54 protein-coding genes and 1 tRNA gene (2 of these 55 cut by a window edge) are annotated in these 57,055 nt (G+C 54.7%); 31 read left to right on the forward strand and 24 right to left on the reverse strand.

Annotated features, from left to right (window positions below):
- The 3 genes in view from MFLA_RS02540 to MFLA_RS02550 are tightly spaced (at most 32 nt apart) and all read right to left on the reverse strand, a layout consistent with a single transcriptional unit that may run on beyond the window.
- A protein-coding gene (locus tag MFLA_RS02540; RefSeq protein WP_048811819.1) for a peptidylprolyl isomerase crosses the window boundary here: on the reverse strand, positions 1-382 show its 5' portion. It extends 305 nt beyond the left edge of the window; 382 of the gene's 687 nt are visible here — the first part of the coding sequence; it begins with the start codon at positions 380-382; the stop codon falls past the left edge of the window.
- 32 nt (positions 383-414) lie between these two features.
- Positions 415-1,629, reverse strand: a complete 1,215-nt coding sequence (locus MFLA_RS02545; protein ID WP_011478865.1) for a L,D-transpeptidase family protein — start codon at positions 1,627-1,629, stop codon at positions 415-417.
- A 5-nt stretch (positions 1,630-1,634) separates the two neighbouring features.
- Positions 1,635-2,672 carry a L,D-transpeptidase Cds6 family protein gene (locus tag MFLA_RS02550; protein WP_011478866.1) on the reverse strand — a complete coding sequence of 346 codons (1,038 nt, stop codon included), beginning with the start codon at positions 2,670-2,672 and terminating at the stop codon, positions 1,635-1,637.
- Positions 2,673-2,797: 125 nt separating this feature from the next.
- On the opposite strand from MFLA_RS02550, the gene cysS reads away from it, so the two are divergent.
- From cysS to MFLA_RS02590, 8 genes are all read left to right on the forward strand, one after another.
- On the forward strand, positions 2,798-4,165 hold the full coding sequence (cysS, locus tag MFLA_RS02555; protein WP_011478867.1) for a cysteine--tRNA ligase: 1,368 nt from the start codon (positions 2,798-2,800) through the stop codon (positions 4,163-4,165).
- A gap of 143 nt (positions 4,166-4,308) precedes the next feature.
- Entirely contained in the window at positions 4,309-4,506 is a 198-nt protein-coding gene (locus MFLA_RS02560; protein ID WP_048811514.1) for a hypothetical protein, read from the forward strand.
- 272 nt (positions 4,507-4,778) lie between these two features.
- Positions 4,779-6,080 carry a TolC family protein gene (locus MFLA_RS02565; protein ID WP_011478869.1) on the forward strand — a complete coding sequence of 434 codons (1,302 nt, stop codon included), beginning with the start codon at positions 4,779-4,781 and terminating at the stop codon, positions 6,078-6,080.
- Positions 6,080-7,252 (forward strand): efflux RND transporter periplasmic adaptor subunit, encoded by a 1,173-nt coding sequence (locus MFLA_RS02570; protein WP_011478870.1) that lies wholly within the window; start codon positions 6,080-6,082, stop codon positions 7,250-7,252. The genes MFLA_RS02565 and MFLA_RS02570 overlap by 1 nt, the downstream gene beginning before the upstream one ends.
- A gap of 3 nt (positions 7,253-7,255) precedes the next feature.
- Entirely contained in the window at positions 7,256-10,351 is a 3,096-nt protein-coding gene (locus MFLA_RS02575; RefSeq protein WP_011478871.1) for an efflux RND transporter permease subunit, read from the forward strand.
- 18 nt (positions 10,352-10,369) lie between these two features.
- Positions 10,370-10,705, forward strand: a complete 336-nt coding sequence (locus MFLA_RS02580) for a P-II family nitrogen regulator (RefSeq protein WP_011478872.1) — start codon at positions 10,370-10,372, stop codon at positions 10,703-10,705.
- A 116-nt stretch (positions 10,706-10,821) separates the two neighbouring features.
- Positions 10,822-11,835: a quinone-dependent dihydroorotate dehydrogenase gene (locus tag MFLA_RS02585; protein ID WP_011478873.1), complete on the forward strand. Its 1,014-nt coding sequence runs from the start codon at positions 10,822-10,824 to the stop codon at positions 11,833-11,835.
- Position 11,836: 1 nt separating this feature from the next.
- Positions 11,837-12,454 carry a glutathione S-transferase gene (locus MFLA_RS02590; RefSeq protein ID WP_011478874.1) on the forward strand — a complete coding sequence of 206 codons (618 nt, stop codon included), beginning with the start codon at positions 11,837-11,839 and terminating at the stop codon, positions 12,452-12,454.
- Positions 12,455-12,537: 83 nt separating this feature from the next.
- On the opposite strand, the gene clpA is transcribed toward MFLA_RS02590, so the two are convergent.
- The 7 genes from clpA to tgt form a co-directional block, all read right to left on the reverse strand.
- Positions 12,538-14,829 (reverse strand): ATP-dependent Clp protease ATP-binding subunit ClpA, encoded by a 2,292-nt coding sequence (gene clpA / locus MFLA_RS02595; RefSeq protein ID WP_011478875.1) that lies wholly within the window; start codon positions 14,827-14,829, stop codon positions 12,538-12,540.
- A 20-nt stretch (positions 14,830-14,849) separates the two neighbouring features.
- On the reverse strand, positions 14,850-15,161 hold the full coding sequence (gene clpS, locus MFLA_RS02600; RefSeq protein ID WP_048811516.1) for an ATP-dependent Clp protease adapter ClpS: 312 nt from the start codon (positions 15,159-15,161) through the stop codon (positions 14,850-14,852).
- A 105-nt stretch (positions 15,162-15,266) separates the two neighbouring features.
- On the reverse strand, positions 15,267-16,529 hold the full coding sequence (locus MFLA_RS02605; RefSeq protein WP_011478877.1) for an HlyC/CorC family transporter: 1,263 nt from the start codon (positions 16,527-16,529) through the stop codon (positions 15,267-15,269).
- Positions 16,530-16,575: 46 nt separating this feature from the next.
- Positions 16,576-17,511: a protein translocase subunit SecF gene (secF, locus tag MFLA_RS02610; RefSeq protein ID WP_011478878.1), complete on the reverse strand. Its 936-nt coding sequence runs from the start codon at positions 17,509-17,511 to the stop codon at positions 16,576-16,578.
- 35 nt (positions 17,512-17,546) lie between these two features.
- Positions 17,547-19,376 carry a protein translocase subunit SecD gene (gene secD / locus MFLA_RS02615; protein WP_011478879.1) on the reverse strand — a complete coding sequence of 610 codons (1,830 nt, stop codon included), beginning with the start codon at positions 19,374-19,376 and terminating at the stop codon, positions 17,547-17,549.
- Positions 19,377-19,442: 66 nt separating this feature from the next.
- Positions 19,443-19,763, reverse strand: a complete 321-nt coding sequence (yajC, locus tag MFLA_RS02620) for a preprotein translocase subunit YajC (protein WP_011478880.1) — start codon at positions 19,761-19,763, stop codon at positions 19,443-19,445.
- Positions 19,764-19,851: 88 nt separating this feature from the next.
- Positions 19,852-20,964 carry a tRNA guanosine(34) transglycosylase Tgt gene (gene tgt, locus MFLA_RS02625; RefSeq protein ID WP_011478881.1) on the reverse strand — a complete coding sequence of 371 codons (1,113 nt, stop codon included), beginning with the start codon at positions 20,962-20,964 and terminating at the stop codon, positions 19,852-19,854.
- A gap of 161 nt (positions 20,965-21,125) precedes the next feature.
- On the opposite strand from tgt, the gene pssA reads away from it, so the two are divergent.
- On the forward strand, positions 21,126-21,920 hold the full coding sequence (pssA, locus tag MFLA_RS02630; protein WP_011478882.1) for a CDP-diacylglycerol--serine O-phosphatidyltransferase: 795 nt from the start codon (positions 21,126-21,128) through the stop codon (positions 21,918-21,920).
- 13 nt (positions 21,921-21,933) lie between these two features.
- Here the strand turns inward: pssA and MFLA_RS02635 are convergent, their stop codons facing one another.
- Positions 21,934-23,298, reverse strand: a complete 1,365-nt coding sequence (locus MFLA_RS02635; RefSeq protein WP_011478883.1) for a C13 family peptidase — start codon at positions 23,296-23,298, stop codon at positions 21,934-21,936.
- Positions 23,299-23,607: 309 nt separating this feature from the next.
- On the opposite strand from MFLA_RS02635, the gene MFLA_RS02640 reads away from it, so the two are divergent.
- The gene (locus MFLA_RS02640) at positions 23,608-25,140 is read left to right on the forward strand and encodes a 2-isopropylmalate synthase (protein WP_195742056.1); all 1,533 of its coding nucleotides are present in this window, start codon (positions 23,608-23,610) and stop codon (positions 25,138-25,140) included.
- A 71-nt stretch (positions 25,141-25,211) separates the two neighbouring features.
- Positions 25,212-25,628, forward strand: a complete 417-nt coding sequence (rnk, locus tag MFLA_RS02645) for a nucleoside diphosphate kinase regulator (protein ID WP_011478885.1) — start codon at positions 25,212-25,214, stop codon at positions 25,626-25,628.
- 149 nt (positions 25,629-25,777) lie between these two features.
- On the opposite strand, the gene MFLA_RS02650 is transcribed toward rnk, so the two are convergent.
- The gene (locus MFLA_RS02650; RefSeq protein WP_048811518.1) at positions 25,778-26,443 is read right to left on the reverse strand and encodes an energy-coupling factor ABC transporter permease; all 666 of its coding nucleotides are present in this window, start codon (positions 26,441-26,443) and stop codon (positions 25,778-25,780) included.
- Positions 26,444-26,540: 97 nt separating this feature from the next.
- On the opposite strand from MFLA_RS02650, the gene MFLA_RS02655 reads away from it, so the two are divergent.
- Entirely contained in the window at positions 26,541-27,203 is a 663-nt protein-coding gene (locus tag MFLA_RS02655; RefSeq protein ID WP_011478887.1) for an HAD family hydrolase, read from the forward strand.
- Between the two features lie 115 nt (positions 27,204-27,318).
- Here the strand turns inward: MFLA_RS02655 and MFLA_RS02660 are convergent, their stop codons facing one another.
- Complete coding sequence (locus tag MFLA_RS02660; protein WP_011478888.1) at positions 27,319-28,128, reverse strand: cytochrome C assembly family protein; 810 nt, start codon at positions 28,126-28,128, stop codon at positions 27,319-27,321.
- A gap of 99 nt (positions 28,129-28,227) precedes the next feature.
- Here MFLA_RS02660 and ffh point away from each other — a divergent pair, with 99 nt between their 5' ends.
- The 3 genes from ffh (at position 28,228) to MFLA_RS02675 (ending at position 31,356) form a co-directional block, all read left to right on the forward strand.
- Positions 28,228-29,580 carry a signal recognition particle protein gene (ffh, locus tag MFLA_RS02665; protein ID WP_011478889.1) on the forward strand — a complete coding sequence of 451 codons (1,353 nt, stop codon included), beginning with the start codon at positions 28,228-28,230 and terminating at the stop codon, positions 29,578-29,580.
- A gap of 140 nt (positions 29,581-29,720) precedes the next feature.
- Positions 29,721-29,796 (forward strand) — tRNA-Lys (locus tag MFLA_RS02670).
- A 114-nt stretch (positions 29,797-29,910) separates the two neighbouring features.
- Positions 29,911-31,356 (forward strand): DHA2 family efflux MFS transporter permease subunit, encoded by a 1,446-nt coding sequence (locus tag MFLA_RS02675; protein ID WP_011478890.1) that lies wholly within the window; start codon positions 29,911-29,913, stop codon positions 31,354-31,356.
- A gap of 60 nt (positions 31,357-31,416) precedes the next feature.
- Here MFLA_RS02675 and MFLA_RS02680 read toward each other — a convergent pair whose 3' ends face one another.
- The 3 genes from MFLA_RS02680 to MFLA_RS02690 form a co-directional block, all read right to left on the reverse strand.
- Positions 31,417-31,866, reverse strand: a complete 450-nt coding sequence (locus tag MFLA_RS02680) for a GNAT family N-acetyltransferase (RefSeq protein WP_229407134.1) — start codon at positions 31,864-31,866, stop codon at positions 31,417-31,419.
- Between the two features lie 78 nt (positions 31,867-31,944).
- A complete protein-coding gene (aroG, locus tag MFLA_RS02685) occupies positions 31,945-33,027 on the reverse strand; it encodes a 3-deoxy-7-phosphoheptulonate synthase AroG (protein WP_011478892.1) in 1,083 nt (360 codons plus the stop codon).
- A 140-nt stretch (positions 33,028-33,167) separates the two neighbouring features.
- Positions 33,168-33,593 carry a hypothetical protein gene (locus MFLA_RS02690; RefSeq protein WP_048811519.1) on the reverse strand — a complete coding sequence of 142 codons (426 nt, stop codon included), beginning with the start codon at positions 33,591-33,593 and terminating at the stop codon, positions 33,168-33,170.
- A 387-nt stretch (positions 33,594-33,980) separates the two neighbouring features.
- Between MFLA_RS02690 and MFLA_RS02695 the strand changes: the two genes are divergently transcribed.
- A complete protein-coding gene (locus MFLA_RS02695; protein ID WP_011478894.1) occupies positions 33,981-35,021 on the forward strand; it encodes a DUF481 domain-containing protein in 1,041 nt (346 codons plus the stop codon).
- Between the two features lie 6 nt (positions 35,022-35,027).
- Here the strand turns inward: MFLA_RS02695 and MFLA_RS02700 are convergent, their stop codons facing one another.
- Entirely contained in the window at positions 35,028-35,222 is a 195-nt protein-coding gene (locus MFLA_RS02700; RefSeq protein WP_195742057.1) for a hypothetical protein, read from the reverse strand.
- A gap of 202 nt (positions 35,223-35,424) precedes the next feature.
- Between MFLA_RS02700 and MFLA_RS02705 the strand changes: the two genes are divergently transcribed.
- The 3 genes from MFLA_RS02705 (at position 35,425) to MFLA_RS02715 (ending at position 41,247) form a co-directional block, all read left to right on the forward strand.
- The gene (locus MFLA_RS02705; RefSeq protein ID WP_011478895.1) at positions 35,425-38,001 is read left to right on the forward strand and encodes a bifunctional diguanylate cyclase/phosphodiesterase; all 2,577 of its coding nucleotides are present in this window, start codon (positions 35,425-35,427) and stop codon (positions 37,999-38,001) included.
- 35 nt (positions 38,002-38,036) lie between these two features.
- Positions 38,037-39,881: a diguanylate cyclase gene (locus MFLA_RS02710; RefSeq protein WP_011478896.1), complete on the forward strand. Its 1,845-nt coding sequence runs from the start codon at positions 38,037-38,039 to the stop codon at positions 39,879-39,881.
- Between the two features lie 97 nt (positions 39,882-39,978).
- Positions 39,979-41,247, forward strand: a complete 1,269-nt coding sequence (locus tag MFLA_RS02715; protein ID WP_011478897.1) for a PQQ-dependent sugar dehydrogenase — start codon at positions 39,979-39,981, stop codon at positions 41,245-41,247.
- Positions 41,248-41,294: 47 nt separating this feature from the next.
- Here the strand turns inward: MFLA_RS02715 and MFLA_RS02720 are convergent, their stop codons facing one another.
- On the reverse strand, positions 41,295-41,954 hold the full coding sequence (locus tag MFLA_RS02720) for a response regulator transcription factor (protein ID WP_011478898.1): 660 nt from the start codon (positions 41,952-41,954) through the stop codon (positions 41,295-41,297).
- Positions 41,955-42,205: 251 nt separating this feature from the next.
- On the opposite strand from MFLA_RS02720, the gene MFLA_RS02725 reads away from it, so the two are divergent.
- The 3 genes from MFLA_RS02725 (at position 42,206) to MFLA_RS02735 (ending at position 44,161) form a co-directional block, all read left to right on the forward strand.
- The gene (locus MFLA_RS02725) at positions 42,206-43,090 is read left to right on the forward strand and encodes a hypothetical protein (protein WP_011478899.1); all 885 of its coding nucleotides are present in this window, start codon (positions 42,206-42,208) and stop codon (positions 43,088-43,090) included.
- Positions 43,091-43,437: 347 nt separating this feature from the next.
- A complete protein-coding gene (locus tag MFLA_RS02730; protein ID WP_195742058.1) occupies positions 43,438-43,740 on the forward strand; it encodes a hypothetical protein in 303 nt (100 codons plus the stop codon).
- Between the two features lie 76 nt (positions 43,741-43,816).
- Positions 43,817-44,161, forward strand: a complete 345-nt coding sequence (locus MFLA_RS02735; RefSeq protein ID WP_011478900.1) for a hypothetical protein — start codon at positions 43,817-43,819, stop codon at positions 44,159-44,161.
- Positions 44,162-44,219: 58 nt separating this feature from the next.
- Here the strand turns inward: MFLA_RS02735 and MFLA_RS02740 are convergent, their stop codons facing one another.
- Positions 44,220-44,648, reverse strand: coding sequence for a hypothetical protein (locus tag MFLA_RS02740; protein ID WP_011478901.1), 429 nt, complete (start codon positions 44,646-44,648; stop codon positions 44,220-44,222).
- Between the two features lie 196 nt (positions 44,649-44,844).
- Here MFLA_RS02740 and MFLA_RS02745 point away from each other — a divergent pair, with 196 nt between their 5' ends.
- Positions 44,845-46,773 (forward strand): SMP-30/gluconolactonase/LRE family protein, encoded by a 1,929-nt coding sequence (locus tag MFLA_RS02745; protein WP_011478902.1) that lies wholly within the window; start codon positions 44,845-44,847, stop codon positions 46,771-46,773.
- Positions 46,774-46,850: 77 nt separating this feature from the next.
- On the opposite strand, the gene MFLA_RS02750 is transcribed toward MFLA_RS02745, so the two are convergent.
- The 3 genes from MFLA_RS02750 to MFLA_RS14990 all read right to left on the reverse strand — a co-directional run bounded on the left by MFLA_RS02750 (position 46,851) and on the right by MFLA_RS14990 (position 49,990).
- Positions 46,851-47,087 carry a hypothetical protein gene (locus tag MFLA_RS02750; RefSeq protein WP_011478903.1) on the reverse strand — a complete coding sequence of 79 codons (237 nt, stop codon included), beginning with the start codon at positions 47,085-47,087 and terminating at the stop codon, positions 46,851-46,853.
- A gap of 174 nt (positions 47,088-47,261) precedes the next feature.
- On the reverse strand, positions 47,262-49,463 hold the full coding sequence (locus MFLA_RS02755) for a TonB-dependent receptor (protein ID WP_229407136.1): 2,202 nt from the start codon (positions 49,461-49,463) through the stop codon (positions 47,262-47,264).
- 404 nt (positions 49,464-49,867) lie between these two features.
- Entirely contained in the window at positions 49,868-49,990 is a 123-nt protein-coding gene (locus MFLA_RS14990; RefSeq protein WP_267864441.1) for a hypothetical protein, read from the reverse strand.
- Here MFLA_RS14990 and MFLA_RS02765 point away from each other — a divergent pair, their 5' ends adjacent.
- Positions 49,991-50,227 (forward strand): hypothetical protein, encoded by a 237-nt coding sequence (locus tag MFLA_RS02765; RefSeq protein WP_011478905.1) that lies wholly within the window; start codon positions 49,991-49,993, stop codon positions 50,225-50,227. It abuts the gene before it with no gap.
- A 20-nt stretch (positions 50,228-50,247) separates the two neighbouring features.
- The gene (infA, locus tag MFLA_RS02770) at positions 50,248-50,514 is read left to right on the forward strand and encodes a translation initiation factor IF-1 (RefSeq protein WP_011478906.1); all 267 of its coding nucleotides are present in this window, start codon (positions 50,248-50,250) and stop codon (positions 50,512-50,514) included.
- A 110-nt stretch (positions 50,515-50,624) separates the two neighbouring features.
- Here infA and MFLA_RS02775 read toward each other — a convergent pair whose 3' ends face one another.
- The gene (locus MFLA_RS02775) at positions 50,625-51,638 is read right to left on the reverse strand and encodes a helix-turn-helix domain-containing protein (protein ID WP_011478907.1); all 1,014 of its coding nucleotides are present in this window, start codon (positions 51,636-51,638) and stop codon (positions 50,625-50,627) included.
- 463 nt (positions 51,639-52,101) lie between these two features.
- Between MFLA_RS02775 and MFLA_RS02780 the strand changes: the two genes are divergently transcribed.
- From MFLA_RS02780 to tatC, 4 genes are all read left to right on the forward strand, one after another.
- Complete coding sequence (locus MFLA_RS02780) at positions 52,102-52,518, forward strand: HepT-like ribonuclease domain-containing protein (RefSeq protein ID WP_048811525.1); 417 nt, start codon at positions 52,102-52,104, stop codon at positions 52,516-52,518.
- Between the two features lie 89 nt (positions 52,519-52,607).
- Positions 52,608-52,772, forward strand: coding sequence for a Sec-independent protein translocase subunit TatA (gene tatA / locus MFLA_RS02785; protein WP_011478909.1), 165 nt, complete (start codon positions 52,608-52,610; stop codon positions 52,770-52,772).
- 25 nt (positions 52,773-52,797) lie between these two features.
- Positions 52,798-53,088: a Sec-independent protein translocase protein TatB gene (gene tatB / locus MFLA_RS02790; RefSeq protein ID WP_229407139.1), complete on the forward strand. Its 291-nt coding sequence runs from the start codon at positions 52,798-52,800 to the stop codon at positions 53,086-53,088.
- Between the two features lie 7 nt (positions 53,089-53,095).
- Positions 53,096-53,836, forward strand: a complete 741-nt coding sequence (tatC, locus tag MFLA_RS02795; protein ID WP_011478911.1) for a twin-arginine translocase subunit TatC — start codon at positions 53,096-53,098, stop codon at positions 53,834-53,836.
- Between the two features lie 19 nt (positions 53,837-53,855).
- Here the strand turns inward: tatC and MFLA_RS02800 are convergent, their stop codons facing one another.
- Positions 53,856-54,875, reverse strand: a complete 1,020-nt coding sequence (locus MFLA_RS02800; protein WP_011478912.1) for a helix-turn-helix domain-containing protein — start codon at positions 54,873-54,875, stop codon at positions 53,856-53,858.
- Between the two features lie 555 nt (positions 54,876-55,430).
- Here MFLA_RS02800 and MFLA_RS02805 point away from each other — a divergent pair.
- Positions 55,431-56,270, forward strand: a complete 840-nt coding sequence (locus MFLA_RS02805; protein ID WP_011478913.1) for a TorF family putative porin — start codon at positions 55,431-55,433, stop codon at positions 56,268-56,270.
- A 379-nt stretch (positions 56,271-56,649) separates the two neighbouring features.
- A protein-coding gene (locus tag MFLA_RS02810) for a methylamine utilization protein MauF (RefSeq protein WP_229407143.1) crosses the window boundary here: on the forward strand, positions 56,650-57,055 show its beginning. The gene runs 446 nt beyond the window's last position; the window shows 406 of its 852 coding nt (coding positions 1-406); the start codon lies at positions 56,650-56,652; its stop codon lies beyond the right edge, outside the window.

A 57,055-nucleotide genomic window follows, 5' to 3' on the forward strand; every position in this document is an offset into this window, starting at 1 on the left:
TCGCGGAATTGGGGGCGAATGCCCGAGCCATGGCGACGGAGCCGTATTCATTCTTTAGCCCGTTGTTGGATTCATTTTCAATAGGTGAAAAGGTGGATTTTTCCCTCATTTCGGCAGTGAGGCCGCCACCCTGGATCATGAAGCGATCCACTGTGCGGTGAAAGGTTGTGCCGGTATAGAAGTCGCTGGTGACGTACTGGAGAAAGTTGGCGACGGTTTTTGGCGCCTTGTCCGGGTAAAGCTCAATGACGAAGCTGCCGTGGTTAGTCTGTATTTCCAGTTGTGGCAGCGCATTGTCGCTGGCGGTCGCTACCAGGCTGGTACCCAGCATGGAAAGATACAGAAGCGGGTTGAGCAAAGCACGTGTAATAAATGTGCGCATCAGAATTTCCTCCAATGTCTTAAAAGTCAGCATCATGCGGGACCTTCATACATGATTTTCCAGCGATGATCGTCCCACACCCAGTACTGCTGTTTCTTCATGTGGTCAATGAGTATATCGCTCTTGTAGTCTTGGTCAAAGCTGACCAGAACCATAGGCGCTGGGGCATTAGGATAGCGGAACATACTGATGTTGGATAGACTGATCTGTACTTTTGTCTTGGCTGCCTGGATGCGCCGCTTGTTCTCTTTCCATTTTTCCAGGTTGCCGCTGTCGCTGAAGAAGGTGTCGGCATAGTGGGCGAGGTACTGTTCCGTATCCTGTGACTCCCAGTCGCGGCGCCATTGCTCCAGTGCCTGGTCCAATGCCTGTCTGCGCTGCTCGGCTTCCTGGGGCGTGATCCACTGTAGGTCGTTGCTGATAATGACCGGCGTTGCGCCTTGCTGCAATACGGGGGCAAGTGCCTTGATGTCTGGATTGGCAATCACGACGCAGCCATCACTAGCCTTGGGCGGACGGCTGTATACATCCTGAGGGGTGCCGTGCAGCCAGATGCCATGGCCTTTTTTCCCATGTCGTTTGTCAAGCGGGTTGGGATAGTTCAAGGGATATGCTGCTTCGCCATAAAAATCCGGCAGCTTGTGCTCCAGCTTCTTGTCCGCAATATATATTCCCAAAGGGGTGCGCTTATCCCCTTCAGTAAATTTCTCGCTGCCATTCTTACCCATGGTGATGTAGTAGTCGACCAGGTGGTGGAGCTGGCTGTCGCGGTTCTGATATACATATAGTCGTGATTTTGTCGTGTCGACCACGACTGCATAGCGCTGCTCCGGTGACATGTGCCAGAGCACGTCAGGGATCTTGCCTTCATGCGGGCTTGCAAGATGGCGTTCTATCCGGACCTTGGCTTCTTCCTGGAAGTCCGATAGCGCTGCATCCTGGTGATCGCCGAGCTTGGTAGACTGCTGCGCAAACGTCATCAGCAGGTCGCCACGCACTAAGTGCGCAAGGCGGAAATTGGGTGCATCTTGCAGTAACTGGTCAACGGTATTCAAGGCTTCCCGCAGCTGGCCTGCATTGATTTGAAGCAGGCTCTGTACCAATAAGCGTTCAATCTGGTTGCTGTTGAATGCAGGGAGCATACTGCCCGGAGACGTGCTGGACTTGTCTGCCGTGGCATTCCAGGGCAGCAGGCCGCCACCGACGAACATCATAATCGATAACAGTTTGGTTAAGCGCTTGAGCATTGTGGTTACCGCTTTGCCAGCTCCTGCTGGATTAGCCATTGACCTTGCTGTTGAACCAGCACTAGTTGTTTGCGGGTGCGCTGGGATAAGTGGTCGGCCTCATAGGACTGCTGGAATGTTGCGCGTGCAGTATGATCATCCTCGAAGCTAACTTGTATATTGCTCAATTTGACTTCTATCCGTGTAGGTTTGCTGAGACGAGTTTTGCGCATTGCCTCCCAGCTCGAGCGGGTTTCTCCGTTGGGCGTCTTGAAGTCCTTGGCATAGCTGGCAAGGTAACGGTCTATGTCCTGGCTGGACCAGGCTTTTGCCCAGGAGTTTACTGCGTCCAGTACTGCTTGTGTCTGGTCAGCCTTTTTCTGTTCCGCAGCAGGCGCCGAGGCGGGGGCTGCTTCCGCTATCGCGGGTTTTGCGTTGGTAGCCAGCTTGGTGGTTTCCGCAGGCTTGCTATCGATTCTGGCGGACACCTGCGCTGGAGTTGGACTAGGGGTGGTGGTGTCCTTGGATGGCGGCTGCGCGACTGCGACATCGCCAGGTGGCGGCAGCAAATCCTTGATCAGTGCCAGTTTGCTTTTGGCGCGGCTGTTGCTGGTATCGAGCTGCAAGGCTCGGCTGTAAGACTCTGAAGCCATGCGGGCGTAAATATCCCCCAGATTTTCGTGAGCCGTGGCGTAACTTGGGTGGGTGCGAATGGCTGCCTCGAGGGCGCCCTTGGCTTTTTCGTAATTGCCCTGGTAGGCATAGAGTACAGCCAGGTTGTTGTATGGTGCCGGTAGCTGAGGGTATTTTTCCGTGAGTTCGCTGAATACCTGAATGGCCTCGTCCTGCTTATCGCTTTCGGCGAGTAGTACGCCTTTGAGGAACAATGCCTTCACATCCGTAGGCTGCTTGCCTAGATAGCTATTGAGGCGTTGAAGCGCCTGGGCTGTTTTGCCTTGCTCTGCAAGCTGGTTGATTTCATCAAGCGCACCTGCCATTCCTTCCAGGGAGAACAGTAAGATGGTCGTCAGCAGGCCATGACGCAGCGTGCGTGGAATAGTCATATGCTATAATTCCGGGCTATTATTCTATGGGCATGATTCTATCAATAAGCGCATGCAAGCACTACTGCCAGCATGACAGACATGATGGCGCGCTGTCCAAATTCCTATACCTCGCAACCTGAGCTATGTTGAAAATCTATAACACGCTTGCACGTGCAAAGCAGACTTTTTCCCCGATCATACCAGGCAAGGTCAGCATGTATGTGTGCGGCATGACCGTCTACGATTATTGTCACCTTGGTCATGCACGCGTGATGGTGGTGTTCGATATGGTGAACCGCTGGCTGCGCAGCTCGGGCTATGAGGTGACTTATGTGCGCAATATCACGGACATCGATGACAAGATCATCGCGCGTGCGAATGAAAATGGCGAGACCATCAATGCGCTTACTGACCGTTTCATCGCTGCGATGAACGAAGATGCGGCGCGGCTTGGGGTATGGCGTCCTGATCTGGAGCCGCGTGCTACGGATTATATCCACGAGATGATTGCCATGATCGTTGCGCTCATCGAGAAGCACCATGCCTATGCGGCCGATAATGGAGACGTCTACTATGCGGTCTCCAGCTTTGCCAGCTATGGCAAGCTGTCAGGCAAGTCGCTCGAGGATTTGCGCGCCGGGGAGCGTGTGGAGGTGGACGCGCATAAACGCGACCCCATGGATTTCGTGTTATGGAAAGCTGCCAAGCCGGGTGAGCCGAGCTGGGATTCTCCTTGGGGACCAGGTCGCCCGGGCTGGCATATCGAGTGCTCTGCGATGGGAGCGCGGCATCTTGGGCCTCACTTCGATATTCATGGTGGCGGGCAGGATCTGCAGTTCCCCCACCATGAAAACGAGATTGCGCAGAGCGAAGGCGCGCATGGCTGCACTTTCGTTAATTACTGGATGCACAATGGCTTTATCCGTGTGGACGATGAGAAGATGTCGAAGTCGCTCGGCAACTTCTTTACAATTCGTGAGGTCCTGGAAAAATATGATGCGGAGGTCGTGCGTTTCTTTATTCTTAGAGCGCATTACCGCAGTCCACTGAATTATTCTAGCCATCATCTGGATGATGCCAAGCAGGCATTGACCAGGTTATACAACACCCTGCGCGGACGTGAGCTGCCGCAGCTTGACATTGACTGGCGGCAGCCGGAAGCAGAGCGCTTCAAGCAGGCGCTGGATGATGACTTCAATACGCCAGAGGCGTTTGCCGTGCTGTTCGAATTGGCAAGCGAGGCCAACCGTACCGGCTCAGCGGTGCAGGCTGCCTTGCTCAAGGCGTTGGCTGGTCAGCTGGGTTTGCTGCAGCGGGATCCCGATGAGTTCTTGAAGGGGGAGGCGGTGGCCGGGCTGTCCCCAGATGAAATCGAGCGCTTGATCGCGGAGCGTTTAGCTGCCCGCAAGTGCAAAAATTTTGCCGAGGCTGACCGAATCCGCGATGCTTTGACGGCACAAGGCATCATTCTTGAAGATACTCCCCAGGGGACTAGCTGGCGTCGAAGTTGATGCTGTGATGTGATTGCCGGTTCTCAGCAGTAGATTTTCTGGCTATAATCTATGTTATGCCTTTTGCAAAACGCGTGTTTGCGTTACTCAGTCTCATTGTGTGCCTCTGTTTGTTCGCTCAGCAAGCTGAGCAATCGTACGCAATGGAGTACGACGATCCGATGTTTACCCATGTGCAGCAGGTGGAGATGGATAATGACCGCGAGGTCAGTGAGCCCATCTTGGTGCTGCATATGCCCTTAGTGCGCCCTTCCTTTTTATTCGATCTTAAGCTTGCCATTCTGGCTGAGACCTACCGTCAGCCTGACCTTTTCCTGATTACCCGTCCCCCGATCGCCTGATCACGCCCGCAATCCGTGCTGAAATGCCCTGTGCCATCCTCAGGCCAGGATGCCCAGTAGCTGTTTTCTTCCCGATGCATGGATTGGCCCAGGCCTTGCTAAGTGATATCCAGTGAAGCAAAAGAGTCTGCGACAACAGGCTCTCTGCCCGTAAGTTGTGTGCATCAAAGGTTTGCCTCGTAAGGTAGGGCCATGGTTGCTCTGCTGCATATGTTTGCTCAAGCAAAGCAAGTACACGATGTGGAAAATTGATCAATTGGTTTAAGAATGACATGAAAACAAATATAGAGACAGGCAGGCGCCGGTATGGTGCACGGCAAGTAGCGCAAGTCCGCCTGCGTACAGTTTTAGTGCATGCACTATGCATTATGGTGTTTGGCCAGGCGTCGTCGGCAGTCGCGGGATATACCCTCCCAGACTTGATTGATGTGGCCATGCAATACAACCCTGCGCTTGGTATTGCCGCTGCGCAACAGGATGCAGCGCAAGCCGAGGTGACCACAGCATCAACATACCGCAACCCTCAAGTGGAAGCCGTGATGGGCCCTAGCCGTTACCTGACGCCAGGCGGGCAAGGCGACAAGCGCAATTGGAATGTCGGCTTGTCCCAGCCATTGGAGTATCCATGGGTGCGTGATGCCAGAATCGCAGCGGCACAATCTGGAACCAAGGTGGCAGAAGCCGGGACCGAGCTGATCCGCATCGAATTGCGCTCCCGTGTAAAAAACGCATTCTATGATGTGATACAGCGCAAGGCTGTTCTCAAGCTAGTGGAAGGGGATCGCAACTTGCTGCAGCAGATCCGTGAGCGGGTCAAGTTGAGGGTGGATGTTGGCGAGGCACCTAGATATGAACTGATCAAAGCTGATACCGAGGCCTTGGCCGCCGAGCGCGATTATCAATCAGCGCTGGTGCGGGTGAATGAAGGGAAGGCCTATCTGCGAGGCTTGCTGGGGTCCAGCATCCCGATTGAGTATGACGTCGAAGGTGAGCTGCCCATGGGGTATGGTTTGCCGTCGCTGGAAGCATTGCATGATCAAGTGGTGCATAGTCCCCATTTGTCGCGAGTACGGGCCGAAACTGAAACTGCCGAAGCCAGGCTCAAGCTGGAGGAGCGTTTACGTAATCCAGGTCTCACGCTCAAGGCCAGCGTGGAAGAGGATCCGGACTTAAGACAAATGCGATTCGGCGTGGCGATTCCACTGCCATTGTGGGACAGGCGCCAAGGCCCTATCGCAGCGGCTTCCGCCGACGTACGCAGGACATTGGCCACCCTGAAGGACCGCGAGCTAGGTTTGCGGCGTGACATGGAGTCGGCTTATCAGCGCTACCTGATTGCGCAGCAGCAATTGGCTGCTTTCGAGAACGGCTTGCTGAGTCAGGCCGAGTCGGTGCTCAAGGTGGCAGAGGCCGCCTATCGGTTTGGTGAGCGGGGCATTCTCGAGTATATGGATGCCCAACGCACTTTCCGTGCCGTACGCAAGGATTACCTTGCCGCAAAATTCGATTATGTCAGCAGCATGCTGGAAATAGAGCGCCTGCTTGGTACAGAACTTCTGGAGGTTAAGCCGTAATGTTCATCAATTCCGTAATAAAACCGTATTCCACATTGACGGCAAGTACTCTGCTGGTTCTGGCATTGCTGCTTGCCGCATGCAGCAAGCCTGCAGAAACGTCCAATCAAGCTGTCGAGGAGCCCAGGGATCCGAATATTGTCGAGCTTTCCGAAGATTTGCAACGACATGTCAAGATTGTACCGGTTGGCAAGGCAGAAATCAGGGAGGTGCTGCGTGTGCCTGGCAGTATCCAGGCGGATGACCAGCGTGTCGCGCGTATTGGTGCCTCTGTCACTGGCCGCATTACTGATATCAAGGCCGTCTTGGGGCAAGACGTTAAACAAGGAGATGTGCTGGCTATCCTGAACAGTACCGAGCTTGCGCAAAGCCAGCTGCTCTACATTAAGGCGGCGCAAAGGATAGACCTGTTGACGAAGGCCGTGGAGCGTGCGCGCTTACTGCTTGAGGCCGATGTGATCGGGGCAGCCGAATTGCAGCGCCGCGAAGCGGAGTTGAGTGCGGCACAGGCTGACTTGTACACCGCCAAGGAGCAGTTGCAGGTACTCGGTATGTCCGAGAAGTCCATCGCCCAAATCGCCAGTTCTGGGCAATTACGCTCATACAGCAATGTGGATGCCCGTATATCAGGTACGGTGATCAGCCGCAAGGTCAATCTAGGGCAGGTAGTGCAGCCGGCTGAGGAGTTGTTCATCGTGGCCGACCTTTCTCATGTCTGGGCTGTGGCCGAGGTGCCTGAGCAGCAGGTGGAGTTGGTGCAGGAGGGAGAAGATGTTGATATCGAGGTGCCTGCACTGAGCAACCGAAAATTCACCGGCAAGCTGATTTTTGTCGGCGATGTTGTCAATCCCGTGACGCGGACGGTGACGGTGCGTACTGAGCTCGAAAATCGTGATGAGGCGCTCAAGCCGGATATGCTGGTCTCTATGTTGGTGCAGTCCAAACCTACCGAACAAATCGCGGTGCCAAGACCTGCTGTGGTGCGGGAAAATGATAAAGATCATGTATTTGTGCAGATTGCACCGAACAAATTCCGGTTGCGTGAGGTTGTGCTGGGAACTGCATATGGGGAAATGGTGGCGGTTCAGACAGGCTTAGATGAGGGAGAGTTGATCATTAGCGATGGTGCTTTCCACATTAATAATGAGCGTAAGCGCAAGGAACTGGAATAAGCCATGATCGAGTCTCTCATTAGGGCCGCGCTTAAGCAGCGGATTGTCGTCATTGTCATTGCGCTAGCGCTACTGGTGGCCGGGGTGTTTGCCTTGCAGCGCCTTTCTGTAGACGCTTTTCCCGATGTGACCAATGTTCAGGTACAAATTGCAACCCAGTCTCTAGGGCGTTCTCCTGAGGAGGTGGAAAGGTTTATTACCGTTCCGTTGGAAATGTCGATGACAGGCTTGCCTGGCCTGACTGAAATGCGCTCACTCAACAAGAACGGACTGTCAATCATTACCTTGGTTTTTACAGACAGTACCGATGTTTTTTTCGCCCGTCAGCTGGTGATGGAGCGGCTGATGGAAGTCATGGAGCGCATGCCTGAGGGCGTGACGCCGATTCTCGGGCCTGTTTCGACAGGCTTGGGAGAGGTGTATCAATATACGCTGGATAAGCCAAGCGATGGTGATAAGGATCTTTCGCCTGCCGATCTGATGGAACGGCGCGCAGTGCAGGACTGGGTGGTGCGTCCTCTGCTCCGCAGCATTCCTGGCGTGGCTGAAATCAATTCGCTAGGGGGGTATGTCAAGCAATACCAGGCGCTGGTCAATCCAGAAAGAATGAACCATTACGGTGTCAAGCTACAAGAGGTGTATTCGGCGCTGGCGCGGAATAATGCCAACAGCGGTGGCGGGATCATGCCGCATTATGCGGAACAGTACTTGATTCGTGGTGTAGGCTTGGTTCAGGATTTGGAGGATATACGCCGCATCGTGATCAAGGAGCAAAACGGCACGCCTATTTATATGCGCGATGTCGCCGATGTGCAAATCGGGCATGAGGTGCGTGTTGGCGCGTTGGTGAAGAACGGCGACACGGAATCTGTCGGCGGCATTGTTATGATGATACGAGGAGGCAATGCCAAGGAGGTCGTCAGTCGAATCAAGGAGCGGGTTGAGGAAATCAATAGCAAAGGCATGCTGCCAGGTGGAATGCAGATCGTACCGTTCTATGATCGCAGCGAACTTGTCGATGCTGCATTGGGCACCGTAACCAGGGTGCTGATCGAGGGCATTATCCTGGTTATCGTCGTCCTGTTTTTATTCCTTGGAGATGTGCGTTCCAGCCTGATCGTGGTGGGCACATTGATTCTTACCCCATTAATTACCTTCATGGCCATGAATTATTTCGGAATCTCGGCCAACCTCATGTCTCTAGGCGGTTTGGCCATTGCCATCGGCCTGATGGTGGATGGTTCAGTCGTGGTGGTGGAAAATGCATTCCACCATCTTGGACATCGAAAAGGTGAAAGCAAGATCAGGGTGGTGTTCGAAGCCGCTGCCGAAGTCGCAACGCCTGTATTGTTCGGTGTTGGCATCATTATCCTTGTGTTCCTTCCATTGATGACCTTGCAAGGTATGGAAGGAAAAATGTTTGCACCATTGGCGTACACCATTGCGATCGCCTTGTTCGTTTCCTTGGTGTTATCACTGACGCTCACACCTGCGATGAGCTCCTTCGTTCTGAAGGGCGGAAGTGGTGAAGATACCATCTTCATTAGGGCAATGAAGCAACCCTATCTTCGATTGCTCAAATCTGCAGTAGGCAACCCCAAGAAGACAGTAGGAATTGCCGTCATGGTGTTTGTGGGGACTTTGTGCCTGATCCCGCTGCTGGGCACCGCTTTTATTCCAGAAATGCGGGAGGGGTCTATTGTCCCAGGGATCATCCGGGCACCCAATATCTCCTTGGAGGAATCCATCAAGCTGGAGAGAGAAGCTTTGCGGAGTATTGCAAAAGTAGAAGGGGTTAGGGGTGTTGTTTCAGGGGTGGGGCGTGGAGAGAGTCCTGCAGATCCGCAGAGCCAGAACGAGTCCACACCTATGGTCAGCCTCAAACCTCGTAGCGAATGGCCAGAAGGGGGGACGCAAGATACCATCACGGATGCCATCAGGGATAAGATTAAGCATATCCCTGGCATTCAAATTGTGATGTCCCAACCCATTGCGCAGCGTGTTGCAGAGCTGGTGACCGGTGTGCGCTCAGATGTCGCTGTGAAAGTGTTCGGCGATGATATCGAGATACTGAAAGCAAAGGCGGATGAAATCGCGCGTATCGCAGGCGCGGTGCAAGGTGCTCAGGATATGCGCGTGGAAAAAATGACCGGCCAGTATTATCTGACGATTGATATCAATCGTGAAGCAATCGCACGCCACGGGATCAACGTCGCGGATGTTCACGACTTGATTGAAACTGCGCTCGGGGGCAAGGTTGCTACCGAGATTTTTGAGGGAGAGCGGCGTTTTACCGCTGCAGTGCGTTTTCCGGAGGAGTTTCGGAACGATGTGAGCGCGGTTCGGAATATCTTGATGACCTCTGTCAATGGGTCCAGGGTTGCGCTCGATGATCTGGCGGAAATCACGGTCCGGGATGGGCCGACGCAAATTAGCCGTGAAATGGCAAAGCGCCGCATTGTCATCGGTGTCAATGTCAGGGATAGGGATCTTGGCGGTTTTGTATCGGAGCTGCAACAGCAGGTGCAGGAGAAGGTCAAGCTGCCAGAGGGCTATTACGTGGTCTGGGGCGGGCAATTTGAGAATATGGAACGGGCAATGAGTCATCTCATGGTCATTATTCCAATCACGATTGGGGCAATCTTTTTCTTGTTATTCTTGCTGTTCCAGTCCGTGAGGTTCGCCGCTTTGATTATCCTGGTCCTACCATTTGCTTCCATTGGCGGCATTGTTGCATTGTTTGTGACGGGGGAATATCTTTCGGTACCAGCCTCGGTTGGGTTCATTGCCTTATGGGGGATTGCCGTTCTGAACGGAGTTGTACTGATTTCCTATATTCGGAGTTTGCGTGAGGAAGGGCGTTCGCAATTGGAAGCCATTACGCACGGGTGCGCCCAACGGTTCCGTCCAGTAATGATGACGGCGACTGTCGCCATGCTGGGGCTGGTGCCATTCTTGTTTGCGACTGGGCCAGGGTCTGAGGTGCAGAGACCATTGGCAGTCGTGGTGATCGGAGGCCTCATTACATCGACAATATTGACGCTGGTCGTGTTGCCAACTTTATACCGTTGGTTCGAAGAGCCGAAAATTGAAGCTTAATACTCATAAGGATGCGAGATGAAAGAGATAAAAGCCATTGTCCCCCCGCAGCGGCTACCCAAGATACGTTCGGGGCTGCGTAACATCAAGGGTTTTCCTGGGATGACGGTAACCAAGGTTGAAGGATGTGGCCATCATGTGGCACGCCCTATCCTTGGCGCCCGGGAGGAGCTAACGGATTACAGTCCCAAAGTGCGCATTGAGGTTGTCTGTCCAGACGAACTGGTGGAAGGCATCTTGCAAGTCATCGTCGAGGTTGCGCATACTGGTCAGGTGGGCGATGGAATTGTGTGGATAACCACGGTAGAGCGAATGGTTCGGCTGTCCGAGCAGGTATCGGTTCTTGATTGCTGAAATGCCCACCTGACGTGTGTTCCAAAGGCACCTTCATGGTGCCTTTTCTTTACAGTAATACCTGAGCTGTTCGCATCACCAGTGAGCAGGTGCGGGTTTTCCGGTAAAATCCCTACATGCTCTATTCCATTGTCAAACCTTGGTTGTTCCGCCTGGATGCGGAACGCGCTCATGACTTCACTCTCAAAAACCTGAAGCGGCTCGAGCGTTCCGGCCTGCTCAATCTTTACCCGCGGCCACCGAAGTGCAAGCAACGCCAAGTGATGGGAATCAATTTCCCTAATCCGGTCGGCCTTGCTGCAGGGTTGGACAAGAATGGGGCTTATATCGATGCATTGGCAGGGCTTGGGTTTGGCTTCATCGAGATCGGCACGATTACGCCGCGCCCCCAGCCCGGAAATCCAAAGCCGCGCATGTTTCGTCTGCCCGAGGCGCAAGGGGTGATCAATCGTTTTGGCTTCAACAATCTCGGGGTGGACGTCTTGCTGAGGAATGTGGCTGCGACCAAGTACAAAGGCGTACTGGGCATCAACATAGGCAAGAATTTTGACACACCAAATGAGAGGGCGGTTGACGATTACCTGCATTGCTTGCGCAAAGTTTATCCATACGCGCATTATGTCACGGTCAATATTTCATCTCCCAATACCAAAAACCTGCGCGCCTTGCAGGAAAAAGAAGCCTTGGGCCAATTGCTGCATGCTTTGAAGCAAGAGCAACAGGTGCTGGCCGACCAGCATGGCAGGTATGTCCCGATTGCGCTCAAAATTGCGCCTGACCTGGATGAGGGACAGGTTGCCGACATCGCGGCGTTGCTGATGAAGCACCAATTTGACGGCGTGATTGCCACGAATACTACCCTGGCACGTGATATGGTACAGGCTTTGCCGTGTGCACAAGAGGCCGGCGGCCTATCTGGCGCACCATTGCGTGATCGTTCCACAGCCGTGATCCAGTCTCTCTCCAATCATCTTGCCGGCGCATTACCGATCATCGGCGTGGGCGGGATACTCAGCGGGGAGGACGCTGAGCAGAAAATCAAGGCAGGTGCCAGCCTGGTACAGGTCTACAGTGGCTTGGTGTACCGCGGCCCTGTGCTGGTTGACGACATTTGTCGCACATTGGGCTGAGGTGGCGCAGCCTATCCTGTATTCCTATCGGCGCTGCCCCTATGCCATGCGAGCACGGATGGCATTGCACTATGCCAACATTGCCGTGGACATCCGTGAGATCGTGCTCAAGGCCAAACCTACGCATATGTTGCAAGTGTCACCTAAAGGCACTGTGCCGGTACTGGTGTTGCCTGATGGTGTCGTCATCGACGAAAGCCTGGATATCATGCGCTGGGCGCTGCAACATCATGATCCTGAAGGCTGGCTTGGCAGCCCGGCGCTGCTTGCGCAGGCAGAAAGCTTGATTGCCGAGAACGATGGCCCCTTCAAACACGCCTTGGACCGGTATAAATACGCGATTCGCTTTCCTGAACAGCCACCTGAGGTATATCGTGCGCAAGGGGAAATATTTCTGCAGCAGCTGGAGTCGCGCTTGCAGCAACAGTCTTATTTGCTGGGAAGCCATCAGGGATTGGCGGATGTGGCGATATTCCCTTTCGTGCGCCAGTTTGCCATGGTGGACCAGCCATGGTTTCTCTCTGCGCCTTATCCCCAAGTGAGAGCCTGGCTGCAGGCGTGGGTGGAAAGCGAGCGCTTTGCCGCGATTATGCAGAAATATCCGATCTACACGGATTAGATAGAAGCAGGTGTCTGGCTTTACCAATAAAAACGCCGCATTCTTGCGGCGTTTTCGTCGTAGCGTTGAGGCCAGGCTAGGGGCTAGCTTGGCATATCGGCTTCAAGAGTCGATTTGTCTTTCGGGCTGCTCGTTTCATTAAAATCGAGCTTGATATTATCGTGTTCATCGATATCCACGTGCACATGGCCGCCATTCGCCAATTTCCCGAATAGCAACTCGTCTGCCAAGGCCCTGCGGATGGTGTCCTGGATCAGACGCGACATCGGGCGTGCACCCATCAATGGATCAAATCCCTTCTTGCCCAGATAAGCTTTGAGCGCATCGCTGAACGTGGCTTCCACTTTCTTCTCATGCAACTGGTCCTCAAGCTGCATGAGGAACTTGTCAACCACACGCACGATGATTTCTTCCGAGAGCGGTGCAAAAGAGACGATCGCGTCCAGACGGTTGCGGAACTCAGGACTGAACAGGCGCTTAATATCGCCCATCTCGTCGCCAGAGTTGCTACCTAGAGTAAAGCCGATGCTGGTCTTGCTGATCGCCTCAGCGCCTGCATTGGTCGTCATGATGATGGTCACGTTGCGGAAATCAGCCTTGCGGCCATTGTTGTCGGTCAGCGTTCCGTGATCCATCACTTGCAGCAGGATATTGAAGATATCCGGATGCGCCTTCTCGATTTCATCCAGCAGCAATACGCAGTATGGTGTTTTGTTGATGGCTTCCGTCAACAGGCCACCCTGCTCGAAGCCGACATAGCCAGGAGGCGCGCCGATCAGGCGCGATACGGCATGGCGTTCCATATATTCCGACATGTCGAAGCGGATCAATTCCACGCCCAGAGTATAGGCAAGCTGTCTGGCCACTTCGGTCTTGCCGACGCCGGTAGGGCCGGAGAACAGGAAGGAGCCGATAGGTTTATTGGGGCTGCCCAGGCCGCTTCGCGCCATCTTGATCGCGGCAGAGAGTGCCTCAATCGCTTTATCCTGACCAAACACGGTGGCCTTGAGGTCACGCTCCAGCGTCTTCAGTGCATTGCGGTCATCGCTGGAGATATTCTTCGGCGGAATGCGCGCTACCTTGGCGATGATATCCTCGATTTCCTTGTTGCCGATCACCTTCTTTTGCTTGGATTTAGGCAGGATGCGTTGTGCAGCGCCAGCTTCGTCGATGACGTCAATTGCTTTGTCAGGCAGGTGACGGTCATTGATGTAGCGTGCAGACAATTCAGCAGCCGTGTTCAGGGCTGATGCAGTGTATTTCACGCTGTGGTGTTTCTCGAAGCGAGACTTGAGGCCCTTGAGAATCTCGACGGTTTCAGAAACGCTGGGCTCGACGACATCGACCTTCTGGAAACGGCGGGAAAGTGCATGATCCTTTTCGAAGATGCCGCGGAACTCCTGATAGGTGGTCGCACCTATGCACTTGAGCGAGCCATTGGAAAGCGCGGGCTTCAACAGGTTGGAGGCATCCAGCGTGCCGCCGCTGGCAGCGCCTGCACCGATCAATGTATGGATTTCATCAATGAACAGGATAGCGCCAGGTTGGTCCGCCAGTTTCTTCATGACAGCCTTGAGCCGTTGCTCGAAGTCGCCGCGGTATTTGGTGCCTGCGAGCAGGGCGCCCATGTCCAACGAGTAGATCACGGCGTTTTCGAGCACCTCTGGCACATTGCCTTCCACGATACGGCGGGCGAGCCCTTCGGCGATGGCGGTTTTGCCAACACCGGCCTCGCCGACCAATAATGGATTGTTCTTGCGACGGCGGCACAAGGTCTGGATTACGCGCTCCAGCTCCTGGGCGCGACCGATCAGTGGGTCTATCTTGCCCGCGAGTACTTGCTGGTTCAGGTTTTGGGTGTAGTTTTCCAGCGCGCTGGAGGGAGAGGAATCGGCTTCGGCTTCCTGCTCCGTTTCAGGACGCTTGGCATTGCTGCCGTCGGCGACTTTGGCCACACCGTGGGAAATATAGTTGACCACGTCCAGGCGCGTAATGCCCTGTTGGTGTAGAAAGAACACCGCATGAGAGTCTTTCTCGCCATAGATGGCAACCAACACATTGGCACCGGTAACTTCCTTTTTGCCGGAAGACTGCACATGCAGGATGGCGCGCTGGATCACGCGCTGGAAGCCCAGCGTTGGCTGTGTGTCGACTTCCTCGCTTCCTTCCACCGTAGGCGTATGCTCTTCGATATAGTTGTTGAGCTCGCTGCGCAGATTATCGAGGTTGGCCCCACACGAGCGTAATACGTCCGCCGCAGTGGGGTTGTCGATCATGGCCAGCAGCAGGTGTTCCACGGTAATGAGCTCGTGGCGTTTCTGCCGGGCATCCATGAATGCCATATGTAGGGATACTTCAAGTTCTTGCGCAATCATCTAAGCTTCCTCAGCTTTCTTCAGGCTTCTTCCATGGTGCATTGCAGCGGGTGCTGGTGCTCACGGGCATAACTAATGACTTGGTTTACCTTGGTCTCAGCGATGCCGTGTGGATATACACCGCATACGCCTGCGCCCTCGGTATGTACTTGGAGCATGATTTGCGTCGCTTGTTCACGATTCTTATGAAAAAAGCGCTGCATGACATCCACCACGAACTCCATAGGCGTATAGTCATCATTCAACAAAATGACTTTGTACATCGAAGGCGGCTTGATGTTGGCTTTGCCGGTTTTCTCGATGAGGTTGTCCTGGTGTTTGATGCTAGCCATACGTTGATCTATTTTGAGCCGAATGTAGAAATTTTCAAGTCTGAAATGAGTAGGGTTATTCCCGGCCCCTTTCATCCATGCAAGATTTCTGCCATGTAGTATTAATTACGGATAAATTCTGACCGTTTTTACGGTACGGTCCTGAGTTTTCAATATTTCCAGTTTGTAATTGCCAATCTTGAGACCAATACCGGGTTCCGGAATATCCTCAAAGTGTTCGACAATCAATCCATTCAGTGTGCGTGGGCCGTCGACTGGCAGGTCAATCCCCAGCTTTTTGTTGATATCGCGCAGGCTGTTGCTCGCATCCACGAGCCAGCTACCTTTGTCTTCTTTGCGGTAAGCCAGCTGCTCCGCTGACACACTTGCAAAATCGCCGATGATCGCCTTGATGATATCTTCGAGTGTGACCAAGCCCTTGAGTTCACCGTATTCATCCACGACCAAGGCAATACGCTGCTGGCACTGCTTGAATTCCTGCATCTGGGTGTAGACCGGCGTGCCGGACGGGATGAAGTAGGGGGCCTCCATATGTTCACCCAACAGTTGCTGGCTGAGGGGTTGAGACCGCAGGGCTGTCATGATCGCCCGGATGTGCAGCATGCCGATGATCTCCTCGTTTGGTCCTTTGCGTACTGGCAACCGGGAATGCTGGCTGCCAGTAATCTGGGAGAGGATTTCCTCCATCGGTGCCTCGAAATCGATGATTTCAAGCTGCGTGTGCACAGTCATGATTTCATCCACGGTAGTCTGCTCGAGGTCCAGCAGATTCAACAACACCTCGCGGTGTTTTTGCGGAATCGGACTAGTGGTCTCGCTGAAAATGCTCCGCAGCTCCTCTATGCTGGTGGTATGGTTGCTCTCGGTGAAGCTGACTTTCATGCCTAGCAAGCGCAGCAGGCTATTGGCGCACAGGTTGGCCAGCCATATTACCGGATAGCCAATCTTGACCAGCGGCAGCAATACATAGCTCAACGAGAGGGCAAGAGGTTCTGCATACCGGGATGCGATGACCTTGGGGATGATTTCGCTGAAAACTAGGATGGCAAAAGTGATGAGCACGGTGGAAACCGGCATCAGCAATTCGCCCAAGTTGAATAGGCGGATGCTGATGAAGGCGGCCAATGTGGCAGCGGCGGCATTGGCTAGGGTATTGCCGAGCAGGATGGCGCCAAGAAACTGTTCGCGCTCGTTGAGTAGCCGGGTAGCAAATTCGGCGCTGCGCAGACCTTCTTGGGCAAGGATGGTGAGCCGGTGCCGGTTGAGCATCAACAGGCTGGTTTCGGCCATGGAGAAAAAAGCGGAAGCAAATAGCAGCAGGGCCAGAATGCCCAGCTGCCATAATAAGGAACTGTCCAACGGTATCAATCGGTAAATGAGATGCCGCTAGTTTCGGCGCGAAGCGCCAGCTTTGTCAAGACAAGGCTTCTTCTGTCTCGGGCTTCCTTTCACCGCCGATCAGGTTTTCGCGCGATACGCCAAGATACATGGCAATCGGGCTGGCGACCAGTACCGAGGAGTAGATGCCGAACAGGATGCCGATGGTGAGGGCCAGGGCAAAGTTGTGCAGCACCTCTCCTCCAAAGAACAGCATCGACAACACCATGAGTTCGGTGGAGAAGTGAGTGATGATGGTCCGCGACATGGTGCGGGTGATCGCATTGTTGATCACTTCAGGCACGCTGGCCTTGCGCATCTTGCGGAAGTTCTCGCGCACCCGGTCGAACACCACCACGGATTCGTTGACGGAGTAGCCCAGGACGGCGAGCACGGCTGCGAGCACCGTGAGGTTGAACTCCCATTGGAAGAAGGCAAAGAACCCGAGGATAATGATGACATCGTGCATGTTGGCGATCACGGCTGCTACGGCAAAGCGCCATTCGAAGCGCATGGCTAGGTAAGCCATGATGCCGACACAGACGAACAGCATGGCGAGCGCACCCTTCTCGTAGAGTTCCTGACCGACCTGCGGGCCAACGAATTCAACGCGGTGCAGCTTCACCTCCGGATTATCGGCAGCAAGCGCGGCGAGCACCTGGTCAGAAAGCTGTGCAGTCGACAGGCCAGGCTTAATCGGCAGGCGAATCAGCACATCCTGGCTAGTGCCGAAATTCTGTACAGTGGCATCCTTGAGGCCGATTTCATCGACTGCCTTGCGGATATTGTCGAGGTTGGCTGCCTGCGGGTAGCTAACCTCCATCATCGTACCGCCAGTGAAATCCACCCCCAGGTGCAAACCCTTGGTCGCCAGGAAGAATACCGACAACAGGAAGGTCACGAGCGAGATGGTCGTCGTCAGGCGACCATAGCTCATGAACGGTATGTCTTTTTTGATTCTGAAAAATTCCATGATGTTTACCTAACGTATTTTCCTGTTGATCGATATCAGCCTATGGAAAGTTTGCTGATCTTGCGGCGGTAGCCGTAAATGAGGTTGATTACCGCGCGGGAAACCAGCACTGCGGAGAACATCGACGTCAGGATGCCCAGGACATGCACAACGGCAAATCCCTTGACTGGACCGGTGCCGAACATGAACAGTGCAAGGCCGGCGATCATGGTGGTGACGTTGGCATCGAGGATGGTGCCAAATGCACGTTCATAACCCGCGTGAATGGAAGCTTGCGGCGTGTTGCCGTTACGCATTTCCTCGCGAATGCGTTCGTTAATCAGCACGTTGGCATCGATCGCCATCCCCAGGGTTAACGCAACCGCTGCGATCCCTGGCAATGTAAGCGTGGCTTGCAACATGGAGAGCAGGGCGACCAGCAGTATCAGGTTGATGCTCAGTGCCAGCACGGATACCGTGCCGAACAGCATGTAGTAGGCAATCATGAATATGGAAATCGCCACAAAGCCCCATAGCGTGGAGTGCATACCGCGTTCGATATTGGCTTCACCCATGCTGGGGCCAACCGTGCGCTCTTCGATGATTTCCATCGGTGCCGCCAATGCGCCTGCACGTAATAGCAATGCCACATCCGTGGCTTCCTGCGTGTTGGCCATACCGGAAATCTGTACGCGGCCACCGCCAATTTCTTCGCGGATCACAGGGGCGGTAATCACTTCTGCCTGGCCTTTTTCAATCAGCAGGATCGCCATGCGTTTGCCGACATTTTCACGTGTGACTTGCTTGAAGATGCGTGCGCCACGGGCGTCAAGCGTGACGTGTACCACGGCGCCGCCGCCTTGGGGATCCATGCCAGGGCCGGCATCGGTGATGTAGTCGCCGGTCAGCACGACATTTTTCTTGACCAGCATGGGGATGCCGTTACGGTCGATGTAGAACTCGGTGCCGAAAGGAACCTGGCCCTTGGAAGCATTTTCCAGGGTCACGGCATTGCTCCTGTCTTCGTCCACCATGCGGATTTCCAGCGTGGCAGTACGGCCCAGGATTTCCTTGGCTTTGGCAGTGTCTTGCACCCCTGGTAATTGCACGACAACGCGATCAATGCCCTGCTGTTGGATGACAGGCTCGGCAACGCCCAATTCGTTGATCCGGTTGTGCAGGGTCTGGATGTTTTGCTTGATGGCGAATTCCTGAATGCGTTTTTTCGCTGGTTCGCTCAATACGGCAGTCAGGATGCTGTCTTCGCCGCGATTGGAAGTGCGGAAAGTCAGGTCTGGGTATTCTTTTTCCAGGACGCGCTGCGCTTTGCTGAGCTCGGCCGTGTCCTTAAAGCGGATGTTGACGGCCTGGCCATCACGTGAAACACCGAGGTAGTTGATCCGGGCGGTACGCAATACGCTACGGAAATCACCCACATATCGCTCTGCCGCCTGGTCCAGGGCTGACTTCATATCAACCTGCAACAGGAAATGCACCCCGCCCCGTAGGTCCAGGCCCAGGTACATCGGGCGGGCGCCTATGCTGCGCAGCCACTCTGGAGAGCGTGAAAGCAGGTTGAGCGCAATGACGTAATCCTTGCCCAGCCGGGCTTGGAGCGCGTCCTTGGCCTGCAACTGGATATCGGTGCTGGGGAAGCGGACCTTGACACCAGTGGCATCGAGGAATAGCGCTTCAAACGGAATGTTCTCCTGTTTCAGGATGTTTTCCGTATTTTCCAGCAGCGCCGAATCCACCTGGATATTGGACTTGGCTGCCGTGATCTGTACGGCAGGGGATTCGCCGAACAGGTTAGGTGCTGCATAGAGCAGCCCTAGCAGGACGACAACCAGCACCATCAGGTACTTCCATAAAGGGTAGCGGTTCATGAAGCGGCTCGCATTTCAGTGTTTCAGGGATGTTAAAGATCGTCAGTCAAGTATGTCGCAGTGATGTTACAGGGATTTGATCGTGCCCTTGGGGAGTAAGGTTTGCACTGTGTGTTTTTGCACGGTGATCACGGTTTCCGGGGCGATTTCCAGGCTGACATAGCCTTCGCCTACCTTGGTGATGCGGCCAACGATCCCGGAGCTGGTGGTGACTTCATCCCCTTTTTGCAGGGCTTCAATCAGTTTGCGTTGCTCCTTGGCCTGCTTCATTTGTGGACGGATCAGCATGAACCAGAACAGCGCGAAGATAATGATCAAGGGGAGGAAACTCATCCAGTCAGGGGTGGCCTGGGCTGCATCAGCAGCATACGCGGAAGCGATTAGCACGGTAAACCTTTCTTCTATTTAACGGGTGAATATTTGAAGCGCAAAATATTAGCCCAAAATTCTAACATAATGTGGCGAATGCGCTGGATTATGCTGATTGCTGCAGCATTTGCCGACCTTGCCGGAACTCGGTGGCAAATGCCTCGAACCGGCCCTGCTCAATTGCCTGGCGCATGCCGAGCATTAGCTCCTGATAGTAATGCAGGTTGTGGATGGTGTTGAGGCGGGCGCCGAGGATTTCGCCGCTGCGGTGCAGGTGGTGCAGGTAGGCGCGGCTGAAGTTGAGGCATGTGTAGCATTGGCAGTGTTCGTCCAGCGGGCGTGTATCTTTGCGATGACGCGCGTTTTTGAGCTTGATGTCGCCATGCCGCGTGAACAGCCAGCCATTGCGTGCGTTGCGGGTAGGCATGACGCAGTCGAACATGTCTACCCCGTGGGAGACAGCGGCGACCAGATCTTCCGGCGTGCCTACCCCCATGAGGTAACGTGGCTTGTCCTGCGGCATTTTAGGGGTGGTGTGGGCGAGAATGCGCAGCATGTCTTCCTTGGGTTCGCCTACGGAGAGTCCACCGATCGCATAGCCATCGAAGCCGATCTCGGTGAGTCCTGCCAGCGATTCGTCGCGCAAGTCCTCGTACATGCCGCCTTGAATGATGCCGAACAGCGCATTTGGGTTGCCTTGGTGCGCAGCCTTGCTGCGCGCGGCCCAGCGCAAGCTGAGGAGCATGGAGTCGCGTGCGTCGGCAGGTGTGGCAGGATAGGGCGTACATTCGTCGAAGATCATGACGATGTCCGAGTTCAGCACTTTTTGTATGCGCATGGACTCTTCAGGCGTCAGGAAACAGCTGTCACCATTGATGGGGGAGCGGAAGCGCACGCCTTCCTCGGTGATCTTGCGCAGGTCGCCCAGGCTCCATACCTGAAAACCGCCGGAGTCCGTGAGGATGGGGCCATTCCATCCCATGAAGCGGTGCAGGCCGCCGAATTCACCAATGACTTCCAGTCCCGGGCGCAGCCAGAGGTGGAAAGTGTTGCCGAGCAGGATGTGGGCGCCGGTATCGCGTACTTCGACCGGGGACAATGACTTGACTGCGCCGTAAGTGCCGACCGGCATGAAGGCCGGAGTTTGCACATCACCATGTGCAAGGCTGACAGTGCCTCGCCGTGCGGCACCGTCTTGCTTAATAAGGGTAAATTCCATGAGTCGTAACCAAAATTCAAGCCGCGATACTATCACGGACTGTGGATTGCATCATAAGGAAAGCGCATGATAATGGGCGCATGAGCGGAATGCGCATTTGGTATACTATTCGCATTTTTCGGGCAGATATCCTGTCCGTGGTCACCTGAGGAAATTCTGGAATGGCTGAAATTCCCAATCGTCCGCGCCGCCATCACTCATTCATGGAATCCGGCTTGCGTGAGCGCAGCATCTACCTGTTGCCCAATCTATTCACTACTGCGGCACTGTTCGCCGGGTTCTATGCGATTGTGCAGGCCATGAATGGCAAGTTCGAGCATTCTGCTGTGGCCATTTTCATTGCCATGGTCATGGACGGGCTGGATGGCCGGGTGGCGCGCATGACCAATACGCAAAGCGCGTTCGGCGCGGAATACGACAGCCTTTCCGACATGGTGTCGTTTGGTGTCGCGCCAGCATTGGTGATGTACGTCTGGGCGCTGAAGCCCCTGGGCAAGCTGGGCTGGATTGCCGCATTCATCTATTGTGCGGGTGCGGCCTTGCGCCTGGCCCGCTTCAACACCAAGCTCGACGAGAGCGATAAGCGCTATTTCCAGGGGCTGCCCAGTCCTGCTGCCGCTGCTTTGCTTGCAGGGCTGGTGTGGGTATCGTATGAAAACCATGTGAGCAGTACGGAGGTGTTTTTTGATGCCGTCAAAATGCAGTGGGTCGCCTGGAGTATCACATTGTTTGCCGGGCTGTCCATGGTGAGCGACCTGCGCTACTACAGTGGTAAGGACATCAATTTGCGTCGCAGTGTGCCATTTGTTGTGATTCTATTGATCGTGCTGGCATTCGTGCTGATTTCCTATAGTCCGCCTGAAGTGTTGTTTGCCGTTTTCCTGGGCTATGGTGTTTCTGGTTATGTACTATGGATATGGGGTAAGCGCAAGAAGGCCGCCCGCCCGCAAGGGTAAATCTCAATCGCCTTCAGTGACTCTGTTGTAATGCCCGCAGCACGGGCTTGATGTGCTCGCCCACATAGATTTGTGGATTGGAATGGCCATCCACCTTGCCTGCTTGCCGTTCACGCTCACGGATGACGGGAAGCGCACGCTGGAAAGCCTCTTCAAAAGAATAGGTCTCACGCAGCGCCTCATCAAACACGGCGCGGCCGAAAAAAGTCAGCTCTGAGCCGCTGCCACAGCCGAATGAGGTGTGGGTAGCGTCAGCTGCGGTCATGATCAGCGTATTGTCGTTTTGCAATGGCGCTATCCAACTGCCGGAATAGCAAGCCGATACTACGATGACGCGGTATTTGATGCCTGCCTTGTCCAGCCATAGGCTGAGCGTCTGCGGTGTCAGCGCGTCCATTTGCAGAGGCCAGAGCGAGGCTGCCAGTTCGCCGTCCTGTGCGCCATGCGAAGTTAAGTAGATAAACAGCACATCTTCGTCGGGATTCATGAGGTCGGCTGCACGATTGATAGCGCGCTCCAGGTTCTCAAGGCTGGCCCATGGCAGGCTTTCCAGGGTGGCCGGGTGGTTGACGAGCTCCTGCATGTGCCCTGCGGCATCGAAGCGCTCTTCGATGACGGCATTGACCATGCTGCTCTCGCGCAGGAATACCTCGTCGTCGCCATAAGGCGCATAGGTGATGCTATACAGGTCGACAACACCAGGCCGCTCCGGCTTGACGGCGGCGCGTTGCCTCTCGGCAAGCTGTAGCTGCGTTTCCAGTTTTTCCTGGGTTAGCTGTAGATCTTCTTGCACGTTGGCACTGTCTTCTTCGTAAGGCAGCCAGTACATGGGGGCTTCCGAGATATGCACAATTAGCGGGGCGCCCAGTGCAAATGCCCCCGTCAACAGGATAAGCCGGGTTGGCACCTGTGTGCTGCGTGTCAGGAGAAGCCAGAACGCCAGCGCCGACCAGGCGGTTGTTACGATGTACAAGCTCCAGTGCCAGGTGGAGCCGTCCAGGCCTTTCGGCTGGATCAGGGTGATATAGGCCAGCGTACTCAGGATGTCGACTATAAATGCCTGCATGGTGCCGATGGCAAACAATGCCGCCGCCTGGATCTTCAGGCCACGCTGGCGCGCATGATCGCTGAGATACCAGCACAGCCATAGCAGCAATAGTACGACCAGCCAGCCCCAGAGCAACGCTTTTGGAAAGAATTCTGCCGGGCCCGTGATCACCAACCGCCCCATCAGAATGCTGCCAAGTGTGGTAATGACCAGTATTGCCAGCAATTGCAAGGGCGTGATCTGCAACCCATTGACATGGACTCTTTGGAAGAATGCGCTTTTCAGTCCGTGCAGGAAAAAGGTGCGGAGTGGTACGGTGGTATGTGGCATGCGGCTTGGTACACGATTGAAGTCAATGCCCTACATCCTGCCTCAAATTTGTCAATGCGCCAAGGGATTGGCCTGCGTCGGTCTGGTCTCCATTGCCATGCCTTGGCTTGCCTTGAGGGGGGAAAAGAATTATATTGAGCCTCACTATGCAGAGTATCAGCCACAATTCCAAGTTTATTCTTGCCCGGGCCTTCTTGGCCCTGGCTGGCCTGATACTGCGCAGTCCGCGCTAGTATTGCTCCTTCCCAGCTTTCCTTGTCTATTGAGACGCCCCGCTCATAAATCCAAACGTTGATGGAATTTCAGGCTATGACCCAGAATCAGCTCATTATTTTCGATACCACCCTGCGCGACGGCGAACAAAGCCCTGGTGCGGCCATGACTAAGGAAGAGAAGCTGCGCATTGCCCGTCAACTGGAAAAGCTGGGAGTGAATGTGATCGAGGCCGGGTTTGCTGCGGCAAGCCCAGGGGATTTCGGTGCCATTCGTGCCATTGCCGAGGCGATCACCGAAACCACCGTCTGTTCTCTCGCGCGTGCCAACGAGAATGATATTCGCCGCGCAGGAGAAGCCATCCAGCCGGCAAAGAAGCGACGTATTCATACTTTCATCGCGACGAGCCCAATCCATATGCAGAACAAGCTGCGCATGACGCCCGAACAGGTGCTGGATCGTGCCGTGCAGGCAGTGCAGTGGGCGTTGGAATATACTGACGATGTTGAATTTTCTGCCGAAGATGCAGTGCGCTCCGACATTGATTTTCTGGTGCAGGTATTCGATGCCGTAATCGCGGCAGGTGCCAAGACCATCAATGTGCCCGATACCGTAGGGTATTCGGTGCCAGGACAATGGGGTGAGCGCATGGCTCAGCTGATTGCACGGGTAAGGAACTCGGACAAGGTGATATGGTCGACCCATTGCCATAACGATCTTGGCATGGCGGTGGCGAACTCCTTGTCTGCTGTGCTGGCTGGTGCGCGACAAGTGGAATGCACGATCAACGGGTTGGGTGAGCGTGCAGGCAATGCCAGCTTGGAAGAGATAGTGATGGCGGTCAAGACGCGTCGTGACGTGTTCCAGCTCGAAACCACCATCGACACCACGCAGATCGTGGCGACATCCAAGCTGGTATCGACGATCACCGGCTATCCAGTACAGCCCAATAAAGCCATTGTGGGCGCGAATGCATTTGCCCATGAGTCCGGTATCCACCAGGACGGCGTGCTCAAGCACCGTGAGACCTATGAGATCATGCGCGCGGAAGACGTAGGCTGGGGCGCCAATAAGTTGACGCTGGGAAAGCTGTCTGGACGTAATGCTTTTCGTACCCGTCTTACTGAGCTTGGCATTACTCTGGAGAGTGAGGACGCGCTTAATGCCGCATTCGCTCGCTTCAAGGAGCTGGCAGACAAGAAATCAGAAATATTCGACGAGGATATACAGGCATTAGTCAGCGATAACGTGGTCAATGAAGAGAACTTCAAGCTGGGATATTTGCATGTAGCATCGCAGACTGGGGAAACTCCCCATGCGGAAGTGGTCGTACTGGAGAATGGCGTCGAGCACCGGGCAGATGCTACTGGCGGCGGCCCTGTCGATGCGGCGTTCAAAGCGATTGAAAAGATTGTACGTAGTGGCGCCGAGCTGTTGCTGTATTCCGTCAACAATATCACCAGCGGTACCGATGCGCAGGGCGAGGTAACGGTGCGCCTGTCCAAGGGGGGGCGTGTGGTGAATGGGCAGGGGGCCGATACGGATATCGTTATTGCCTCGGCCAAGGCGTACCTGAACGGCCTCAATAAGTTGCATGCCTATGCAGAGCGGGCACATCCGCAAGTTTAGCCATCGGTACATGTCATGTACTAATTTACTCAACGATCAAAAACCTCAGGTATTAAAGTAAAGGAATTTCCATGTTGCAAGGTGCAATCCAAGTAACAAGTTTTGATATGGACCGGCTGTTTTCCATGATTGAGCAACTGCGCAAAAATGGTTTCCCGGAAACGGATAATCTGGCGCGCCTCGAAGATGAGCTGGCACGCAGCGAAGAGGTGCCCTCCGAGCAAGTCGGTGCTGACGTGGTGACAATGAACTCGCGTGTCCTACTGCGCGACGAGGCAAATGGACATGAGATGTCATGCACGCTGGTGTTTCCCTCCGATGCGGATGCCTCGGCCAACCGTATTTCAGTGGTGGCGCCATTGGGCACTGCTATCCTGGGGTACCGGGTCGGCGATGTGATCGACTGGGCCATGCCGGGAGGCGTGCGCCAGTACAGAATACTGAAAATTGACTACCAGCCCGAGGCTGCGGGTGATTTTCACCTGTAAAGATTGATAGCAACTAATTCAGCGGGGGCGCCTTAAGGCGCCCTTTTCATTGCCGAAAGCCGTGAGCCGTCGCCCTGCAGAAATTGCTTCTGCATTGGTTCTGGATTGGTAACTGGAGCCGGACAGTCAATGGGTTGAGTGGCTTACTCTCAGCGCTTGGTGAGGTAACGCTGATCGCAGAAGGTAGCCAGCCAGTGTGGGCGGAAGGCCGTCATTAGCGTGATGGCCATGCCGGTGACAAAGGCCTCAGACCAGCCGATCAGGATGAAATAGGGTAAATAGTTGCTGAACAAGTAATCGGGCGGATAAGCCTGCATGGCGCTCAGCGCCAGCACTGCGCTCAAGCCGCACATACTGATGGTCAATCCTGCACAAAGAAAGCCGCAGGCAAAAATATAAATAATCAAGTGGTTAGGCAATTTGCTGTCGACAAGGCGGAACACGTTGTAGCTGAAGGCCACCGGGATGGCAGCCATAATGAGGAAGTTGATGCCCAGCGTGCTCCAGCCCCCCATGCCGAATGCGGTAATGCCGATGAGGATCAGTGCCAGTGCGATCAGCGCCAGTTGCCAGCGAAACATCAGGCATAGCGCCGTGGCACCCAGGAGGTGAATGTTGAGGCCCGGGCGTATGCCTGCCTTGATGCTCCAGATAACCATCAGCGTCACGATTGAGCCCAGGAAAACGTGCTGCAATGCTGGGTCGCTCAAATGTCTCCAGGGCGCCTTGATGACAGCATAAGCAAGCAGCGTCAGTGCTAGGGCGTTGGCAATCCACTGCCAGGCAACTGGGACGAGATAGTCAGGCAGATTCATTGCCTTGGCTGGCCTTCCTGCATGTGAGGGATGAAGTCGCATACTTCAGGTTCATAGGCTAAACTCTAGCAATTTTTGCCGTGGATGGAGAAACATTTTGCAGCTCGCATTGTTTGACCTCGATAATACCCTCTTGGCTGGTGACAGCGATTTCCAGTGGGGACAGTTCCTCATCAGCAAGGGCTTGCTCAACGAGCAGGAGCACTTGGCCAAGAACATCGCTTTTTATGAGGATTACAAGGCTGGCCGACTGGATATCTATGCCTTTCTGGACTTTCAGCTGAAGCCTTTAAGTGAACATCCTCGCCATGAGCTGGAAGCTTTGCATCGCGAGTACATGGCGCAGAAAATCCGGCCAATGATCACGGACAAGGCCCGCGCACTGGTGGAAAGGCACAGGCAGAATGGCGACTTGCTTGTGGTCATCACAGCGACAAACAGTTTTGTGACAACCCCGATCGCGCGCGAGTTCGGCATTGATCACCTGATTGGCACCACGCCAGAGGAGGTGGATGGCAAGTTCACCGGCAAGGTCACGGGAACACCCAGTTTTCAGGAAGGCAAGATTACACGGCTCCATGAGTGGCTTGCAGGGCGTGACCAGTCATTGAGCGATTTTGAAACTACCTGGTTCTACAGCGACTCACATAATGACCTGCCATTGCTGAAGCTGGTAGACAAGCCCGTTGCAGTGGATCCAGACCCTACACTCGAGGCGTACGCTGAAGAAGCTGGCTGGCCTATCATCAGCCTGCGGTGATGTTCGGCTGGTATCTGTCGCGGACAACATATAGCGAAGATTGTCCGTCGATGGACCCCACCGCGGGCAATTGTGAGTGCGGTGGCCAGGCATAAGCCGCGTCTGCCCGCTGCCTTTAACGGTGCAGCAGGACTTCCAGCACAAACTTGCTGCCTGCATATGCCAGCAAGAGCAAGACAAACCCGCTCAGCGTCCAGCGCACTGCAGTGCGTCCCCGCCAGCCGTAGCGGTAGCGACCAAACAGCAGCCCGCTGAAAATCAGCCAAGAGAGAATGGTGAACACATTTTTGTGATTGAACTGGAACGGCTGGTCGAACAATAGCTCGGAAAACATCATGCCGCTGATCAAGGTCAGCGTCAGCAGGATGAAGCCCAGTGTAATGATCCGGAATAGCAGGGTTTCCATTGCCATAAGCGGGGGGAAGTCCGGTAGTCTGAGCCAGCTCGACTTCTGATGCAGCTTGCGTTCGGCAGCCGTCATCAGCAAGGCATGCAGCGCAGCGAATGTCAGCAGGCTGTAGGCCAGCATTGCAATCACAAGGTGGGCGACGAACAGGGGCTGGTCGGCATAAGGAATCACATGTGACTCCGGCTGCCATGCCTGCAGCAGTACAAAAAAAGCTGCTGGCGGTAGGACGAAAGCCTGCAAGCTATGCAGGTTGTGCTTGACATTGGTGATCCAGTAAATGAGTACCGTGAGCCACAAAATGGTGGAAAGCGCATTTGTAAAGCTCAGATTGAGTCCCTGCGAGAACAGATGACAATAGAGGGTGAGCGCATGTAGCGCCAGCCCGGCGGCAATCAGGACGGACTGCCATGGCTGCCTGGAGGAGACGGCAGCTTTGCTGCTTCCGGCCCTGCGCCAGTAATTGACAGCTACCAGCAGGTAAATCAATGCGGTAATAACAGGTAGAAACGCAATCATACGGGATGACTTGGGTTAGAATTCATATATTCACAACACTATAACATGCAGCTGCCTGGTGCATGCGTCAATCCATGGCAGTGACTATGAGTATCCATTATGTTCGAAAACCTTAGTAACAGACTACAGCAAGTCGTCAAAACCCTGCGCGGGCATGCCCGCCTCACGGAAGAGAACATCACTGACGCCATGCGCGAAGTCCGCATGGCATTGCTGGAGGCAGATGTAGCCTTGCCCGTGGTTAAGGACTTCGTCAGCCAGGTCAAGGAGCGTGCAGTTGGCCGCGAAGTGTTGCAAAGCCTGTCTCCTGGCCAGGCCGTGATCCAGGTCGTGCATGAAGAGCTCACGCGCCTCATGGGCGAACAAAATGTTGGCCTCAATCTTGCCACCAATCCTCCCGCCATCGTTCTTATGGCGGGCTTGCAGGGTTCCGGTAAAACCACGACTTCTGCCAAGCTGGCAAGATTGCTGAAGGCCGATAAAAAGAAAGTGCTGCTGGCCAGCGCCGACGTTTACCGTCCTGCAGCGATCGAGCAGCTGAAAACCCTGGCGAAGAGTCTGGAGGTAGACTGCTTTGACTCTAATGCGACACAAAAACCGGCCGATATCGCCGCCCAGGCGCTCGACTTCGCTAAGCGTCATTTCTATGATGTGCTGATTTTTGACACCGCAGGCCGGCTTGGCATTGACGAAGCCATGATGGCAGAAATCAAGCAACTGCATGAGATACTCAGCCCGATTGAGACCTTGTTCGTGGTGGATGCCATGCAAGGTCAGGATGCGGTCAATACTGCACGCGCTTTCGGCGAAACCTTACCATTGACCGGAGTGGTGCTCACCAAGCTTGATGGTGATGCCCGCGGCGGCGCAGCATTGTCTGTGCGTCATGTCACTGGAAAGCCGATCAAGTATATCGGTGTGAGCGAAAAAGTGGATGGCATTGAATTGTTCCACCCCGAGCGCATGGCATCGCGTGTGCTTGGGATGGGCGATGTGCTGTCTCTTATTGAGCAGGCACAAAAGAACGTCGATCTGGAAGAGGCAAAAAAGCTTGCAGACAAGGTCAAGTCAGGCAAAAACTTTGATCTTGATGATTTCAAGGCACAAATGTTGCAAATGCGCAAAATGGGAGGCATGGGCGCCCTCATGGACAAAATGCCTGCGCAGCTTGCCGGCATGGCCGGACAGGTCAATAGTGAGGCCGGTGACAAGGCACTGCGCCGCATTGAGGGCATTATTAACTCCATGACCCCATTGGAGCGCCGCAAGCCCGACATCATCAAGGCCACGCGTAAGCGTCGTATTGCCGCTGGCGCAGGCGTGCAGGTACAGGAAGTGAACCGCCTGCTCAACCAATTCGGAGAAGTGCAGAAAATGATGAAAATGTTCTCTAAGGGTGGTATGAGCAAGATCATGCGCACCATGCAGGGCCGCTTTCCGGGCATGCGGTAATGAAGCCTCCTGTCTGTCTTGCACCAAAGTTGTTCGATGGCATGGGCGGATTAAAGTGAAGGAAATTGCAATCCAGCATTGACGCCAACGGTGCTTTTCTTCATAATTGCGCGCTTTCCGAGATGAGACGCTCATCTCAAGGGCCGTTAGCTCAGTTGGTAGAGCAGCGGACTTTTAATCCGTTTGTCGCAGGTTCGAGCCCCGCACGGCCCACCAGAAAAATCAAAGGGTTAGCTAAAAAGCTAACCCTTTTTTCGTTTTATACCCATATTCTCCATTGGTTTATTGTTTCCCGGCTTATTGCCTGACAGCCGCGGTTAAGGTTGCAATATGCAAACAAATCATTATCCGGACACTCATCATCGCTGGCTGGCGTTATTTGTCCTGTGTTTTGGCGTGCTCATGATCGTGCTTGATACCACGATCGTAAACGTGGCGCTGCCGTCGATCCGGGATGACCTCGGGTTCAGTGAGACTTCGCTGGTGTGGGTGGTGAATGCCTATATGCTCACCTTCGGCGGCTTTTTGCTGCTTGGCGGTCGGCTGGGCGATTTTTTCGGGCAGCGCCGTTTGTTCCTCGTCGGGATTGCATCGTTTACATTAGCCTCGCTGATTTGCGGGATGGCCGGGACGCAGCAGCAATTGGTCTGGGCGCGTGCAGTGCAAGGCGTTGGCGGGGCGGTGGTGTCGGCGGTAGCATTATCGTTGATCATGAATCTGTTCACCGAGCAGGGCGAGCGTGCCAAGGCGATGGGAGTCTACGGGTTTGTATGCGCGGGCGGCGGTAGCCTGGGCGTGCTGCTCGGTGGGGTGCTCACGAGTACCTTGAGCTGGCATTGGATTTTTCTCGTCAACTTGCCAATCGGGATCGTGGTCTATGGTCTGTGCTTGAGATTGCTGCCTGCACACGATACTGGGCTGCGGCCGCAGAAGCTGGATGTCGCTGGGGCGGTGAGCATGACGGCATCGATGATGCTGGCGGTATATGCGATTGTGAATGGCAACGAAACAGGCTGGCTTTCTGTTGAGATATTGGGCTTGCTTGCCTTGGCCGGATTGCTGTTTGCATGGTTTATCCGGTTACAGCTGCGCTTGGCTGCACCATTAATGCCGCTGAGCTTGTTTCGGCAGCGTAATGTGTCGGTTGCCAATGTGGTGGCTGTGCTGTGGGCGGCTGCCTTGTTTGCCTGGTTTTTCATGTCGGCGCTGTATATGCAGTTCGTGCTGGGCTATGACGCCTTGCAGGTGGGGTTGGCATTCTTGCCTGCCAATGTCGTGATGGCCTTGTTCTCCCTCGGTTTATCTGCCTGGTTGGTGATGCGCATCGGGATTCGCGCTTCATTGACCCTGGGATTAGTATTGGCGGCGCTTGGCCTGGGGTGGTTCGCCCGCGCGCCGCTAGATGGCCTGTTCTGGGTGGATATATTCCCTTCGATGGTGCTGCTGGGATTGGGCGGCGGTATTGCCTTCAATCCGTTGCTGCTGGCGGCGATGAATGATGTGGCGCCTGAAGATTCAGGTTTGGCGTCCGGTGTGGTGAATACGGCGTTCATGATGGGCGGCGCGGTGGGGCTGGCCGTCTTGGCAAGCATTGCTGCCGTTGTGGGACGGCAGTGGTTGGCGCAGGGGCATGCGCTGGCCGCTTCACTACTGGCGGGCTATCAGCTTGCTTTTTTGTTGGGCGCCGCGGCTGCCGGGATTGGCGCAGGGTTGACTATGCTGCTCATGCGCACGCCTGCGGCTGGATTATCGACGGTTGCAGCAAAAGTGCATTGATCTTTGGCAAGGTGTGCAACTTGTCCGGCGATCTGGACTTTTGCATGTCTGGAGCCTGACCTAAGCCAGTTGGCGCACCATATAGCAGGCACTGTGATCGTAACTCTGCAGTTTTGCCGCTGGCACGAGGTGGTTGGTTGTCTGAAAATGGTGGCGTTGCCAGAATGCGGCAGACTGATTGACGGCAATCAGCGACAGGGTATCCAGCTGCTCATGCGTAGCTTGCGCGCATAATCGGGCAAGGATGCTGTCTGTGGCCTTGAAGCCGCGTGCTACTGGCATCAAGGCAATGTCATGCAGGTAATAAGTGGTTGCTTGGCTGGGCAGTGTTTGCAGCATGCAATTAAGTTCAGGAGGTGCGTCGAGGTACCATGGATGACTGAGCAAATACCCGCAGATAGCACCGGCCTGTTCCCATATCCAGCAACCTTGCGGATATAACCGGTGGCGCTCGAAGAAAACCGCAAACTCCTCGGGGTAACCAGGATGCACTTGGGTGGCTATGTGCATGACGGCTGGCAAATCGCTGGCCTGCATCAGCCGCCATGAATTTGCGGATTGGATGACAGTCGTAGTCGCCACCGGGGCTTATTCGGCTTCTTCCTGAAGCTTGCGGCGCTTCCGTACGCTTTCCGCCAGTGTATCCAATAGGGTGACCGAGTCATCCCAACCCAGGCAGCCGTCGGTGATCGACTTGCCATACTCCAGCTGGCAACCCGGTACCAGGTCCTGTCGACCTTCATTGAGGTGCGACTCGATCATCGTGCCGATGATGCGGTCGTCACCGCTGGAGATCTGACTGGTGACATCGGCGACGACATCGATTTGGCGTTTGAATTGCTTGAGGCTGTTGGCATGCGAGCAGTCGATCATCACCTTGGCGGCAAGTCCTGCATTGGCAAGTTCGCGTGCGGCATCCTCGACACTGGCGGCATCGTAGTTGGGAGTTTTGCCGCCGCGCAGGATGACGTGGCAATCTTCGTTGCCGCTGGTGGAGATGATGGCGGAACGGCCTTCCTTGGTCACGGATAGAAAGTGGTGCGGGCTGGCTGCTGCCTTGATGGCGTCGACAGCAATGCGGATATTGCCATCCGTGCCGTTCTTGAACCCAACGGGGCAGGAGAGACCAGACGCCAGCTCACGGTGGATCTGCGATTCTGTCGTGCGTGCGCCGATTGCCCCCCAGCTCACCAGGTCGGCAGTATATTGCGGCGTGATGACGTCAAGGAATTCGGTGCCGGCAGGCATGCCGAGGGCATTGACGTCCAGCAGGAAGCGGCGCGCCAGCTCCAGGCCTTCGTTAATGCGGTAGCTGCCGTCGAGGAAAGGATCGTTGATCAGGCCTTTCCAGCCCACGGTGGTACGTGGTTTCTCAAAATAGACTCGCATCACGAGCAGCAGCTCTTGTTCGAAGCGAGGGCGCAGCGCCACCAGGCGGCGGGCATATTCCAGCCCGGCATCATAGTCATGGATGGAGCAGGGGCCAATGACAACGAGCAGCCTGTCGTCGGCGCTGTGCAAGATTTTATGAATGGCGCTGCGGGTAGCCAAGATGTTGTCCGTGATGGCGGGACTGGCAGGCAGCTCCTCAAGCAGCTCGGACGGTAATCTCAGCTCCTTGATTTCCTTGATGCGAACATCGTCAGTCGCAATTTTCTGGTATGGGCTCATTCTTTTCCTACCGCGGCCCGGAGGGTAACCAGGCATCTGGCGGTATTTGATGGTCTTCTAAAAAAGTTGATTATTATAGCTTTATGCAGGCTTTCATGCCTGGGTTTGTGTTGTGATCGAGATGATAACGCCTGTAGATGTCAACCTGGTTGCGCTGCCTCTGTAGACTTGCATACCCATGTGTGAAAGCCGGGTCCGGGGTTGTAAAGATGATCAAAATAACCGTTTGACGAGGATAGTATGCTGCCCTTGGGACAGGTAAAGATGGCAGTCGCAGACGATGAGAGTGGTATATAGCCTGCGATACGGCCATTGGCATCGTAGCCGGCGATCAGCTTGTAGAAAATACGCCGGTTGCCCTCCTCGGCAATCTCGGAAGCGGTCCAGCACATTTCGCCGTAAAAATAGGCTTCGATCTTGTCTTCCCGATAATCGGCAAATATGATTCCGCCGATGACTTGGTCATGATCTCCTGGCATGAAGTTGTCATGGCGCTTGCAGATGGCCAATGCACTCGTGGCATGCAACGACAGGGCGACGAAGAGAAGAATGGCGGGCTTGTTCATGCTGATTCTTTCATAGGGAGCAAGGCGGTCAGGTGATGTTTTTATCATCCGCAAGCATTGGGCCGAGTCCGGTGAACTCTTTATTGACGGTTTGATCTCATTGATTATTAGCTAATAGAATAATAGCTATTCCATATATCAAGATATCAAGCTTATCAATTCAGTAGCATTTCTTCCATCTGACTTGTACCTATGTGAAGGCGAGCTTGTCCAAGCCAGGCTCTGAGACGGGAGGCCGGCAATCAGCTGGCTGTTGCATGCCATCAAGTCGGTCATCATCTAGAAACCTTGATGAACTTCTTAATATTGGATGGTCGGATGGTGCTAGGCAATGGGAGACGCCAGAAAGGATCAATTTTGTATCGTGCGGTGAGAAAAGGTGTCATTGTGGTTGCAACGGTGGTACATGGTGCTGGGATATGGCCATTGTTGGCTGCAGCAGATGAAATTCGTCTGAAAAACGGGGACGTCATTACAGGCAAGGTCGTGCGCAAGTTCAATGAGAAAGTGGTGTTCAATACTTCCTATGCCGGTGATATCCAGGTCACCTGGTCAGAGATTGAGAGCATCAAGACAGATGAGCCGCTGGCCATTACATTGACGGACCGTACTAACCTGAAGACGACACTGGACAGCTACGAGAATGGCAAGGCCATGATCAAGCTAGTACAACTGGATGAAGAGGGTGAGGAGGAAAGGGAGCATGAGGAGAAAGAAATCTCATTGTCCGACTTGCTCTATATCAACCCGACACCTGAGCTTTCCGGTGTCGGTGTCAATTGGAGTGGTCGCATCAATCTTGGCGGCTCCGTTACACAGGGGAATACGGACACTACCACCGTCCGCCTGGATGGCGAGTCGATTGCACGTACGCTCAACCATCGCCTGACAGTAGGTGCCGTCGTCAATCGCGCCACCAACAATGGTCAGAACACGCAGTTCAATAACCGATCCTCCATCAAGCTGGACCGTTTCATCAGCAACAAATGGTATGTCTATGCCAATAACACGCTGGAAAATGACCGTTTTCGCGATATCAAGCTGCGGACAACCACTGGTGTCGGTAGCGGTTACCAAGTGTTTGAACGGCCAGGTCTCAACCTCTTCGTCGAAGGCGGCTTGAATTATGTGTCGGTCAATTATTACGAAGCCGAGAAGGAAAGCTATCCTGGCGCACGCTGGGCGTTGAAGTATGACCAACGGGTCTTCGGTGGCAGTACCCAATTCTTCCACGAGCATGAGGTCCTGCTTGGCCTTGATAGCGCCAGCAATGCATTGGCCTTCACCAAAACGGGATTGCGATTTCCCATCGTCAACAATTTCAATGCCTCCATCCAATACAACCTGGATTGGGCTGGCCAGCCTGCGGATGGACGCAAGCACACGGACAGCGCTTTGATATTCAACCTTGGCTATGTGTGGCAGTAAGTGCCGTCATGAACGCCGCCTTTTGCGCCAATCGGCAATTCGCTGTTTACGCATGATATGGCGCAGTAAGGCGGCGATCGCAATAAAGCTGACGAGGTGGGCCAATCCTGCGTAAATACTAAGCAACAGGACGTGTGAGGACGTATTTGTCATTGCCAGCGGCAAGACTGCAATCAGTGTTGCAAGCAGGATCAGAGGCATTGCCAAGCTCTCCATACCGACTCAGGATGTATTGCTTGTAAAGCAGGAATCACACCAGCCCAGCAAGCCTGAAATTCAATCTTTCCAGTATCCCGCCGTTAATTGATCAGGAGGCGGATTTACTTTCTCTCGTGCCGGTGTGTAGATCCGGCAGGCCAAGTGGCAATTGGCGCATCATTTTCATCTCAAAGAACCTAACAACATGTTTTCTGATCAGGGAAGCCATTTCAGTATCGCGCCAGGGGGGTGGAGCTTCTACTCCCCCTTGATTGTGGCGGTCCTGATCGGTATTTCACTGCTCGGTATAGCATGTTATATCCACGAGTTGGAGCGTCAGGCCAGGGTCAAGGAAGAGCGGCATTACGTGGCGATGCTGGCGGCAGGGGTGCGTGCGCGGATCGAGGGAGAGCTAAACAGTTCCATCCATCTCGGTCTGGGGTTGTCCACCTATGTCGCTGCCAACCCCGATATCAATGCCGACAGTTTCAACCGTGTCGTTGCCAGCCTGGTGCATTATAGTCGCCACCTCAAGGCCATTACCATGGCGCCGGATAATGTGGTGCGATATGTGTATCCCCTTGCAGGAAATGAACAGCTGCTTGGAGTGCGAAACCCGCCCTGGGAGGCTGGTCGCGAGGTGTCTCTGGAGGAGTCCAGGCATCCGGAATTGATCGGGCCGGTCAATCTGGTGCAGGGTGGGCGTGGCATGGTGCACCGACTGCCTGTGTTCGTCCCTGTCAAGGATGGCGGAGAGTCTTATTGGGGGACGGCTTCGATCGTGCTGGACATTGATAGCCTGCTGAAGGCGGCGGGCTTGCAAGTGCGCGGGCCGGTGTTGAGCTATGCCCTGCGGCGTCTGAACGACCATGGCCAGGTCGAAATGATCAGTGGGGACAGCAATTTGTTCAGCCACCACCCGGTGATGCTGGAGATTAATCTTGGGGCACATGGTGATTGGCAGCTTGCCGGTATGCCAACCAGTGGGTGGGGGCGCCTGGTGCAACAGAATGACTGGGTTTTCTGGGTCGGGGTATCGTTGGCCCTGGCATTGGCCACACTTGCCTATGTCTGGTTGCGCACCATTCAACAGCTGCGACGGCGTGATGCCCGGATGCGCTTGGCTACCAGTGTATTTGCCTCTTCCAGCGAGGGGATCCTGATTGCCAACCCTAACGATGAAGTAATCGGCATCAATCCCGCCGTGACTGCGTTGACGGGATATTCGGTACAGGAATTGCTGGGTAGGCCGGTCAGCTTTCTCGCACCTGAACAAACGGTAGCGGAAAGCAGGCGGCAGGCTTCTTTCTCCATCAGCGAGAAAGGCGTCTGGCAAGGGGAAGCCCTGATAAAACACAAACAGGGATATACCTTCCCCGTGGCACTGACGATTACCACAGTGACCGGCGAAGACGGCAGGGTCGAGTGCTATATCAACACCTTCAGCGATATCAGTGAACGCAAGGCAAACGAGGCCAGGATCCATGACTTGGCGCATACCGATACACTTACCGGCCTGCCGAACCGGATGAGCCTCTATAGTGGACTGGAAGAAAGGCTGGCAAATGTGCAGCCAATCGGGGTCATGATCCTCGACCTGGATAATTTCAAGATCATCAACGATACGTTGGGGCACCATGTTGGCGACCAGTTGCTTGTAGAGGTGGCGCGGCGACTGGTGTGCTGTGTAGGCGAACAGGGCATGGTCGCCCGGCTTGGCGGGGATGAGTTCGTCATCGTCCTCGATTGCCCGCAGGCAACGCAGATTGTAGGCCGTGTGGCAAAGGAGGTGTTGCAGCGCCTGGCGCAGCCTTACCTGATTGAGGGCTACGAACTGCACTCATCTTCCAGCATCGGCATCGGGGTATCCCCGCATGATGGCAGCGATCCGTATAGCTTGCTCAAGAATATCGATACCGCGATGTATGCGGCCAAGTCTTCAGGCAAGAACAATTTCAAGTTCTTTACCGAAAAGATGCGCGAGCAGATCAACGAGCGCATGCAGATGGAAAACCATTTGCGCCAGGCGATATTGCGCAATGAGTTCGAGCTGCATTACCAGCCGCAGGTTGACCTTGGCACTGGGCGCATCATCGGCATGGAGGCGCTTGTGCGCTGGAACCATCCTGAGTGGGGTATGGTACACCCGGAAAAGTTCATCAGGGTTGCAGAGGAGTGCAATCTGGTCATCCCGCTCGGCGAATGGGTATTGTGCGAAGCGTGCAGGCAAATCAGTCAATGGAGCCGCCAAGGCTTGGAGGCGGTGTGTATTTCTGTCAATATTTCCGCGCGTCAATTAAAATCCAGGTATCTGTTCACGCTGATTGACAATCTGATGATGACACATCAGATCAAGCCCGGCATGCTTGAGCTTGAGATCACGGAGAGTGCGGTCATGGATGATCCCGAGCAGACCATCCCGCGCATGAAGGAACTGAAAAACAAAGGGGTCGCGTTAGCCATTGATGATTTCGGTACAGGATATTCCTCACTGAGTTATCTCAAGCTGTTGCCGTTGACGCGCCTGAAAATAGATCGCTCCTTCGTCAAGGATATCGAAACAGACCCGAATGATGCGGCGATATGTGCCGCTACCATTGCATTGGCACGCACTCTAGGCCTGGGCCTGGTGGCGGAGGGCGTTGAAACTGAAGCACAATTGGAATATTTGCGTGCCCAGGGCTGTGATAGCGCCCAGGGATATTATTTCAGCAAACCCCTGCCGGCAAACAACATTATGGCGTTTGTTTCCCGCCATCAGCAGGAGGTAATGTCGTCCTGATGCGATGACATCACGACAGGGATAAAGGGGAGCGGTTGCGTAGGCTAGTCATATTGATTCTGCTGCTGGTTTGCCATGCCTCGGCCTGGGTGCAAACTGCAGCATTGCGCTTGGATGACAGCCTTGATGTGGCGTCTGCCGGGCCTTTCCTGCAATATCTGGAGGATCCCGGTCACCAGCTCAGGCTACAGGATTTGCCTGCCTTGCAAAGCGGTGCGTGGCAGCCGGCGCTGAATGAGCGGGGTAATGTCAACTTGGGCTATTCGCGTTCCGCTTACTGGTTCGCGCTACCCGTGTCCGTGGTTTCCAATGACGTTGAAGACCGCCTGCTCGAAATCGCGTTTGCCTCCCTCGATCATGTCGAGGTGTATAGCCCGGACAGCCGTGGCGTCTACCAGCAGCAAGTGGCGGGCGACATTTACGCCTTCGACCAGCGGCCTTATCCGCACCGCAACCTGGTATTTCCCCTTCAGTTACCTCCAGGAGAGCATGTCCTTTATATCAAGGTGGTGTCGCAGGGAACCCTGACCGTCCCGGTCAACCTCTGGCAAGTCGAGGCCATGCATATACATGACCAATCTGCCTATTCCTTGCTGAGCTTGTATTATGGCGCTCTGCTCGCCCTGTTTTTCTACAATTTCCTGATCTATCTCTCCACCCGCGAAACCGTTTTCCTGTTTTACGTGGCTTTTGTCGGCAGCATGGTCGTGGCCCAGGCGTCGTTGAATGGCCTGGGAAACCAGTTTCTCTGGCCCAGCTGGCCCGAGTGGGGTAATGTCGCCCTGCCTTGCGGCATGGCCGCCACCGGATTCTTCGGGGTACTGTTCAGCCGTATTTTCCTGAATACCCGGGGAAACTTTCCGCGGCTGGATCGGGTCATGCTGGCGTTTGCCGTATTGTTCGCCTTGATCATGCTTTCCCCGCTGGCCTTGGCATATCAGCATTATGCGTTGCTTGTTTCATTGTCCGGGATATCGTTTTCACTGTTCGTTACCTGGGTGGCAGTTGTATCCTATATGCGCAGGAATCCGGGCGCATTTTACTTTCTGTTGGCCTGGGGCGCCGTACTGGCAGGTGTCGTGATCTTGGGATTGCGCAATCTAGGCTGGGTACCGACCAATGTATTCACCATCTACTCCATGCAGATAGGTTCTGCCATCGAAATGCTCATGTTGTCGTTTGCCCTGGCTGACCGGATCACCGTGATGCGCAAGGAGAAGGAACAGGCCCAGCGCGATACACTGAACGCCAAGCAGGCATTGGTGGATGCCCTGATCAAGACTGAGCAGGAGCTGGAGGAGCGGGTCGCCTTGCGCACCAAGGAAATCGAGGCAGTCAACACCCAGTTGCGACACAAGGAGCGCGAGCTGCGTTATATGGCACTGCACGATGCGCTTACGGGATTGGCAAATCGTACGCTCATGAACGATAGCCTCAAGCGCGCACTCGCCCGTGCAGCCAGAGACAAGGGCATAGTGGCCGTGCTGTTGATCGATCTCGATGGGTTCAAGGGGATCAACGATACTTATGGCCATGCTGCCGGTGACTTGGTGTTGCAAGTCGTGGCCGCTCGCCTGCGTAAAGTGACGCGGGTAAGTGATGTGACCGCGCGCCTCGGGGGAGACGAGTTTGTCGTGGTCCTGGAAGATATCCATGGGGTTGATGATGCGGTACGCATTGCTGAAAAGCTGATCCGCGAGTTGGAGCGGCCTGTGGAGGGCGGCTTGCAGATTTCCGCCAGCATTGGCATTGCATTAAGCGTTGAGGGGCAGCTGGCAGAGGATGCTTTGTTGCGCCAAGCGGACAAGGCGATGTATGAAGCAAAGCTGGCAGGGCGCAACCGTTGGCATGTATCGGCTGAGATTTTTATGACCGCATAAGTCGCCGGGCAGCAACTTTCCACCACTGCGTGTGTCATTTTAAGCTGGAGCTCTGCTGCAGGGCCTTCCTGTATAGATCAAATTTAAAAGGCAGCATATGCATATCATCAAGAAGTACAAAAATGTTTATCTTTCCTTGGTCCTCCTGGTGGCGGGTATTGCCCTGTTCTTTGCCGGCGCGGGCTTATACCATATGCAATGGTGGCCTTTCGGCCAAGGCTATTTTGCCAGCGTTGACGTGGATGAAATAGTGCCAGAGCCGCGTCAGGTCAAGTTGACATCCATATTCGGCACGGAGGATCTCGAAGTCCGCGAGCTGCCATTCAGCGATCAATATCCCACGGGACCATTCGAGATGCTGGGCAACAAGCATTTTCTTTTCATCACGAAGTGTGGGGAGGTTTATTTCACCAGGATCAACGAGTCCGGCGAGATCGAGATCACCAAAAATGCTGACTCCTTGACCAAGCCAGGCCTGGATGAGCGCGAGGAGAGCAAGGGCGATGACTATGATGGCCTGGTGTATTGCAAGGAACTTGCCGGAGTCAAGGACTCACTATTGGTTGGCAATACCCTGTATGTGGTCTATACCACCTGGGATCATGAGGCAAATGGCGCAAGGTTGGCGGTGTCAGCGTTCGAACTTGACCAGGAGCAATCCGAACTGACTTTTAGCAAGGATATCTTCCTGACTTACCCTGCAGTCAAGGAGCCTTTTCTTGGCCATCAGGTTGGCGGCAAGCTGGTGCTGGGAGCGGATGACGATACCATGTTCCTCAGCGTGGGGGATTTTTCCAAGCCCGATGGCGTTCAGGATCCGTCCACTGCGCTTGGGAAGATGATCAAGATCAACCTGAAGGATGCCAGCGCCGAGATCTATGCCAGTGGATTGCGTTCACCTTCTGGCGGCCTGTATTTCGACCGGGATAGCAACGAATTGTGGGAAACCGAGCATGGCCCGAAGGGCGGGGACGAAATCAACCTCATCAAGCAGGGCCGCAATTACGGCTGGCCGTTGGTGAGCTATGGCACCTTGTATGAACGCGAGGGCATGGGGAATTACTACGGCAACAAGTATAACTCTCATGAGGATTTCGAGAAGCCGGCATTTGTGTTCAACCCATCCATCGGTGTGGGGGCTATTGCCAAATATCCAAAGACCGGTAAGAACGAATATTGGGAGGGAGGGTTCTTTGTCGCTGGCATGGCCGCCAACTCCCTGCTATACATGCGCAAGGAAGGGGAGCGCCTAGTGTATGCCGAACCCGTATTGCATGATTACCGTATTCGCGCACTCAAGATCGACAAGAACGGGCGCTTCTTCATTAAGACAGATAATGACCAGTTTCTCTGGATGGAGAAATAGCCAGTACGCCGCCAGGCTGATTTCAGCCTGGCGGTAGGGAATACCTGTTACCCAGGCGCGCGACAGCACTGGGTATCGGGCAAGGTCAGCAAGTGGTGCTGCAATGCATAAAAAATGAAGTCGGCATTGCTCTTGAAGTTGAGTTTCCGCAATACCCGGCTGCGGAATACGCTGACTGCGCCTGCGGTGACGTTCAGTTCACGCGCGACAGTGGCGATGGTTTTACGTTGAATGAATTTCAGGAACACCTGGAACTCACGCTTTGAAAGTTGTTCATGGGGCAGGGGCGTCTGCTCGGACTGTAATGCCTGCCTGAGCGTATCCGGCAGGTGATGCTTTCCGCTGTAAACCGTCTCGATGGCTTGAACGAGATCATGTTCGCTAGCATATTTGTCTAGGTAGCCCTTGCAGCCGCAGCGGATAAAATTGAGCAGGAAGTGCTCGTCCTCGCTACTGCTGAGCAGCAGCACCGGGATATGGGGCGCAATGCCCCGCAAGTGAGACAACAGTTCCAAGCCGTCTCTCTTGCAAGACGATACGCACACGATGAGAAGGTCAAGCTGACGCCTGGCCCGCAATTTCCTTATCTTTTCCTCGTCAATACTTGCCAGCACATGCTTGATCTGCATTTCCTTGCGCTGGGAAAGCAAGTGGCTGAGCGAGTAATTGACCAGGCTGTCCTGGCTGATCAATGCGATTTTTTTCATGGCGCTCAGTATGGTGCAATGAATAGATGGCCTAATCCTACCCCCAATGTGATGAGGAAGCTGTAGGACAACATAGCGCCCCCGTGTAGGAAAAAATGAGACCTTCCCCGTCCTTGCAGGCACGTAGGATCGATCTGACATGCATTCGAGCAATTTGCCTATGATCCTCCTGCTCTGCTTGTCTTAATCTGCACATCAGCCGCATCCGAGGCTAGAAATACAACAACCACTCAATATGTTAGGAGGCAGATATGGCAACGTTGCATAGTGAAGCATCAAGGAGGGATGGCTGGTGGGTTTTGCCTATTTCATGGCGGGCAATCCTGGCCGGTTTAGCCGTGGCGATCGCAGTACAACTGGTATTGAGCCTGCTGGGTACGGGCATAGGTTTCAGTTTTGTGGAACCGGCTGAGCCAGGTGGCACCCCCTCGGCTGAGGCATTTGGTATTGGGGCATCATTGTGGTGGATCGTCTCATGGATATTTTCGTTGACGGCGGGGACCATTGTTGCCGTATTGTCTTCCGATGAGGTCACCCGCTGCAGGGGCGCATTACTTGGGATTGTCATCTGGGCATTGGCGACCATTGCGGGCGCTTGTTTGTTCACCAATCTGGCCGGCGGCGTATTCAAGACCACTGCTGGGGCGCTGGGTGTCGCTGGCAGTAGTGCGGTGGCTGGCGGCGGTGCATTGCTGGCAACCAACGGGACTGGAAACGAATTGATGCAGGAGATAGAAGCATTTTTCCGTAACGCCAAGGACAATGTGGATCAGCAGGTAGTCGGTGAGCAACGCGGCAGGAGCCATGGTGGCGCTTACTGGCATGCGCTGAGCCGCTACCTCACCAATACCGATGAAGCAAGTCGGGTGATAGACCGCGATCGTGTCGTCACTGCACTTGCGGATGCGGCGGGCGTATCGCGTGAGCAGGCTGACGAAGAGGTGAGAAAGCTCGAGGAGGCTTATGCAGCCGGGAAGGAAAGAGCCAAGGAAGCAGCTGAGAAGGCCGCTGAAGCAGCCGCCCAATTTGCGCTATGGGCCACGCTGGGCTTCCTACTGAGCCTGGTTGCTGCGGTAGTAGCCGGTGCCCTCACTGCACGTAGCGTCGCCCAATCAGCCACCAAGAATACATATTAATCAGTTAAAGGAGAGAGAGATGCCTTATATCATTGCATGGTTACTGGGAGTGCCCATTACTGTCCTGGTATTGATCTGGCTGATTTTTTAAACAGCCTTGTTGATGAACCAAATATAAAGCCCCACTGGATGGGGCTTTATATTTGCGTGCGCGGGCAAAGGTGTCAGCGCCGTCTGACAAAAACTATCATGGCCGTCCTATGGGGAGGCACGTCCAGGGTGGATATGATGGGCTTATAGATTAGCAGGCAATGCCAATGCGAATTAGTTTCAGGATGCTGACGAAAATTTCGTATTGAGTCCTCACTAAACGGCATGTGCCATGCATGATTATTAAGGAGAACAAGATGAAATCAATCTTTCGAGTGCTCGCTCTATCGCCCCTCATCGTTATTGCCAATACTGCATCGGCCGTGGAAATGTGTCGGGGTGAATTACCGCATGTTCCGCCATTGCCCATGAGTAAAGGGGCAATGGTGAGTATTAGTGGTCATGCCATATCCACTGGGGAAGGCATGCACCAACGGGTGTCGGACAAACAGGCGCTGAAGTCATATCGCGTCGAGCCATATCAACGCCCTGTATTGGTAGGCAAAGGGCTTTGTCATAAAGGACCTGGCGCATTCAATACAAGCACCGTCAAGATGTGATACTCCCCCCTCTCTCGCTCCAGTCGTGCTTCATGCAGGCATGACTGGCCGCCATGATGATGAATAAGGAAAAGAAATGAGATTATCCAAGTCTAAATGGTTTGCAGCTATTATTGCGTTGGTGTTGGTCTGGGTTGCCTTCAGCCAGATACGCATGCTGGATGGCACAGCTGTAGACACTGCCAAGACCGCCGCGTTGAAGCATATTGAGAATCCTGAATCTGCCAAGCTGGAGAATCTGGAGGAAGTCCGTCACGGCGACATGAGTGTCGTTTGTGGAGATTACAGCGTAAAGGATGATAGCGGAAATTACGGCCCGGGCCAGAAGTTTGTCGTTGAAATCCGCGAGGGCGAAGAAGCGAGGTTCAGCGAGTCGGATGAGGACATTACCCAATATTGCAATCTATCTGGCAAATCCTGATATTGAAAAGTTGATACCCAGCGATATCAGAAGATATTCTGATGTCGCTGGGTGTTCTTCAATTCCGGGCTGATGGGGCGATGACGGGCCAGCGGTCATCCATCCATGCATATTCCTCGGGTGGTTCGGTGGTAATGACATAAATCCGGCGCTCGTCGTGATGGGTAGCGATGATACCCTTGATGGCATGACCAGGCGGAATATCGATCCAGTGAGGATTACGCTGGGGGTCGCGGCTCAGGAATTCTTCTGCAAGGAGATCCACAGGCTCTGGCTTGAGCTTATCCCATTTACCTTGCTCCAAGGATGCTTGACGGGCCCAGCCACCCAAGAAGAAGCCACCCTCCTTTTCTTCCAGGTTATTGCCCCATCGCAGCCACTTGATCTGGCCTTCAGCGCTACGGATTGGCAAGGCGGCCTGGGGATCGGGATACTCGATACGTTTTTCCAGACCCGTATTGTCGGTTAATTTGATGCCTCTGCACATGATACTGTCCTCTAATACAATGAAGTTTATTCTAGAGGCATCGTATTAAGAATTGATTAAATGACGTAGCCTGTATTTTCTTATCCTGCTGTAGGAGTTTTCCTAAAAGTGGAATTGTGTAACCAAGATATTTCTATGTATTGAAATTTATGCTTTTGGTATACTGCTTGAGTTCTTTGATAAGGAGCCATACAAAATGAAAACAATAAGTAGATTGATTGGCTTGCTGGCTGCGGTGGGTTGGATGACTGCAGCCAACGCTGATCTCGCAGACGTTGAGGCTAACCTGGGCCGGCTCAAGGTGCCGGAGGGGTTCAAGGTGGAGGTCTATGCCGAAGTGCCGGGCGCACGGCAAATGGCACTGGGAACTTCCGGTACAGTCTACGTCGGCACTCGCGGCAACAAGGTCTATGCTGTCGTGGACAAGAACAAGGATCACAAGGCAGACGAGGTGATCACTATCCTTGATGACCTCAAGGTAGGCAATGGTGTCGCCATGTGGGAGGGGAATCTCTACGTGGCCGAGCAGCACCGCATCACCCGTTACGCCGCCCCCGATTTTGACCTCAACCTGCCGTTCAAGCAGATGCGCGAGGTGATTTACGACCAACTGCCCGACAAGGTACATCATGGCTGGCGCTATATCGCCTTCGGCCCCGACAAGAAGCTCTATGCGACGATTGGCGCGCCATGCAACGTCTGTGACCCGCAAGGCATCGAAGCATCCATCATTCGCATGGATCCGGATGGCAAGAATGTGGAGGTGTTTGCCAAAGGCGTGCGTAATTCGGTCGGCATGGATTTTCAGCCGGGCACCAATGTCCTGTATTTCACCGATAATGGTGTGGACATGATGGGCGATGATATTCCGCCTGACGAACTCAATGCTGCTCCCCAGGCTGGACTGCATTTCGGTTTCCCTTACGTCGGTGGCCGGGATGCGCGTCCTAAGGACTGGCAGAACAAGAAGCCGCCCCAGGCCGTGACGCCGCCTGTTGTCGAATTCCAGGCGCATAGCGCAAACCTGGGTTTCAAGTTCTATACCGGCAAGCAGTTTCCCCGTGATTATCAGGGCAATGCCATCGTTGCCCAGCATGGTTCATGGAACCGCAGCCAGCCCGTCGGTTACCAGCTGATGCGTGTCGTGTTCGACGAGCAGCATCAGGTCAAGTCGCACGAAGTTTTTATCGAGGGATGGCTCAACGATGGTGAAGCATGGGGTCGTCCTGTTGACGTATTGCAGCTCAATGACGGTTCCTTGCTGGTATCGGATGATTACAGCGGCGTCATCTACCGCGTCAGCTATGGCGAGTCTTCTGCCGCTGCTGCGCCTGGCCGTGGCCAGGCGTCCAAAGTGACCGGCTTGAACATGCCGGAGTCTGCTGTTGCACATCCAGACGGGCGTATCTTCGTCAGCGAGATTGGCGAGTTCGGCAAGTCCGGTGACGGTAAGATTACCGTGATCAACAAGGACGGCAGTCGCCGGACGCTGGCCGACGGTTTGAATGACCCCAAGGGGCTCGACCTCTTCAACAATCAGCTGTATGTCGCGGATATGGACCAGGTCGTGAGGGTTGGTCTGGACGGCAGCAAAACCGTCATTGCCAAGTCCGGGGACTTCCCGGAGAAGCCAATGTTCCTCAATGACATTGAGATTGATGGGCTGGGCAACGTCTATGTCTCGGATAGTGGGGACGATGATGGCAAGCATGGCGCGATCTACCAGATATCCCCTGAAGGGAAGATCACCCAGCTGATCAATGACAAGTCCGGCATCAAGCGTCCGAACGGGCTGTTGCTGGATGGCCCCGGCAAGCTGCTGGTGGCCGATTTCGGCAATGGCAAGCTATTCCAGGTGAATTTTGCCAGCAAGAAGGCGAGCGTCACGCTGCTCAACCAGGGCTTTGGCGGCGCTGACGGGCTGGTGCGCGATACTGATGGGTTGCTTTATGTCAGCGACTGGGCCGGCGGCAAGGTCTGGCAATTGACTGAGCCGCGCGCAACGCCGCAATTGATCACCGAAGGCCATCAGTCTGCCGCTGATATTGCCCTATCGGCCGATGGGCGCTTCCTGCTGGTGCCTGATATGAAGGCTGGCGAGCTGGTGCCATTGCCCATCAAGTAAGCAAGTAAGCCTGGACATTTTCCATCCAGTAAAAAAGCCGGCATGTCGCCGGCTTTTTTACTGGATGGGGACTTTAATCAAGTATTGGTGAGTGGGGCTTTCGCCGTATCCGGCAGGTGCATATCCAGTTTTTTTGCCAGGAGCAGGGCCCGTTTCCTTCGGTTGGTGTCATGGATTTGCTGGTCTATCAGGCTCAGCACATCTTCGACCCTGAGGACGTCCTGGTAAGCCTGAATATTGTCCTTGAGTGTCTGGAGGACTTGAATGCTTTGTTGCGCGTCATAAATGGACTGCTCGAGGTTCTGGCCAAACATGGCGACTCCTGATGGCAAAGTGGAATAAGTGGCCTGATTCTAGATCCAACACTTGGATTTTCTTATCAGGCGAGGCTGATCTTGGCGTAGGACAGTGCCGACAAATCAGTATGCGGTAATGACGATGGCGACGCGCCCCGGCGGTTAGGGCGTCAACCTTACATTCCACTGCATTTAGAACCGGACATGCAACGCAACTTCAAGGCTGCGCGGTTCGCCCACATAGTATTGGGTGTTGGTCTGGTGGATGAAGCGCGCATATGTTTCATTCGTGAGGTTGCGGATGCGGGCGACCACGTCGGCATTCTTGCTGACGCGGTATTTTGTGTGCACGTCGAACAAGGTATAGGAAGGTACCCACATGGTATTGGCATTGTTGGCATATACGGATGCGACATAGCGCGCGCCGATGCCGGCCTGCCAGCCTGGCGTGATCTCATAATGGAGACGCAGGTTGGCCACCTGGTCGGGCACATTGATTGGGTGCCTGCCCTTGCGGGAAGCGACGCCAGTGCCGACGGCTTCATTGAAGTCGTCATATCTCGCGTTGGTCCAAGCAATATTGCCTTCTGCATGCAGCTTGGGCGTAATCTGCAAAGAAGTGGCAAGTTCGATGCCGTTAGAGGTTTGCTGGCCCACCTGGATGGTATTGTTGCGGTCCTGCGGGTCCGTCACCGGGAAATCTCTGCGCACGATGTGGTAGGCCGCGATGGTGGCGGTGCCCCGTCCGTCGAGGTAATTCAACTTGCTGCCGACCTCGACCTGGTAACCGGTGGAAAGCTTGAAATTGTTGTCCACCTGGGCTGCGCTGGCGCTGGTGAGCGTGCCGCCAGGCGGTTCCGCCGAGGTGCTGTATTGGGCATAGAGGTTGGCGTCTTCAGTGACGTCGAATACGAGGCCTGCGCGCCCGGTAAACGCATCCCAGCGCCGGTCGACCGTTGCCGGGCTGGCGCCGGGATTGTTGTCCAGGTGCAGGTCGATATGGTCGTAACGCAGCCCGGTCACCAATGACAGGCGCTGGGCCAGGAACTGGCGGTTTTCGATGAATGCGGACAAGGTCCTGGTCTTGGTGCTGCGGCCTTTCTGCAGGCCGTTGCCCATGCCGGGAATGTCGGAGAATCCGCCGGGATCCGGATTGCCGGGCGCAACCGTGTCGAAGACGCTGCTCACCGAAGTCGGGAACACGGTTTGCCGGTTCACGTTGTAGTCCACGCCGAAAGACCAGTCGCTTTGCAAGCCGAATAGCGCGCCCTTGTGCAGGATTTCGACCCGGTTGCCGTTAAGCTCCTGGTCATGGCGCTGCATGTAGGCGCCCGAACGCAAGATGGCGCTGTTGTCGGCGTTGTAGCGGTATACCTCGAGGTTGCGGAAATCCCGCTGGCCGGTGTAGTGGTAGAAGGTGTTGCGCAGTGAAGTCTGCGCGTTGAAATGGTATTCGGTGATGGACCGCGCCCAGGTGACGCGCTGTTCGTAACGGCCGTCCGCGACGTTGTAATTGGCAAAGCGGTTGGACGTGTCGATTTTCAACCTGCCGGCCTGCGGGTTCAGCGTCGGCGTGCCCCAGTAGGGGCTGTCTTCCTGCTCGACGTGGTGTTCCAATGCCAGCGTATGCGACAACTCTGGCGTGATGTCGGCCAGCCATGACAACGCCAGGCTATCCGCCTCGCGTTGCTGCCGGTCGATATAGCCGTTGCTGGTGTTTCGGCTGAAATCCAGGCGTATCCAGTTGTTGCCGTTCAGCGCATGGTTCAGGCCGAGAGCGGTTTCCATCGTGTCGTAGCGCGCATAGCTGATGCGGGCTTCGCGAATTTCCTCGTCGCGAGTCGCGAGCTTGGTGACATAGTTCAGGCTGCCGCCGATGGAGCCGCTGCCGTAGAGGAAGGAGGAGGGGCCGCCCACCAGTTCCACTCGGTCGTAGACCCAGGCGTCCACCGGGCGGTTGGCGCTGTTGTACTGCAAGCTGATGCCGTTGAACAACTGGTTGACCTGTGCGCCGGTGAATCCCCTGTAGGCAACGAATCCGCCGTGCCCGGGAGGCGCAGAGGCATTCACGCCGGGCAGGCTGTTGGCCGCATCCTGGAAATTGCGCGCGCCCGTTTCCTCCATTTGCTGGCGGCTTGCCACCGCGACCGAGGCGGGGTTCTCGCGGATGGTCAATCCGAGCCGGGAGCCTGCCTCCGACGGCTTGTCGATGTTCAAGCCCTGCTGGTGCTTGATGGGGGCTGCCTTGACGTGCACGGTGTCCAGGGTCTGGGTGCCGTCCGGCTGGTTCTTTGCCTGGGCGGATTCCTCTGCATAGACATATGAAATGCCCATGGCCGAGGAAAACATCCCGGCAATCAAGGCCCTGATCAGGAATGGGTATGGTGTCGTCATATTGGGTCGAGAGGCAATGTGCGAACGCGTCGCGATCGTGGCAGGCATGGCTGCCACGACACGGGGCGTATCGGCAGTTTTTTGTTATGAGGGGGTGAAATATAGCAACATCGCCGGCTTGGGATAATGTGACAAATTGTCGCAGCCGGCGGCAACCTTAGAGCCTGCCCTGCCGGGGCAACGTACTCTATGGAAAGATCGCGAACAGGCTCTTATGCCTTGTCAGGCCCGCCGGGCCGAGCTGCCTCTACATGAGAGTTTTGTGAGTTGCGCTTAATGCGCTATACTGTTCGGTGTTGTAGCTAATTGCTTACCTTTCCTACAGCAAGTCTGAGACGTGCTGCGGTTCCCCCAATATCACCGCCACTTAAAGCCACAGGCTCCCAAAAGAGTTTTTACAGTGGTCAAACTTCCTTAACGGCAAGCCCCATACCGGACGATTTTTCCAGTCCGCAGGTGACCTCCAGCCCTCCAACCGGTTGCATGGCACCGTTTTCCGCAGCATTGCGCTGCCTGAGTAACTGCATATGAAATCACTCAACATCCAGCCTTTCACGGCCGGACGTTATTTAATCACCCCGATCTCGCATAGCAACGGGAACGGACGCTATACCGCCTCGCTGTCCATCCGCAGCGGCCAGGGAACGAGTACGCATTGCCGTATCGTCAGCTTCGCCCGCGAATTCATTTCGCGCGAAAAAGCCCTGAACCATGCCGCCACGCAAGGACAAGTCTGGCTGAAAAATCCACAGGCTTTTGCCTGATACTATTGAAAGGAAAGACCATGGCAAAAGAAGAACTCATCGAGATGCAGGGCAAAGTAGATGAAATCCTGCCGGATTCCCGTTTCCGCGTCACCTTGGATAATGGGCATATATTGGTCGCCTATACCGGCGGCAAGATGCGCAAGAACCATATCCGCATCTTGGCTGGCGACAAGGTCACGGTCGAGATGTCGCCTTACGACCTTGCCAAGGGCAGGATCATCTTCCGGCATATAGAAGCGAGCTCCTCTCGCCCGTTCAAGCCTGCCAAGCGTTTCGCCCGCTAGATAAATCCCCGCCCATAAAAAAAGCAGACATCCCTCGGGACGTCTGCTTCAAGGCACTGGCTGGCAATGCTGTATCCGCCATGGAGATGCCTGCTGCGTCAGCAATGAAGCTATGCTTTGTGCAGGCGCGTACGCTCCAGGGTTTTATTGGGACATTCCCCGAACAGCTCGCGGTAGTAACGTGAGAACAGGCTCATGTGCCAGAACCCCCATTTGGTCGCCACATTGGCGATGCTGGTCACGGAGTCAGGCGCCGATTGCAGTTCTGCGCGTACGCGGTGCAGCCTGACGTTGCGCATGTAGGCGACGGGCGTGATACCGAGCACGCGCAGGAAGGCGTGGTTCAGCGTGCGCCGGCTCACGCGCAATTCGATGCAAAGCTCGCTGATCGTCAACGGACAGCATGAGTTCAGCAAGGTGAAATCGCGCACCCGGTTGACGATATAGCGGTGGATGCGATGGTCGTAATGGTGGTTGATGCTGTCCTTTGCCTGCACCAGTGCTTGCAGGCACGTCGACATGAGGTCTTCCTCGAAATTCGGCCACATATGCTTCACGCTGGCAGACTCGTGCACATCCGAAATGTAGCGGGTGCCGCCCACCAGCGAAGTCATCAGCCGGTTGGCGATGGTGGAGGATATCTGCTCCACCGCCTTCACCTTCCTCATGATTTCCCGCAGGTCGACCCACTCCACCAACGCGGCATATTCTTCCAGGCGTTGTGCGGAAATGACGGCGGCGGCAATTTCGGAACAATGCGAGGTGCGGAAAAGCAGCTCGGTGTTTTTGTTCAGCGTAATGAGGGAATCCTGCTTGACCGGGAGCATCCCCCAGGTGGCCTCGCCCTCTATCATGGTCGGCAGGCCGATGACGTAGGTGTCGGCCGGTGCGCTTGCCAACTGGTCCACCGCGCGATTCATCTTTTCGCGGAAAATCTGTATGCCCTGACAGGAGACGCTGGTGACCGCGCCGGAAAAAGCGCCCTTGTCCAATTGGGTGTAATCTTGTTTCCAGAAAGGCAAGGCTTCCGCCTGTTCCAGCACATCCTTGGGCCGGCGGTCGACCAGGTGCAATTCGTAGCTGCCCCGGGAGCCGCTACCCAAAAACTGTTCTTGAATATTCACGCTTCTCACTCCTCCGGGCCTGACTCTTGATCGGCCCCGATCCTGGAATCATGGGATTCCCGGTCGAGGCTCCGGTCGGCCTTTAATTTTTCATCGTGTAGTACGTTATTTTCTGCCCAGTTGAAACCGTCTTTTGAATGCTTGTTCTTAAATTAATACAGACTGGTAAGTGTAACTGTAGACCTTATTGATTTGGGCCGATAGCAAGAATTGGCAATACTCCTCTGCTCGCTGGATACATTTCTCAACGCTGGCCGGCAACATGGCTATCCGGCAGGCTGGGCGCGAGTTTGGCGAGAGCTTCCAGCTTTTGCCAAGGATGAAAAAAGTAACGGGTAGGAGGCTGCCGGCCGTGTCTGTGGCGCCAAGTATTGCCGTTTTTTAATAACGTCGCCTGGCTGACCCGTGCAGAATGACCAATATAGTTTGTCATCCGGCAACCATACAGCAAGGCATAGAGATCATGGCGTACAGGCAGCACAGCCTTCATTATTATTTAGAGAGCATTGTCGCGGCGGCGGCCCGTATCAGTAGCTATATCCATGGCATGGATGCGATGGACTTCTACCAGAACAAGCAGGCGCGGGATGCCGTGCTGTGGAACTGCGGCGGGATCAAGGGCGCATGCCGGCGCATCCAGACCCATTTTCCTTCGTTTGCCGCCAATAACCGGGATATGCCGTTTGGCGATATCTACCGCAGGCTGGATGCCGCCATCAAGCTTTATCACGATGCCGACTTGAACATGGTCTGGGAGATCGTGCATGCCGAGCTGCCGGTACTGTCGGCGCAAATAGCCACGGTGCGGGCGCATTATGAGCAATCCAACGACACCTTGAGCTTGTGGCGCTTCAATGATGCCAGCATGGCCGACGGCTGATGCCGCCGTGAGATGTTGCCGATTATTGCTAACGAGTTTGGCCGCTTATCAAGGATGATGGATTTTTAAGATTGTTGGGAGTTCGCGAAATGGGTAGTTTCAGTATTTGGCATTGGCTGATCGTGCTTGCGGTCGTCACCATGGTGTTCGGGACGAAGCGCTTGCGCAATATGGGGAGCGACCTGGGCGGCGCCTTGAAGAATTTCAAGGAAGCCTCGAAAGACCCCGACGCAACCTTGAGCGACAAGCCCTGATATGTTCGACGTCGGATTTTCAGAAATGCTGGTGATCGCCGTGGTGGCCTTGATCGTGCTTGGCCCGGACAAGCTGCCCAAGGTCGCGCGCACCTGTGGCATGCTCTATGGCCGGCTGCAGCGTTATGTCTCCGGCTTCAAGCAGGACATGGAGCGCGAGCTCGCCCTGGACAATATGCGCAAAGCCACCGCGGAGGCCCAGCAAAAGCTGCTGGCCCTGCAAGCCCAGCTGTCTGAAATCCATCCGGAGAGCGCCGGGCTGGCCGAGGTTGAGCCCGTCAGCCAGGCAAGCCCAGAGATTCAAACGGAGAAGTGAGGCCGCCATGGAGCAGGACGGGTTTCTCAGCCACTTTTACGAACTCAGGACGCGGTTCATCCGCATCATCGCCGGCATGCTGGTTCCCTTGCTGGCGATCCTGCCGTTTGCCAACGAGCTGCATGGCTTTTTCGTCACCCCGTTACTGAACCAGTTGCCGGCCGGCGGGCAGATGATCGCCACCTCCGTCACTTCCCCGTTCCTGATCCCGCTGAAGATAGCGTTTTACGTCGCCGTCGCCGTCAGCCTGCCGCATACGCTCTACCAGGTGTGGAAGTTTTTCCAGCCCGGGCTATACCCGAAGGAAAAGCTCATCAGCGTGCTGGGCGTGGTGTCCAGCGTGATCCTGTTCGTCATCGGCGCCTGTTTCGCTTTCTACCTGGTCATCCCGGTCGTGATCAAGTTCATCGTCGGGACTGCGCCCGAGGGCGTGGCGGTGATGACGGAAATTGGCAGCTACCTGGATTTCCTGGTCTCGATCATGCTGGCTTTCGGCATCTCTTTCCAAACCCCGATCATCGTCGTCGCCATTGCTGCGCTGGGCATAGTCGAACTCAAGACCTTGCGCGAGATACGCGGCTACGTCGTGGTCGGCGCCTTCGTCGTCGGCGCCATTTTCACCCCGCCCGACATCATTTCCCAGTTCATGCTGGCGATTCCCCTTTGGCTGCTATACGAGCTGGGCGTTTTCATCGCCATGCTGGTGGTTGCAAGGCGGGCGGCAGTGCCCGCCCTGCCTGACGCTTGAGGCAGAGTTCGCCGCGCGCTCATGGTCTCTTGGACTCCAGGCGTGCGCGCTGCAGCGTATCGATGGGACATTCCCCGAACAGCTCGCGGTAATAGCGGGAAAACAGGCTCAGGTGCCAGAATCCCCACTTGGTGGCCAGGTGCGCAATGCTGATGACTTCGTGCGGCGATTGCTGCATCTCGAAGCGCACCCGGTGCAGCCGCAGGTTGCGGATATAGGCCACGGGCGTGATGCCGAGCACCCGGATGAATGCATGGTTCAGCGTTCTGCGGCTGACGCGTAGCGATTTGCACAGCTCGCCTATGGTCAAGGGCAGGGCGGAGTTGGAGAGCGTGTAGTCGCGCACGCGGTTCACGAGGTAGCGCGGCAGGCGCTGGTCGAAGTGCGGATGGATATTGCCCCTGACATGCAGTAGCGTATGCAGACAGGTCGACAGGAGGTCGTCCTCGAAATTCCGCCACATCTGGTGGGCGTGGATGTTATCCGCGATATCCGCCTTGTACTGTATGCCTCCCTGCAAGGCGCTGAGCAATTGCTGCGCAATGTCGGGATGCAGCATTTCAACGGGCTTCAAGCCTTCCATGACTTTGCTCAGGTCTATCCACTCGACCTCGGCCGCATAGGTCTCCAGCCTTTGCGCGGGAATCACCGCTGCCGTGATTTCTGAAATATTGGAGGTCTTGAAATAGAGCTCCGCATTCTTTTCCAATGTGATGAGGGAGTTTGTTGTAATGGGAAGCAGGCCCCAGGTGGATTCCCCATCAACCAGGGTCGGCAATCCCATGACGTAGCTATCCACAGGGGCGCTGGCGATCTGGTCCACCGCCTGGTTCATCGTTTCGGTGAATATCTGCAAGCCATCACAAGAGACGCTGGTCACGGAGCCGGAAAAAGCGCCTTTGCTGAGCTGGGTGTAGTCCTGCGACCAGAATGGTAGTGCCTCTGCCTGTTCCAATACATCTGAAGTTGAGCGTTCTACTAGGTGCAAAAAAGGGCAAGCCCCAGGGGCGTTGCCCATAAAATCTTCTTTAAAACCCATTATGTTTACCCCTCCGTATAGGCTTTAATTTCGGGCTTATACCCTGTTTTTATCAATTTATTTAAATTGTAGTGATCTACTTGTTTTTAATTTTCAATCATTTCCCCTGCATCTAAACCAGCCTGTACAAGCTGGATAAAGAGTCAAAAACGCGATCATCTGCACGTGACTTTAAATCGGAATTTGGCCGCGCTATAGCAAAAAATGGCATGACTGTTACCTGTTTGTGACAAAGCGTTACGGATATGCCGATTATTGCTAGTTCGAATTGCATAACCTCACTATTGTTCCATCACTTCAATCTGTTAATGAATGTTCCGAGTTGAGAGAAGACGCCGGTAATAGGCGATTTTCAACCTGGATTTTTGTGAATTGTTCCCGAAATTGTTTTGAAATATTTCGAAGGGTTGTCAGCCGTATGGACGCTGCTTGCAGGGGTTTTTATCAGGTCGATTATCGTTTTGATTTTTCACGAATCTTCCTGGAGTTAACAGTAGATATTTCTCAATAATTTGGTCTTTACATTTTTTAACAAAACTATACAAGGGAGTATAAATGGTGAGAAAAAATACATTGATCGCAATGTCCCTGATGCTGGGGGCAATGCCGTACTGTGCAGTCGCGGAAGAGGATAAAAATTTGAATGAGGAGGCGAGCGAAGAATGGGCGGATTCGCCGCACCATGTCACCACTAACTTGGGCTTGTATTCGGACTACCTGTTTCGCGGGCTCTCATTGGCGCGCGGGCGCGGCGCAATACAAGGATTCATCGACTACTCCCACGTGAGCGGCCTGTTTCTGGGAATAGGAGGCACCAATGTGCACAAGGAGGCAATCAATGGCAACACATTGGAAATCGACCTCTACGGCGGCTACAGCCGCGCACTCGCGGGCGATGTGATCGGCACGGTCGGCTTCCTGCAATTCTATTACCCCGATAACGAAAAGATCGCAGGCCAGTCTTCCAACGTGACGGAAGTCAATCTTGCCATCGACTACCGTCATTTCAATTTCAAGTATTCCTATTCCTTGACGGACTGGTTCGGGACGAATACCGCTTCCTATGGCAACACCCAGGTAGGCCGCCATACCACGGGCACAGGCGACTCCAAGGGCAGCAACTATGCTGAGTTCAACTACAACGATGCGCTGCCGTTCTGGGGCTTAAACCTCTACCTGCATGTCGGCCATACGACCGTCAAGAATTACTCCGTCGCCAGCTATACCGACTATGCCGCCGGCATCAACAAGGATTTCTCCGTCGGCGACAGCAAAGGCTGGAACGCCGGGTTGTTGTATCACGCGACCGATGCAAACGACGACTGGTATGTGACCGCGAGCGGCTACAAGACCGGGGGCAACAGGTTCTTTGGTTACGTCAAGCGCACATTCTAGGCAGATAGGGACGGTGCAGGCTGGATAGGGCGGGTTTCGCCCAGCGGCCCACCGTTCGATGATGCTCCGCGATTTGAATAAGGTTTGCAGCATATCCATTTCCTGCCATGCGGTATTTCTTGTTGCGCCTATCCCTCCGGAAGCCATCCCGACGCGGCTCAATGCTTATCGAAATGGGTGCCTATGGCCGGATTTGCCCAAATGGGCCGCATGGAAAAAGCCGCCAATAGAAAGAATCGGCAAGACTTGTTTTCGATGCGCAGGATATGCCGATTATTGCTACGGCGCCGAAAGGGGCGGCGATATAGTGGCGCCGTGTCATTTACAAATTATTAACAATTTCTTTAACAAGAGGCCAATCGGCCTAAGAGGAGGAAACGTGAGTATAGACGCCAAACTCTCTCGTCAGGCATCCGGCAGCAAAGCTGGTGTCGCCTGCGTGCCTGACGCGTACAGTTTTTCCGAGGCGCGATCGCCCGGCACGCGTTTTGCGCTGATGCTGTCCGCAGTTGCGGCCGGCCTGGCAGGTGGCGCCATGCTGCATTCTGCAATGTCAGCGACAAGCGCACTGACCGGATTGTTCATCGTGCTGGCCCTGGCTGGCGGTTTTTTGTCCACCTGGTCGCCATGCGGCTATTCCAGCCTGAGCCTGTTGCGTCCTGCCGGGCGCTATTCGTTTGCTTCCGTGCTGCGTTGGTCGCCGACCTTCTTCACGCATGCGCTGGGTTATGCGATTGGCGCGGTGGTACTGGGCGGGGCATTGGGCATGGCGGGCTGGCTGCTGT

This window comes from Methylobacillus flagellatus KT, from assembly GCF_000013705.1.
Taxonomy (GTDB): Bacteria; Pseudomonadota; Gammaproteobacteria; order Burkholderiales; family Methylophilaceae; genus Methylobacillus; species Methylobacillus flagellatus.

Excerpts from the sequence above, each read along its gene's own strand:
- MFLA_RS02780 (WP_048811525.1), top strand. The coding sequence starts at position 52,102 with ATGGCGTACAGGCAGCACAGCCTTCATTATTATTTAGAGAGCATTGTC.
- MFLA_RS02750 (WP_011478903.1), bottom strand. The coding sequence starts at position 47,087 with ATGTTTGGCCAGAACCTCGAGCAGTCCATTTATGACGCGCAACAAAGC.
- MFLA_RS02800 (WP_011478912.1), bottom strand. The coding sequence starts at position 54,875 with ATGGGTTTTAAAGAAGATTTTATGGGCAACGCCCCTGGGGCTTGCCCT.
- MFLA_RS02740 (WP_011478901.1), bottom strand. The coding sequence starts at position 44,648 with ATGTGCAGAGGCATCAAATTAACCGACAATACGGGTCTGGAAAAACGT.
- cysS (WP_011478867.1), top strand. The coding sequence starts at position 2,798 with ATGTTGAAAATCTATAACACGCTTGCACGTGCAAAGCAGACTTTTTCC.
- MFLA_RS02745 (WP_011478902.1), top strand. The coding sequence starts at position 44,845 with ATGAAAACAATAAGTAGATTGATTGGCTTGCTGGCTGCGGTGGGTTGG.
- MFLA_RS02735 (WP_011478900.1), top strand. The coding sequence starts at position 43,817 with ATGAGATTATCCAAGTCTAAATGGTTTGCAGCTATTATTGCGTTGGTG.
- pssA (WP_011478882.1), top strand. The coding sequence starts at position 21,126 with ATGGCTGAAATTCCCAATCGTCCGCGCCGCCATCACTCATTCATGGAA.
- tatB (WP_229407139.1), top strand. The coding sequence starts at position 52,798 with ATGCTGGTGATCGCCGTGGTGGCCTTGATCGTGCTTGGCCCGGACAAG.
- MFLA_RS02660 (WP_011478888.1), bottom strand. The coding sequence starts at position 28,128 with ATGATTGCGTTTCTACCTGTTATTACCGCATTGATTTACCTGCTGGTA.
- tgt (WP_011478881.1), bottom strand. The coding sequence starts at position 20,964 with ATGGAATTTACCCTTATTAAGCAAGACGGTGCCGCACGGCGAGGCACT.
- rnk (WP_011478885.1), top strand. The coding sequence starts at position 25,212 with ATGTTGCAAGGTGCAATCCAAGTAACAAGTTTTGATATGGACCGGCTG.
- MFLA_RS02580 (WP_011478872.1), top strand. The coding sequence starts at position 10,370 with ATGAAAGAGATAAAAGCCATTGTCCCCCCGCAGCGGCTACCCAAGATA.
- MFLA_RS02700 (WP_195742057.1), bottom strand. The coding sequence starts at position 35,222 with ATGCCTCTGATCCTGCTTGCAACACTGATTGCAGTCTTGCCGCTGGCA.
- tatC (WP_011478911.1), top strand. The coding sequence starts at position 53,096 with ATGGAGCAGGACGGGTTTCTCAGCCACTTTTACGAACTCAGGACGCGG.
- MFLA_RS02560 (WP_048811514.1), top strand. The coding sequence starts at position 4,309 with ATGGAGTACGACGATCCGATGTTTACCCATGTGCAGCAGGTGGAGATG.
- MFLA_RS02585 (WP_011478873.1), top strand. The coding sequence starts at position 10,822 with ATGCTCTATTCCATTGTCAAACCTTGGTTGTTCCGCCTGGATGCGGAA.
- MFLA_RS02680 (WP_229407134.1), bottom strand. The coding sequence starts at position 31,866 with ATGCACATAGCCACCCAAGTGCATCCTGGTTACCCCGAGGAGTTTGCG.
- MFLA_RS02650 (WP_048811518.1), bottom strand. The coding sequence starts at position 26,443 with ATGAATCTGCCTGACTATCTCGTCCCAGTTGCCTGGCAGTGGATTGCC.
- MFLA_RS02545 (WP_011478865.1), bottom strand. The coding sequence starts at position 1,629 with ATGCTCAAGCGCTTAACCAAACTGTTATCGATTATGATGTTCGTCGGT.
- secD (WP_011478879.1), bottom strand. The coding sequence starts at position 19,376 with ATGAACCGCTACCCTTTATGGAAGTACCTGATGGTGCTGGTTGTCGTC.
- infA (WP_011478906.1), top strand. The coding sequence starts at position 50,248 with ATGGCAAAAGAAGAACTCATCGAGATGCAGGGCAAAGTAGATGAAATC.
- MFLA_RS02550 (WP_011478866.1), bottom strand. The coding sequence starts at position 2,672 with ATGACTATTCCACGCACGCTGCGTCATGGCCTGCTGACGACCATCTTA.
- MFLA_RS14990 (WP_267864441.1), bottom strand. The coding sequence starts at position 49,990 with ATGCAGTTACTCAGGCAGCGCAATGCTGCGGAAAACGGTGCCATGCAA.
- MFLA_RS02765 (WP_011478905.1), top strand. The coding sequence starts at position 49,991 with ATGAAATCACTCAACATCCAGCCTTTCACGGCCGGACGTTATTTAATC.
- MFLA_RS02565 (WP_011478869.1), top strand. The coding sequence starts at position 4,779 with ATGAAAACAAATATAGAGACAGGCAGGCGCCGGTATGGTGCACGGCAA.
- MFLA_RS02715 (WP_011478897.1), top strand. The coding sequence starts at position 39,979 with ATGCATATCATCAAGAAGTACAAAAATGTTTATCTTTCCTTGGTCCTC.
- MFLA_RS02755 (WP_229407136.1), bottom strand. The coding sequence starts at position 49,463 with ATGACGACACCATACCCATTCCTGATCAGGGCCTTGATTGCCGGGATG.
- aroG (WP_011478892.1), bottom strand. The coding sequence starts at position 33,027 with ATGAGCCCATACCAGAAAATTGCGACTGACGATGTTCGCATCAAGGAA.
- MFLA_RS02640 (WP_195742056.1), top strand. The coding sequence starts at position 23,608 with ATGACCCAGAATCAGCTCATTATTTTCGATACCACCCTGCGCGACGGC.
- ffh (WP_011478889.1), top strand. The coding sequence starts at position 28,228 with ATGTTCGAAAACCTTAGTAACAGACTACAGCAAGTCGTCAAAACCCTG.
- MFLA_RS02675 (WP_011478890.1), top strand. The coding sequence starts at position 29,911 with ATGCAAACAAATCATTATCCGGACACTCATCATCGCTGGCTGGCGTTA.
- clpA (WP_011478875.1), bottom strand. The coding sequence starts at position 14,829 with ATGATTGCGCAAGAACTTGAAGTATCCCTACATATGGCATTCATGGAT.
- secF (WP_011478878.1), bottom strand. The coding sequence starts at position 17,511 with ATGGAATTTTTCAGAATCAAAAAAGACATACCGTTCATGAGCTATGGT.
- MFLA_RS02805 (WP_011478913.1), top strand. The coding sequence starts at position 55,431 with ATGGTGAGAAAAAATACATTGATCGCAATGTCCCTGATGCTGGGGGCA.
- tatA (WP_011478909.1), top strand. The coding sequence starts at position 52,608 with ATGGGTAGTTTCAGTATTTGGCATTGGCTGATCGTGCTTGCGGTCGTC.
- MFLA_RS02720 (WP_011478898.1), bottom strand. The coding sequence starts at position 41,954 with ATGAAAAAAATCGCATTGATCAGCCAGGACAGCCTGGTCAATTACTCG.
- MFLA_RS02635 (WP_011478883.1), bottom strand. The coding sequence starts at position 23,298 with ATGCCACATACCACCGTACCACTCCGCACCTTTTTCCTGCACGGACTG.
- MFLA_RS02690 (WP_048811519.1), bottom strand. The coding sequence starts at position 33,593 with ATGAACAAGCCCGCCATTCTTCTCTTCGTCGCCCTGTCGTTGCATGCC.
- MFLA_RS02705 (WP_011478895.1), top strand. The coding sequence starts at position 35,425 with ATGTTTTCTGATCAGGGAAGCCATTTCAGTATCGCGCCAGGGGGGTGG.
- MFLA_RS02570 (WP_011478870.1), top strand. The coding sequence starts at position 6,080 with ATGTTCATCAATTCCGTAATAAAACCGTATTCCACATTGACGGCAAGT.
- MFLA_RS02575 (WP_011478871.1), top strand. The coding sequence starts at position 7,256 with ATGATCGAGTCTCTCATTAGGGCCGCGCTTAAGCAGCGGATTGTCGTC.
- MFLA_RS02725 (WP_011478899.1), top strand. The coding sequence starts at position 42,206 with ATGGCAACGTTGCATAGTGAAGCATCAAGGAGGGATGGCTGGTGGGTT.
- clpS (WP_048811516.1), bottom strand. The coding sequence starts at position 15,161 with ATGGCTAGCATCAAACACCAGGACAACCTCATCGAGAAAACCGGCAAA.
- MFLA_RS02730 (WP_195742058.1), top strand. The coding sequence starts at position 43,438 with ATGAAATCAATCTTTCGAGTGCTCGCTCTATCGCCCCTCATCGTTATT.